This is a genomic window from Anaerobacillus alkalidiazotrophicus, from assembly GCF_001866055.1.
In genome coordinates, this window is record NZ_MLQS01000001.1 from 1,324,882 (window position 1) to 1,382,552 (window position 57,671).

Genomic DNA, 57,671 nt, shown 5'->3' on the forward strand with positions numbered 1-57,671 from the left:
TTGATAAATGTCAGGAGCTCCAACAAGCAGAATCACTTGATGAATTAATTATTATACTTAATAAAAATATTGCAGAATGTAATCAGCTGATATTAGAGCAAAGTCATAAACACAATAGTGATAATGAATTAATGGAAAGAGCCCTTAGTTATATTCACCAACACTATACTGAAGAGCTGACGCTTCAAAAAGTTGCTGATCATATTCATATAAGTAGAAATTATTTTAGTATATTGTTTAAGCAGTTTAGTGATCAAAAGTTTATCGATTATGTGATTGAACTTCGAATAAAAAAGGCAACTGAATTGTTAATTCATACTTCATTAAAGGTTTATGAAGTTGGAGCCAAATCTGGTTTTAGAGATGTCAAATATTTTAGTAAATTATTTAAAAGAATGACGGGGTATTCACCTGTTGATTACCGGACAGAGCATCAAAAGTAGGAGGTGGAATTGTGTGGGGGTTGCAACATAAAATTTTCTATAGTTTGGTCATTGGGATATTACTGCTTGTAGGCTGTGGTAATCAAACGATTATTGGAAACAGCAGCCCAGCAGTAGAAAGTAAACTAACGAAAGAGCAGATTATTTTTTGGCATACCTATAATGAGGCGGAGACTCATATCTTTGAAACTATTATCTTGCCTTTATTTGAGGCGGAATATCCAATGATTGAAGTGAAGCCAGTTCGACACCATTATAATATGCAGCTAAGGTCTGCGATTATTTCTAGAGCATCTACAGGCAAGCCCCCAGATGTTATTAGGTTGGATATCAATTGGACTCCAGCAATTGCACAACTTGATCTTTTGTATCCTGTAAGTGAATTTGAAGATTTTGAGAAATTGAAAGGTCAGTATTATGAGGCACCATTACAGTCAAATTATTATAACGGCAAATATTATGGAGTCCCTTTAAATATTTTTACAAAAGCTAGCATTTATAACAAGGAGTTACTTGAAGCTTCTAAAGAGGACCCACCAAAAACTATGGATGAGCTAATTGATATCGTTGAAAGAAATCAGTTTGTTATTAGTATGGATCATTTCTCGATATGGGGATCGCTACATTATTTTTATGGTCTTGGCGGGCAATTGCTGGACCCCAATTATACAAAAGCAACAGGTTATCTTGATAGTGAGAACAGCGTTAATGCTGTTTTAAAACTTTTAGATTTATTTAATAAAGGTAATTTGGTCACTCATGGTAACCGATGGATTAACGTATTAGATGGTCAAAATTTTGTCATTGATGAGGGGCCTTGGTTTTATAGTAGTTACTCTTTAGAACAGATTACTTCTATTAATAAGGTCACGGTGGCGGCTCCATTTCCAATTAGTAATGGAAAAAGAGCTATTCTAGGTGGAGAAAATATTGTTATTTCAAAAGCGGCGAAGCATAAGGATGCCGCTTGGACATTTATTAAATGGATGACAGATATAGATGCACAAACGCATATGGCTCAAACGGGTTTAATGCCAACCAATAAATATGTTAATCTATCAGGATTTTATGATGAAACACCATATTATCAACCATATTTAGACAGTATTGGTGATGCATTTTTACCTCCCTCTGTTCCAAAATTTGAGAATATTAATGATATTTATAGTCTTTACTTAGAACTAATCTTTTTAGAAAAGATTAGTGTAGAAGAAGGTTTATCGAAAGCAGCAAAAGAAATAGATGAAATTCTTGAGAATAATAGTTATAACTAAAAGAAACAAAGCAACGATCGTTGCTTTGTTTCTTTTAGTTGAGAGTGTATTTCGTTATATTTAGCTTTACTTTTGGTGTCTTTTCTCTCTAATTTAAATTGAATAATAACACTATAGGAAATCAAGGGTATATTTTTCTACTACTTCATAATAAAAGCCACTTTCTTTGTAATGAATGCGGTTACTTAAGAGCGATTTCTATTAGATAATGGATTGATAGAAAGAATTTTAGTGTGGAAGAACAATTTAAATTAATTTATGGATTGGAGAGAACGAATTTGTTTAAAGAAGCAATTTATCACAGACCGAAAGACAATTTTGCTTATGCTTTTGATCGAGAGACACTACACATCCGTCTAAAAGCAAAAAAAGGTGATTTAACAAAAGCATACTTGATTTATGGTGATCCATACCAGTGGACGAAAGAAGGATGGTCGAATCTAACAAAACCTATGACTTTAGAAGGAACAGATGATTTATTTGATTACTGGTTTGTTAAAGTGAAACCAGAGTTCCGGCGCTTACGTTATGGCTTTGAGCTTTACTCTCAAAATGAAAGAATTGTTTACGGTGAGAGAGGGTTTAAAGAAAAAGATCCTCGTGATACTAGTTTTTATTTTTGCTTTCCATTTCTAAATGAAGTAGATATATTTAAAGCACCAGAGTGGGTGAAGGAGACAGTTTGGTATCAAATCTTTCCTGAGCGGTTTGCAAATGGAGATCCTAAATTAAATCCTAAAGGAACGCTACCATGGGGTAGTAGAGATCCGAAGGCTGATAGTTTCTTTGGTGGTGACTTTGAAGGAATTATTAACAATATTGATTATTTAACGGACCTAGGGATAAATGGGATTTATTTTACACCAATTTTTATGGCGAAATCGAATCACAAATATGATACGATTGATTATTTTGAGATTGATTCACAGTTTGGGGATAAGGAGACGTTTAAAAGGTTAATAAATATTTGCCATCAGAATGGTATCCGTGTCATGCTCGATGCTGTATTTAATCATAGTGGGTTTTATTTCGAAGCGTTTCAAGATGTATTAAAAAATCAGGAACAGTCTGAATATAAAGATTGGTTTCACCTAAAGGAATTTCCGGTTCAACCTTTACCCGAACCGAATTATGATACGTTTGCGTTTACTCATGCAATGCCAAAGTTAAATACAGAACATCCACAAGTAAAAGAATATTTACTTCAAGTTGGGCGTTATTGGATTGAAGAATTTAATATTGATGGATGGCGGTTAGATGTAGCAAATGAAGTTGATCATCAATTTTGGAGAGAATTTCGTCAAGTCGTTAAAACGCTAAAACCGGATGCCTATATTTTAGGAGAAATCTGGCACGATTCTATGCCGTGGTTACTGGGTGATCAATTTGATGCGGTTATGAATTATCCGTTTACCGAAGCATCGCTGGATTTCTTTGCAAAATCTGAACTGAATGCTGAACAATTTGGGCAGCAATTATCGAAGGTTCTTTGTTCTTATCCGAAACATGTGAATGAGGTAGCTTTTAATTTATTAGGAAGTCATGATACTCCAAGGATATTAACCATTTGTTCAGATAATAAAGAAAAATTGAAACTACTATTTTTATTCCAACTCACATTTATTGGTACCCCGTGCATCTATTATGGAGATGAAATTGGTTTAGATGGTGAAAACGATCCTGGTTGCCGTAAATGTATGGTTTGGAATGAAGAAGAACAGGATACTGAATTATTTAGTTTTGTCAAAAAAATGATTGCTTTAAGAAAAGAGTATCCTGTTTTGGGTAATTACGGTGAATTTGCATTGATTGAAACAAATAGTGAAACTAATCACTTCATTTATGCTAAAAAATCAGCTACGGAAACAATCCTAATTGCTGTAAATAATTCAAATAAAGACATACAACTCAACCTTCCGTATGATTTTACAGAAAAAAAACCAATCGATTTATGGGATGCTAAGTTAATAAAAAGTTCTAAAGTAGAGTTAGAACCATTTGGATTTACTATAATTCAAATTGTAGAAAATAGCTGAGTTAATGATAAAATCCTGAAATTTTTGGAAGAAATGTTTGTAACATAATTTCAGAAAATATATTGTAAACTTGGAAACTGGACTACAAGCTCGATCGGCTTATCAACTTGTTAATATATCACTAAATATTCTTCAGTTGTCTATGTAGAAATAGATAATAGAAATTGATTGTAAAAGTATTATGGGGGTGATGTCGTTAGGGCTTGTTCCCAATCCAGCGATAACCTTAACTGTTGATGGAACGGATGAGGGTCAGCTATTAGAAGATTTAAGTAAGTTTTTTGCAGATGAAAGTGTGTAAAAAAAGCCGCTTTTGAACATCCTCCAAATAGTGCGTTTAACAATGAATAGAGGTGTGTAAAAGTGGAAAAAGCATGGTGGAAAGAAAGTGTTGTTTATCAAATTTATCCAAGAAGTTTCATGGACAGTAATGGTGATGGCATCGGAGATTTACAAGGAATTATAACAAAGCTCGATTATTTAAAAGAACTAGGTATTGATGTGATCTGGCTTTCACCAGTTTACAAATCGCCAAACGATGATAACGGCTATGATATTAGTGATTATCAAAATATTATGGATGAGTTTGGTACAATGGCGGATTTTGATGAGTTACTTCAAGGCGCACATGATCGCGGCATTAAAATTGTCATGGATCTTGTTGTTAATCATTCGTCTGATGAACATGCATGGTTTGTCGAGTCGCGAAAATCAAAGGATAATCCGTTCCGTGATTATTATATTTGGAAGCCAGGAAAAAATGGTGATCCCCCGACAAATTGGGGATCAGTCTTTGGTGGCTCATCATGGCAATATGATGAAACGACGAATGAGTATTACTTACACATATTTAGTAAAAAGCAACCAGATTTAAACTGGGAAAACGAAACATTGCGTAAAGCAGTATATAAGATGATGACATGGTGGCTTGAAAAAGGGATCGATGGATTTCGGATGGATGTCATTAACTTTATTTCAAAAGATAGTCGCTATCCTGATGGTGAGGTTCATGGTGAAAACAAGTATGGTGATGGATCGAAACACTTCATGAACGGGCCAGGGATTCATGAATTTTTACAAGAAATGAATAAAGAAGTACTTTCTAAATACGATGTGTTGACGGTTGGAGAAATGCCAGGTGTAGATGTAGAACAAGGAAAGCTTTATACCGGAGAAGACCGTAATGAATTAAACATGGTGTTTCAATTTGAACATGTCGATGTTGGAAACGGGCCAGGTGGAAAGTGGACTTCACAGCCTTGGAAACTAACAGAGCTTAAAGGGATTTTAACCAAATGGCAATATGGCTTAGCGGATGACGGCTGGAACAGCTTATATTGGAACAATCATGACCAGCCACGTGTTGTATCGCGGTTTGGTCATGACAAAGAGTATTATGAAAAGTCCGCCAAAATGCTTGCCACATGTCTTCATATGATGAAGGGAACACCGTACATTTATCAAGGTGAAGAAATTGGAATGACAAATGTTGCATTTGAGTCAATCGACGATTACCGCGACTTAGAAACGTTAAATATGTACAATGAAGCGGTGAATGAACTTGGAAAAGATCCCAACAAAGTTATGCGAGCGATTTACGAGCGTGGGCGCGATAATGCTAGAACCCCTGTACAGTGGGATGATACCGAAAATGCCGGATTTACTACAGGGACACCTTGGATTAGCGTAAACCCAAATTATAAAGAGGTTAATGCAAAAAGAGTCCTACAAGATCCTAATTCAATTTTCCATTATTATAAAAAATTGATTCAACTTCGAAAAGAGAACGAAATTGTTGTATATGGAAAGTTTGAACTGCTTCATGAAGATTCTGAAGAGATTTTTTGCTATACGAGAGAACTGAGGAACGAAAAATGGCTGATAGTATGCAGCTTTTCGACTGAATTAGTTAAATTTGAGCTCCCAAACCAGATCAAGTACCAATCAAAACAACTAGTGCTTGGTAACTATGAAGACGAACCGATAACAATTGAAACATTTGAACTAAAACCTTATCAAACACTAGTGTATAAACTTACCTAAAGTAAACTGAACTCGTTTTTAGTAAGAGGAAACGAGTTCAGTTTTCTTCCCAATTCCTACGAGATCATTGTAAGTGTTTTTCATTGATTAGTTATCTAACATTGACAAACTTTTCAGTCAAATTTAAAATGGAAATCATGAAAACGTTTGCTTAATAAGTGTGTATAGTGTTGGGAAGGATGTAAATAGATTTCTAGTATTAGGGGGGAAATTTATATTGGTACAGTGTTTAAGTATTAGTTCAAACGATTGCGCATAAAATCAAAATACATATTACAATCAGAGTAAAAAATAAGTAGAGGTGATTTTATTGAATAAGATTATTGCTTTACTCATAGAAAGTTTCCGTTTTAATAGTAAAACATCTGGTATTCGTTTACTTAGTAAGTTATCAACGAAAATTAATGTATTAATCTTCGGACTCACAATGTTAAGTGCAATATTAGGTATTTTAGTATTTAATTCTTATACTTCTGTTACGAACCATAGTAGACTACTAGAAGAAACATCAGATTTCCAATATGAATATTCAAAAATATATGAAGCTGTAAATAGTATCAATAAGACGCAGTTACGATTAGCCAATCAAGGTTATGAAAGCCAAGCCATTTTAAATATGAATTCACTTATTTTAAGAACAAGAGATACCTTAGCTGATATTATTCAAACAGTTGATGAAGAAAATCGTGTATTGAAAACGTTTTTAGGAGTCTATGATGAAGTTTTAATCAGTCAAGAAGACTTATCAGAGACCTATTTTTCGAATGTTTATGTTGGTGATAGAGCTGCTGATGTTAGATATGCAGTAAATTTACAAGTTCCTAGAAATGAAGAAAGAATTGAACAAGCAAACATGCGGATCCAAGATTATTTACTAGACGTAAAAGAACAGGTTTCATCTGAATTACAACAAGCAATGACGTCATCAACAATTTTTATAAGTGCTTCTTTAATTTTATTATGTTTCATTCCAATCATTGCGTTCCTATTCATTGGAAGAAGTGTAACAAGTGGGGTTAAGTATGTGTTAAATAGAGTACATGCCTATCAAGACCATGATTTAACCTTTAAACAACAAAAACTGAGAAAAGACGAGTTTCAAATCATTGATAGAGCATTAGCGGACATGGGCCAGTCTTTACATGATTCCCAAATACGTAGTCATGATGCTAGTAAGGACGTTATTTCGGTAGTGAAAGGGACGAGGCGAGTTTCAAGTGATCAAATTAATGGAATGAAAAACATACTAGGTACTATAGAAGACTTCACAAATGATCTTAACAAACAAACCGATATAACAAACTCTATTTCTGCTGTTACAGAACAAGTATTGGCTAGTACCCAAGAAATTCAATCAAAAATTGAATATTTATCACAAGAGGTAAAAGTAAATGAAAACCAGGCGAATAGAGGTTTATTACTAATGGATGATTTGGCTTCTATGATGCAATATCTTTCAAACGAAGCAGAAAATTCGGCTGACAAGGTTCATTCAATGAAAGAAAAATTAATCGCGATTTCATCATTTATTGAGGGCATTAATGATATACAAACCAAAACAAATCTACTAGCCTTAAATGCTTCAATCGAAGCCGCGAGAGCAGGGGTTCACGGAAAAAGTTTTGCGATTGTTGCTAATGAAATTCGTAATCTTTCTGCACAAACCAAAACGTTTTCTGAAGAAACGAACCAAAGCTTGACATCTATCTTCTCAGAAGTAAACAATGTCGTAGAAAGTTACGAAAAATTAAAGAAAGAAACAAGCGTAGCATCTCAAAAAACAAAAGAAGCATCCTCTAGTTTTCGATCGATTTCGGAAGGGGTTACAAAATCGACGAAAGAACATGAAGAGATTAATGAATCGATCGAGCAAATCAATCAATCTATGGAAGAAGCTGTTCATTCGATTGCTGAGCTTGTTGAAGGCGCGACAAGTATAAAACTAAAGAACGACTCAATCAGCGATGGTATTGAAGAGCAAGTAAGACGCCAAGAAGCTTTGAATGATAATATAGCATCGCTAAATGAAACAGCTCAAAAGTTAAATGTAGCAATTTAGTTTATGCCAAGAGATATGCTGAATTTTGTTACATAGAACTAGCTAACAAAAAAAGCCAGTTACCGAAAAATAAGGTTACTGGCTTTTGGTTATTAAAGCAATACTTATTCCTGCTTTCTATACTCTCCAGGGGAGACCCCGTACTTCTTTTTAAATACTCGATGAAAATAAGCGTAGGTACCGAACCCACAATTATCCGCAATGTGCTCAAGTGTCATTGATGTATATTTCATTTGATTAACAGCAGTCGATAAACGAATTTCTTGTGCGTATTCAACAATCGTTTTTCCTGTGCTGCTTTTAAATAAATGAACAGCTCGAGAAACACTTAGTCCAGCATATTGTGCAACATCCTCCACCTTGAATACGGTTGTCGCATGTTCCTCAATGTATCGCATCATCCGAGTTACTGGGTAGGGACGGCTGCCAGTAGAAGTTGTTTCGTTGATCGCGCGTTCTAGAGACAAACAAAGTGCTTTTAACAAATAGCTGGAGAGCTCTTTATTTTTTTCAGACATTGGTCGCCGTTCTTCAATCGTGAGGTGTCGCCACAATGTAAGTACCTTTTCATCAAGATTGATTTGAGAGGAAGTTGGTTTAACAGAACGATTCCACCATTCATCAATCCAAGATCCTTCACAAAATAAATTATAGTCACCACTGTTTTGATTGCCTTCGATATGAATTTCATACAAGTCTCCAGGTTTAGCTAATAGTAGTCCCCCTTTACTGAAAGTAAGCTTTTTTTTATTCAAAACGATATCACAAACACCTTCTGTTTGAAGTCTAAAAAGGTAGCCTGATAATCCTAATTTATCTTCTTGAGAAGAATATCCCTTTGTATGATGGGAATAACTACAAAATCCAATCTGTACAGTCATAAGCCTTCCTTCCCTCCTTGTTAAATTAAATAATAATTTCCTTTTATCATTACATAATACTGTCTAGTAACAACTGAATACTACATTTAGTTGATTTGGAGCATTCACTACTAGCTATAGCTTGATATGCCTGATTTATTGAGATTAAGAATTTCACGCACGCAAAATAAATTCAACTTTCTTAAACAAATAGCAAAATAGTATATGTTTTAATTATATTATGTATTTTTATTTTAAGCCATATCTAATATGATAGAGTCAAATAAGAAACAATAAGTGTATTTATTAATTTGTATATTACCACGTAATTGTCTCTTATTGAGATGATAAAAAAGTTATTTAAGAGCAATCGAATGATAGCGCTTTAATCAGTGTAGAAATGAGGCTGTAAAATGGCAAAAATTCCAGTAGCAGTACAAATGTACACATTGCGTGAAGAAGTTGAGCATGATTTTGAAGGAACATTGAAAAAAGTTGCTGAGTTAGGCTTCGATGGAGTTGAGTTTGCAGGTTTTGGTAGCTTAACTGCCCAAGAAGTAAAAGTCTTGCTAGAAAAATTTGGCTTACAGGCAGCAGCTAGTCACGTTCCGCTAGAAGATTTAGAAGCTGATTTAGATAAAGTCATTGAAGAACAAAAAATAATAGGTAGTAACTATGTTGTCGTCCCATTCTTAAAGCCAGAAAGAAGAAAAGAGGAAGATTATCAAGCTCTTATATCATTTTTAAACGAAGCCGGTGAAATGTGTAGACGTGAGGGTATTACCCTTTGTTATCATAATCACGATTTTGAACTAAATCTATTATCCGATGGGAGAACTGGGCTAGAAACTATTTTAGAAAATACAAACGCTTGCACACTGAAGGCTGAGTTCGATATATATTGGCTCACAAAATCAGGTGAAATTCCAGTAGAGTGGATGAACCGTTATCAAAATAGAACACCACTCATTCACTTGAAAGATATGACGACAGATGAAGAACAATTTTTTGCGGAACTTGGAAATGGTGGTGGAGTTGATCTTGAAGCAGTCCTAAATAATGGCGTAGAATCCGGTGTTCAATGGTGGATTGTTGAACAGGATACTTGTTCACGTAATCCATTTGAAAGTTTGGAAATTAGTTTGAACTATTTGAAATCTCTTAAATAAATAATAAAAATAAAAATAGTAAGTTAGGAGAGATCACTCATGATCAAAGTTACAGTTTGGAATGAAAATCGTCACGAACAAAAAAATCCACTTGTAGGAGAGGTATATCCAGAAGGAATTCATGGTGCAATTGCTAGCTTTTTAAAGGAAGATTTTGAGGTTAGAACAGCAACTTTAGACGATGAGTTTCATGGACTTACAGATGACGTATTAAAAGAAACTGATGTATTACTTTGGTGGGGCCATATTGCCCATGATGAAGTAGACGATGGGGTTGTTGAAAAAGTAAAACAACGTGTTCTTGATGGAATGGGTTTGATTGTTCTTCATTCAGGTCACTTTTCAAAAATTTTCAAGACGCTAATGGGTACTACATGTGACCTTAAATGGCGTGAAGCCGACGAAAAAGAAAGGTTATGGGTAATAGATCCAAGTCATCCGATTGCAGAAGGCATTGGTGAATGTATTGAGCTTGAAAAAGAAGAGATGTACGGGGAACACTTTGATATCCCAACCCCAGATCAAGTAATTTTCTTGAGTTGGTTTGAAGGTGGGGAAGTGTTTAGAAGTGGTTGTACGTTTAAACGAGGTAAAGGCAAAATCTTTTATTTCCGTCCTGGTCACGAGACGTATCCAACTTATTATCACAAAGACATTCAGCAGGTGATCAAAAATGGTGTTGAATGGGCGAAACCTACGAAACTACCAAAACCCGTATATGGGAATGCAAAACCATTAGAAGAAATTAAATGTAAAAACCAAAAAATTAAAAATTAGGAGTGGGTATAGATGAGTACATTAAAAATCGGAGTTATTGGTTGTGGAAGTATCGCAAAACATCGTCACCTTGTGGAGTATGCACAAAATGAACAAGTAGAAATTGTTGCTGTGTGTGACATTGTAAAAGAACGTGTAACTGAGTTTGCAGAGTTATACGAGGCAAAAGCTTATACAAATTATGAAGATTTACTAGCAAACGAAGATATTGATGCAGTAAGTGTTTGTACACCAAACTACTTGCACGCACCGATTTCAATCGCTGCATTAAATGCTGGAAAACATGTTTTATGTGAAAAGCCAATGGCAACGTCAAAAGAAGACGCAGAAGAAATGATTCAAGCTGCAGAAGCTTCAGGTAAAAAACTAATGATTGCTCATAATCAACGCTTTGTCCCTGCTCATCAAAAAGCAAGACAATTGATTGAAAAAGGTGAGTTAGGAAAAATTTATAGCTTCCGTACGGCTTTTGGTCATGGTGGGCCAGAAGGATGGAGTGCAGATGGAGCAGATAGCTGGTTCTTCAAAAAAGAAGAAGCTTTTATTGGAGCTATGGGTGACCTTGGGGTTCACAAAACAGATTTATTACGCTTCATCTTAGGTGAGGAATTTGTTGAAGTTGGTGCCTTTGTTGAAACAAGCGCGAAGGAAAATGCTGATGTTGATGATACAGCGGTTTGTGTACTGAAATCAGAAAGTGGCATTATCGGTACGTTAGCAGCTAGCTGGTCGTATGTTTCACAAGAAGATAACTCAACGGTTATTTATGGTGAAAAAGGAATTATGCGTCTACTTGACAACCCAGTAGATTCTCTAATTATTCAATACCAAAATGGCGAAGTTGCCAAGTATGAATTAGGAAAAATGCAAACGAATGAGGCTGGTGGCCAAACGTCTACAGAAGTTATTGATCGCTTTGTAAACTCGATCATTAATAATGAAGAATCACCAGTATCAGGTGTAGAAGGATTGAATTCTCTACAAGTCGTATTAGCGGCACTTGAGTCACAAGAAACGAAGAAAATCGTTAAGATCTAACAAATAAGTAGAAGGAGCCATCGATAGTGTGAGTTAAAATTCTCACTATCGAATGGCGATTGAAAAAATAACCCGAATAATTAGGAGGCTTATTTACTATGAAACTAGGTGTGTTTACAGTATTATTTTCTCAAAATAATTTTGAAGAAATGTTAGATATCGTTCAAAAAGCAGGCGTTCAAGCGGTAGAAATCGGTACAGGATGTTATCCAGGAAATGCTCATTGTAATCTTGATGAGCTATTAGAAAGTGAAGAGTTACGTAAAGATTATTTACAAAAAATAGAATCTCGTGGTATCCAAATTAGCGCATTTAGCTGTCATGGTAACCCGATTTCACCGGAAAAGTCATTTGCAGAAGAGTCACATGAAACATTATTGAAAACGATTAAACTTGCTAGTTTAATGAATGTTCCGGTTGTTAATTGTTTCTCTGGAACAGCTGGTGATCATGAAGAAGCAAAATATCCAAACTGGCCAGTAACACCATGGCCAAATGAATTTGGCGATGTGTTGAAGTGGCAGTGGGAAGAGAAATTGATTCCTTATTGGAAAGAAGTTGGACAGTTCGCACAAGACCATAACGTGAAGATAGGTTTAGAACTTCATGGCGGATTTTTAGTGCATACGCCATACACGCTTTTAAAATTAAGAGAAGCAACATGTGATGCCATTGGTGCTAACCTTGATCCAAGTCATCTTTGGTGGCAAGGAATTGATCCAGTAGCAGCTATTAAAATTCTTGGTAAAGAAAATGCCATTCACCATTTTCACGCAAAAGATACGTACATTGACCAAGAGAATGTCAATATGTACGGATTAACGGATATGCAGCCTTATGGGGAAGTACAAACAAGAGCATGGACGTTCCGTTCAGTAGGGTGTGGTCATAGTATCCAAGAGTGGTCAGATATGATCAGTGCATTACGCACTTATGGATATGACTATGTTGTCAGTATTGAACATGAAGATCCACTTATGTCGATTGAAGAAGGCTTCCAACGAGCAGTAACAAATTTAAAATCAGTCATCATTGCAGAAAAACCTACGGATGCTTGGTGGGTGTAAAACTTACGTAAGGGGAGTGGATAAAATGGGAATGAAACTTGGTATTATCGGTTATGGCGGCATGGGCTATTGGCACGGTGAATATGCACCACGAGCTGGAGTTGAAGTAGTTGCCGCTTATGATGTTGATCCAAAACGCTTAGAAATGGCGAAAGACAATGGTATTGAAGCTTATGATAATTTAGATGAGTTTTTAAAACATGATGGAATGAATTTTGTCGTCATTGCTACACCAAATGACGTTCATAAAGAATTAACGATCAAATCAATGCACGCAGGTATGCATGTCATGGTTGAAAAACCCGCAACGATGTCAGTGACTGACTGGGATGATATGGTGGCTGAAAGTGAGAAAACGGGTCAGATTTTAACGGTTCACCAAAACCGTCGTTGGGATAAAGATTACAATGTGATGCGTAAAGTTGTCGAAGAAGGAAAAATCGGTGAAGTTTTGTCCATCGAAAGTCGTGTATTTGGAACAGGTGGAGCGTTCTTCGGTTGGCGCAGTTTTCCTGAATATGGTGGCGGCATGATTTTGGATTGGGGCGTTCACCTCTTTGACCAATTATTAGGTATGTACCCTGATATTAAAGTAACAAATGTTTATGCGAAACTAATGACTGTACTTGATCAAAAAGTAGACGATTATTTTAAAGTAACACTTACATTGGAAAACGGTCCGTTACTACATGTAGAAGTAGGAACGTATGCTTTCTATAAGCTACCTCGCTGGTATGTTATCGGAAATGAAGGTACATTACAAATTGATGATTTTGATTGTGAAAAGGGTGGCTATATGAAACCACGTTATACGGATACGCCAGTCGCTGAAGTAGTTGTCATGACATCTGCAGGTCCAACACGTATGATGGCACCTCGACCACCAGAAACAAAGGAAGACTTCCCACTACCAGAAGTAGAAACTGATTGGACAGAACTTTACCAAAATTTAGTGGGTGTAATGGAAGGAAAAGAGGACTTGATTGTCAAGCCGCATCAGGTTCGTAGAGTACTAGAATTGATCGAAGTCATCTTCCAGTCAGCTGAGGAAGATCGTTCAATAGAGGTACGTATTTAATATTTTAGATTTATTAGTGAAAGAAATTTATTTATACTAGAAGAAAGGATCCTATAATCAAATTTAAAAAGATTATAGATTCTTTCTTTTCAGTGTTTTTACAATTTTAAATAATAGAAATTTAGGAAAAGGACTGATTTGGAAATGGCAGAGAAATGGTTGGTTGGTGTTGATATTGGTGGAACGACGATTAAACTAGCGTTTATTAGTGAAGCTGGTGAAATCATGACAAAATGGGAAATTGACACAGATAAAAGCAATAATGGACAACAAATTCCTACTGATATTGCGAAAGCTATTCAAACAAAATTAATCGAACTAGATCAACAGAAAGAGAAACTAATTGGCATTGGGATCGGTGCACCTGGTCCAGTTAACTTTCATGATGGATCAATCGAAGTAGCTGTAAATTTGGGGTGGAAAAACTTCCCTCTAAAAGCGCTTCTTGAGCAAGAACTTGGCTTACCTGTCGTTGTTGACAATGATGCGAATTTAGCAGCACTAGGTGAAATGTGGAAAGGTGCTGGAGAAGGAGCGAACGATTTAATTTTTGTTACATTAGGTACAGGTGTTGGTGGCGGTATTATCTCAAGCGGGAAGATCGTACACGGAATTAATGGGGCTGGTGGTGAAATTGGCCATGTAACATCAGTGATAGAAGGTGGAGCACCATGTAATTGTGGGAAAAAAGGCTGTCTTGAAACCATCGCATCTGCAACAGGTATTGCTCGATTAGCAGTAGAAGCGATTTCTTCTACGGATACACCTAGTCAATTAAGAGAGTTATACAATGAGCAAAAGAACTTAACAGCAAAACAAGTACTAGATGCAGCAAAAGAAAAGGACGAGCTTGCTAAAAACGTGATTGATCAAGTAACCCTTCATTTAGGGTTAGCGTTAGCAAATTTATCTAATGGTTTAAATCCAGAAAAGATTGTTATTGGTGGTGGTGTTTCTAAAGCGGGAGATACAATACTAGTACCCGTGAAAGAACAGTTTGCTCGCTTTGCATTCCCTAGAGTGTTAGATGGTGTAGAAATAACAATTGCAACAATCGGTAACGACGCAGGTGTCATTGGTGGCGCTTGGTTAGCCAAAACAAATTTTAGATAAAACGAGCTTAACAAGCATTTAATCTTAAATATACTACTGAAAGCATATCTACGTGAAGATATGCTTTCGTACTTTACCTAATAAAAGTAGGGGGCATTTCAGTGGTTAAGACAAGCATAAGAAATAAATTGATCGTCCTATTATTGTTAGTAACCATTGTCCCATTTGGTAGCGCCATCTTTGTAACCTATATTTATACAAAGGAATCGTTAAATGACCAAGCTATTCAAACAAACCTCAATCTTCTTTATCAAGGAAAAGTAAATATCGAAGGTTATCTAAGTGAGCTAAATAACCATACATTATCGATTTATAGAAACGTAGATTTCATGAAACATTTAAAAATTAGTCCTTTTCCTTATGATTATTTAGCTCAACGCGTAATAAGCAACATGTTACTTACAATATTATATGCAGATGACGATATACAACGAGTTTCATTATCAGGTATAGAAAGTACAAGCTTGGTTACAGCTTCTAGACGTTCTTCCGTTGCCTACTTCGAAAATGTGATTGACCCTAATCAGGAGAACAACTTAGTTGCTAAGGTAAGCCCATATAATCTTTATATAAAATCTAACCCTCAATCCAAAGAAAAAGGTTTAACCTCTTTTACTTTACATCGGTCAATTGTTAATGTTCCATCTAGTGAGGTGCTCGGTTTTATTTCATTAGAAGTTGTCCCTCGTAAGGTAGGACAGTTAAGCAAGCACTTGTATGATGAGGGAAAAGAGGAATTTTATATTTTCACTCCTGAGGGAAATGTTGTTTACAGCTCTCAATATGGTGTGAAAACAGAAAATGCTTTTGAGCCTTGGGGGCAAAAGTTACTTGAGGCTTCTGAGTTAAGTGGTTCTATAATATGGAATGATGAAAATTTTCATGGAGTCATCGTTTATGAGACGATTTCGCCACATTTAGGTGGTTGGATGTTAGTAAAACGACTTCCATATCATACTTTGCACGAAAGTGCCTATGGTGTGGCGATGATCAATATTGTATTTGGGGTAATTGGTATTTTCATTGCTGTTTTAGCGACATTATTTGTTTCATATAAAATTACTTCACCAATAAGAATCCTAGTGAAAAACATTCGCCAAGTCGAAAAGGGAAATATGCAGGCAAAATTCCAATCATTAGGAAGTGATGAAATAGGTGTGCTTGGTGAAAGATTTAAAATCATGATGGAGCGGATTAATAAGCTTATAGATCGTGAGTATAAGCTAGAATTAGAAAACAAAACTAATCAATTAAAAGTATTGCAGTCACAAATAAATCCGCATTTTTTATATAATACACTACAATCAATTGGAACAATGGCATTAAAAAGTAAGAATAAAGAAGTCTACTCGGCGTTAACTGACCTTTCTCAGATTATGAGATATGGCATGAATACAGATGAGGGAGTTGTTTCTCTAGTAAAAGAGGTTAATTATATTAAAGCCTATTTATTGTTACAAAGGCAAAGATTTAGTGATGATTTTGAATATATACTAGACGTTGAAGAAGATGTCTTAGATGTAAAGGTACCAAAAATGACTTTACAGCCGATCATTGAAAACTATTTTAAACATGGATTTCATGCGAACGATGGCGTAGGGAAGTTGACAATCGAGTGTAAACGTAAAGAATCTACTTTGCTAATAAAAATTCGTGATAATGGAACAGGAGTATCAGAGGAACGCCTTTGTGACATTGTTCATCATTTAAATGCAGAGCACAACCGTGGGCGCGAAGATACAAATATTGGACTTAAAAATGTGTACGTACGTTTGAAACTTTATTATTCAAACAAAGCTACGTTTGAACTTCAAAATTTAGACGAAGGCGGCTTCCTTGTAACAATGAAGCTCCCACTTGAAATAGGAGGTAGCAGAGATGAAGGCAATCATCGTTGATGATGAAAAACATGTTCGTGAAGGTTTGATGTTATTAGCTGATTGGGAAAATCAAGGAATTAAAACAATTTTTGAAGCCTCAGATGTAGAAGAAGCAATAGAGATCATTTCAAAGCATAAGCCTGAAATTATTTTTACTGATATGAACATGCCTAAACGAGATGGAATCGATCTATTAAAATGGCTTCATACTTCAAAGTTGAATTGTAAGACTATTGTAGTTAGCGGTTATGATGATTTTCATTATATGAGAAATGCTATCGCATGTGGGAGCTTTGATTATATTTTAAAACCTATTCAAGAGGATATTTTAAATGAAACGTTAGCTAAAGCTGTACATGAATGGAAGGAACAAAATCAAGACAGATTATCAAATATTGAGAATAATAAGGTGATTAATGAAGTAAAGCCATTATTTTGGGATTACCTTCTATCTGGAATACTGGATAAGCCTAACTTATCGACTCGAGCTATTGAACAAATTGAAAAAGTATATCAGGTTAATGTATCATCATCTCCACTCACAATCGCTTTAATTCCAATGAAAATGATCATTCAAAAGAAATATCGAGATGATGTCAATTTAGCTTTCTTTTCTTTATTAAATATTTGCAATGAAGTGTTGAGTGAGCGGAAAATGGGAATTGCCTTTCGCAACATGAATAAGGAAGAAGAACTTGTCCTAATTCTATGGAAAAATAACGGAATAAAAGTAGCATTAGAACAAATATCTACAATGATTTATCAATGTACAGCGGTCCAGTCTCCAATCGTTATAGGGCAATCATCTATTAAATGTAATGAGGCTTATGATTCGTCAGTTCACTCTCTTCTAAATTACAATTTATTGGAAAATGGTAGGGGCATTAAAGTTGTATTGGAAAAAAAACCAATAACAAAGTCGATTATTCATCTCTTTGATTACTCTGAGGAAATAAAATGGGCGATACAAAGCGGTAGTACCGAGCAAATAGATGGTATTTTAGAGAAAATTCATCAAATGTTTGTAAAAGATAACTATTTTTCATTAGAGCAAATACAAATTTGGGAAAATCAGTTTGAACTCTTAAAGGATCACTGGTTAAAAGAATATGAGATTCAACGACAGAAAAATTTATATCAGGGATTCGATTATTGGGATGATTTTGGATTTTTTTCGCTCTCTAAATTTAAAGAAGAGAAGAGAAAAGAATTTTATGATTTGATAGAAACTGTGTTTAATGTTCAATTTAAAAAAGAAAAATCCAGTGTTGAAATGATAGAAGAGTATATTAGAGCAAACTATGAAAAAGACATCAAACTTCAAGATATCGCTGATCGGTTTTATTTAAGTAGAGAATATATTTCAAGAAAGTTTAAACAAGAATATCACGAGACGATTACAGATTACCTCACAAAAATTCGCATTGAAAGAGCAAAAGGGTTATTAGAAAATCCTTATTTGAAAATATATGATATTGCAGAGGCTGTCGGCTATCAAAACGATAAATATTTTATTAAAGTATTTAAAAAATTAGAAGGTATGACACCGAACGAATATCGAAGCCAAATACGATGTCTGACACCGAAAATGGACAAATGATCGAAGTGGCCGTGTGGATTGGACATTTTTAAGAGGAGATTAGGAGAAAGGCTATTCTCCTCTTAAATTTTGAATGTTTTTGAGTGATAGATAAAGGTGTACATTATTGATCTGTAAGAGGTCAAAAAAGTGCACCTTTATAGTCAATCCTGTTACTATTCTCACATCCTAGTTATTTATATAATGAAAGCGTAATCAAAATATTGTAGGTGGTGAAAGTAACGTGGAAAAAATGTTGGAAGTAAATTTGAAAACGAATACAAAAACTGAGACGACATCTAAAAGTAGAGTTAAGTTGAAAAAAATAGTAAGCTATGCTGCTTTTGTTGGACCGGCTCTTTTATTCTTTATTGTTATTCAAATTATTCCATTTATTATGGGAGTTTACTATTCTTTTACATCTTGGAACGGAGTTAGTTCAGTCGTTGAATGGGTAGGTTTTGACAATTATAAGCGAATTTTTACAAGTGATGAGAGGTTCTTTAACTCCTTCATGTTTACAACCAAATTTATGTTCACAGCAGTTGCAATTAGTAATTTGATTGGGTTTACTTTAGCGTTAATATTAAATGCTGCTTTGAAAACGAAAAATATATTACGTACAGTATTTTTTCTTCCAAACGTCATTGGTGGACTACTACTAGGTTTTATTTGGCAGTTCATTTTTGTTAGAGGATTTGCGGCAGTAGGTGATTTAACGAACATTGCATTCTTTCAACAAGCTTGGTTAGGTGATGCTGATACAGCTTTTTGGGGTCTAGTCATTGTATTTGCGTGGCAAATCAGTGGGTATATGATGATTATCTATATTGCAGCACTACAAGGTGTTGATTACTCATTAATAGAAGCAGCTAAAATTGACGGAGCAAATGCTTTTACTACTCTTACAAAAGTGATTATTCCGTTAATTCTACCGGCGTTTACAATCTGTTTTTTCTTAACGATTTCAATGGCGTTTAAAATCTTTGACCTTAACTTGTCACTTACGGGTGGAGGACCATTTAACTCGACACAATCGGTTGCAATTAATATTTATCAAGAAGCATTTACAAACAATAATTACGGATTAGGGACAGCTAAATCAATTTTATTCTTCCTAATCGTAGCAATTGTTACAACGATACAAGTTATGTATACGAAGAAAAAGGAGGTTGAAGCATAATGAATCCCAAATATACAAAAAAGACTTTTACATTGGAAATTTTTGCGATTTTATTAGCGTTGATATTCATGGTTCCTTTTTATTTCGTTATCGTAAACTCAGTAAAAAGCTTCTCAGAAATTCTAGTAGATGCTGCAGCGTTACCAAGTAAAATTTTATTTTCAAACTATGCGAAAGTGTGGGACATTCTAAATTTTCCAACAGCGTTTATAAATTCTTTCGTTATCACTGTTTTTAGTATTATTGGAATTGTCGTTATTTCGTCAATGGCAGCATGGAAAATGGTAAGAACACCAGGAATTTTGAGTAAAGTTCTTTTTATCTGGTTTGTTTCAGCAATGGTTATACCATTCCAAACGGTTATGATCCCGTTAATTAAACTAGGCGGAATGTTAGGGATTATGAACAGCATCCCTGGAATCATCATGATGTATTTTGGCTTTGGTGTACCGCTTTCACTCTTTCTCTACCATGGCTTTATTAAAACGGTACCAGTTGAAATAGAAGAAGCTGCTACTATCGATGGGTGTACACAATTTGGAGTGTTTTGGAGAATAGTTTTCCCACTATTAAAACCGATTACGATAACAGTCATTATTTTAAATACATTATGGATTTGGAATGATTACTTATTACCGCTTCTTGTCTTACAAGATGCATCTTTACGAACCATACCACTGGCCACTAGCTCGTTTTTTGCTCAATACACAAAACAGTGGGATATGGGACTAGCTGCATTAGTATTAGGGATTACACCAATCATCATTTTCTTCTTATTTTTACAAAAGCAAATTATTAAAGGGATTGCTTCTGGATCGATTAAGTAGAGTATTTATGTACTAAATCTGTTATTAAATTTTGCAGCTTTGTTGCAAAACTATATAAAAAATATCAAAAAGTTTGAGGAGGTCAATGGTCTTATGAAACGTTTACTAGGTTTATGTTTATCAATGATTTTATCGGTAGGTATTCTTGCTGCTTGTGGTAGTAAATCAGAAGAAAGTTCTGGAGGGGAAGTTAAATCTGATGATAGTGATAAGGTAGTAACTCTTAATTTATTCAATCCTAAAGTTGAAATTGCTGATGAGTTACAAGAATTACTTAAGGAATTTGAAGCAGAACATCCCAATATTAAATTTTCACTTGAAACCATTGGTGGTGGTGCAGATAGTGATGCTGCATTAAAAGCAAAATTTGCTTCTGGCCAAGCACCTGATATTTTTAACAACGGTGGTTTCAAGCAGTTAGAGCTTTGGAAAGAACATTTAGCAGATTTATCAGATGAACCATGGGTAGAACATCTACTACCGATTGGAGCAGCACCAATGACTGATGAAGATGGGAAACTGTATGGTATGCCTTTTAACCTTGAAGGATATGGCTTTATTTATAATAAAGATTTATTTGAACAAGCGGGAGTTACAGAAGCACCAAAGACAATATCTGAATTAATCGATGCAGCTGAAAAATTAGAACAAAATGGTATTACTCCATTTGCAGCAGGTTATGGTGAATGGTGGGTTGTAGGACAGCACTTAATTAATGTTCCTTTTGCTCAACAAGATGATCCAAATGCTTTTATCGAGAACCTAACAAATGGTACAGAAACTTTTAAAGGTAATTCTCATTTTGAAAACTTCAAACAAATTATAGATGCAGAAATTAAATTTGGAAATACAAATCCATTAACAACAGATTACAATACACAAGTTACATTATTTGCTACAGGTCAAGCTGCAATGCTTCAGCAAGGAAACTGGACTGAAAACATGATTTATGAAATAAATCCTGATATGAATATGGCATTTCTACCGATCCCATTAAATGATGAAGAAGGTGCCGATCGCTTACCTGTAGGGGTTCCAAATAGCTGGGTTATTAACAAGAACTCTGAACATATTGAAGAGGCAAAGTTATTTTTAAATTGGATGGTTTCTTCAGAAGTAGGACAACGCTATATTACAGAAGAGTTTGCATTCATTCCTGCTTTCGATAATATTGAACCTACTGGATTAGGGGCATTAGGAGAGTCTATTTTAGAGTATTCTTTAGCAGATAAAACGATACCATGGACATGGTTTATGTGGCTTGATGGAGCTAACCAGGATTTCGGAGCAGCAATTCAAGAGTATGCAGCAGAACAAATTGATTATGAGACAATGTTAGAGCGTCTACAAACTGCTTGGGATAGTAGAAAGTAATTGTTTATACCCCCTTTATATAAAGAAGCACATCAATTTTGATGTGCTTCTTTTCATCCTTTATTAAAAAAGTAATGGTCTAACTATAGGGATTAAAGCTTTTTTTAAGAAAATGAAAACATTGATGATCATTATTTGATTCGTTATAAACTGAGAGGCGATAAGGGAAATGGTTATGATAAAGGATAACTTATACCAAATTACGAAAAAAAATTTCGTGAATTAGTATATTTTTTTAAAAAATATTCACTTTGCTGTAGATAAAAGAAAAAATTTTTCGTATAATATAAATAACAAAAAACATTTTTTCTTGAAAGGGGAATGGATAAATGATACACGGTGTAATTCCTGCAGTTCTAACACCTTTTACAGCTAGTGGGGAACTAAATGAAAAGGCTTTACGTAATTATGTTGATTTTTTAATAGAAAAAGGAGTACATGGTTTATTTCCATTAGGTACAAATGGCTCTGGTCCATTAATGTCCTTAGAAGATCGAAAAAAGGCTATTTCAATCATTGTTGAAGTAACAAATAAGCGTGTCCCAGTGATTGTTCATGCGGGTGGAATTTCTACAGAGGAAACAATTGAGTTAACAGAGTATGCAGCTAATGTGGGCGCGGATGCAGCTGCAGTAGTAGCCCCTTGGTATTTTCCACATGATGATATTTCGTTAGAATTGCATTTTACAGCAGTTGCAACAGCAGTACCAAGTTTTCCTATCTATTTATATAACATACCAGGTAACGCAAAAAATGATTTGAAACCAAAATTAGTGAAAAAATTAGCTGACAAACTATCAAATATCAAAGGGATTAAAGATAGTTCAAAAGATTTAGCGAGATTACAAGATTACATCGCAGTATTAGGAGAGGGCTATGATGTTGTTGTTGGAACAGACGCACTAGTTTATCCGGCATTAGCTATGGGAGCTACTGGGGTTGTATCTGCAGTAGGAAATTGCTTCCCAGAGGTAATGGTAGAGTTATATGATGCATATGTTGCTGGAGATTTAGAGAAAGCAAAAGAATTACAATATCGAGCTAATAAAGTTCGTGATGTACTTAAGCTTGGTTCATATATAACGCCTTATTATGAAGCGCTAAAGCTACAAGGAATTGATGCAGGTGAAGTAAAATTACCACTTCGACCATTAACTGATACAGAGAAAGAAACATTAAGAAAAGGATTAGTAAATCTTAACTTATTATAAAAGGAGACGATCAAATCATGGGTGATAAAATAAACGAAATTGCTCCATTTACACGAGCAATATTAAAAGCGCATTTATGTTCATGTGGTGTAGATTATAAAAGTATGGATAAACCAGTAATTGCAATAGCAAATTCATGGAATGAAATTGTTCCTGGACACGTACATTTACGTGAACTTTCTGAACGTGTAAAAAAAGGGATTCGTGAAGCTGGTGGTTTACCTCTTGAGTTTAATACCATTTCTGTGTGTGATGGAATTGCCCAAGGTCACGAGGGAATGAGATATTCTCTACCTAGTCGTGAAACGATTGCTGATAGTGTGGAAATTATGGTGAAAGGCCATGGTATGTTTGATGGAATGGTTGTTTTAAGTTCTTGTGACAAAATTGTTCCAGGAATGATGATGGCAGCTGGCCGTTTGAATTTACCTAGTTTAGTCGTATTAGGTGGAGTTATGCCAAATCACATTAAACCATATGAATCAAAAGCAGCTAGAAAAGACTTTTTAGCAGGAAAACTTGATGAAGAAGGTTTAGTGAAAATTACTAACCAGTATTATCCTAGTGCAGGAGCATGTCCGTTTCTTGGAACTGCTAATACGATGCAAGGTCTTTCAGAGGCTCTTGGTATGGCACTTCCGAAAACATCTTGGATGCAAGCTCTTTCTGATGAACAATTAGATGCTGCCGAAGAAGCAGGACGTCAAGTTGTTGAATTAGTGAAAAAGGGTATCACACCGAAAGACATTATGACACAGGAAGCGTTTGAAAATGCTATTTCAGTTTTACTAGCTATGGGTGGCTCATTAAATGCATGTTTACATTTACCAGCAATGGCTCATGAAGTTGGTCTTGAGCTTCCATTTGATCTTTTCGATAAGATTAGCAGAAAAGTTCCGTTCCTCGCTGGGGTTACACCTAATAATAATGAATATACAACAAATGATTTGCAGCGTGCAGGTGGAATGCCAGCATTAATGCAAGAATTACGTTCATTACTTTATTTAGATGCAATAACTGTAAACGGAAAAACTGTTGGAGAGAATATTGAAGGTCATGATGTTCTTGATCGTGAAATCATTTATCCACTTCAAAAACCAATAACACAAGAAGGTGGTATTGCCGTCCTTAAAGGAAACTTAGCGAAAGACGGTGCCCTCATTAAACAATCAGCAGTTTCAAAAGAACTATTAACGTTTTCAGGTCCTGCAAAAGTATTTAACTCTGAAGAAGATTTCGTTGCCGCTTATGAAGTTGATAACATCCAAGAAGGTGATACAGTAGTTATCCGTTACGAAGGTCCAAAAGGTGGTCCAGGAATGAGGGAATTACACCGTTGTACAGAGGTGCTAGGTAAGTTTGATAGAGTAGCATTAATTACTGACGGACGTTTTTCTGGTGCAAGTGCAGGACTTTCTATCGGGTATGCTAGTCCAGAGGCAGCTGAAGGTGGTACGATGGCACTAGTACAAGATGGGGATATGATCGACATCGATATCCCGAATCGTTCGATTACGTTACAGGTTTCTGAGCAAGAGTTAGCTCGTCGTGCAGAACACCTAGAAATTCTTAAGCGGGAAGCAAGTAAGTTTTTACGTATGTATGCTAATAATGCTTCGTCCGCGGCTACTGGTGGAATTCGTGTTGTTAAAGAAAAAGAAAACGAACCAATTTTAAAATAAACGAAAGGTGACTCAAACCCTCTTCATATCGTGGTGGCTGAGTCACCTTTTTTCTATTACAAAAATAAAAGCGTTTATGTTTGTTTTGGTATTAGTCTAAAATCTATTGTTATAAAATTAAACCAATAGGAAAGTTTGATAGAGTAGCTTTAATTACGACGGTCATTTTGCGGGGTATAATACAAAAATCTCCTATTGTAGAAGAAGTGGACCTTGTTTTGTTCCCTAAACAAATAAGTCTTTTACAAAGGAGTTTTTACTTTGAATAAAAAGTCTAGAGCGAGAGTGGCTTATTTGCTTACCTGTTACTACTGTGTATTAGTAGTAACAGGATGATCTTTCGCTAAGTCTTTTGGCGCAGCTATAGAAAACGTTTCCTAGGAAAAATCCCCCTATCGTACAACTCACCACTACTCCCTTTTGCCTGTTAAGTAATTTTAATGAAAGTACTATTTTCCCCTTTTTAGCAAAGTCTCTTCCCAAACGTGAGAAATTGTCTAATAATAAGTGAGGTTGTCAAACAAAGTAGATTTTTGGGGACTTTGTTACATAGGGAGGATATTCAATGTTAAAAGAAAACATAGAAATTACTAGAACACGGAAAGAGAGAATAGTAGAGGAAAGGTTCAAAGCTAATAAAAGAAAAAAAGTCAAACTTGCAGGATACGTTTTAGCTGGAACTGTCGCTACAAATGCTTTCATGAATGTTAATTATGTTGGATCGGCAAAGGTAGAAGCGTGTTCTCAAGTCTATACAGTCCAACAAGGCGATACACTATATTCTTTAGCAAAGATGTTCAACGTTACAGTAGATCAGATTAAGAGTGCAAATGATCTTGTAACATCTCACATTAAAGTTGGGCAAAAACTAGAACTGCCTGCCATCTATTACACGGTTTTACCTGGTGATACCCTTTTCTCTATAGCAAAAAAACATCAAGTTACCGTTAGAGATTTAAAAATGGTGAACAATTTGACTTCTGATCATATACAAGTCAATCAAACACTAATCATGCCCGAAACGTCTAGTTCTAAAATTGTCAACGAAGTCTCACCTCCTAGCGGGCAAAACGAACAAGAACTAGCTTCAACTTATACTGTCGTTCAAGGCGATACGCTATTTAGAATTGCACGCATACATAATACAAGTGTTCAAGAACTTAAGAGTTTAAATAATTTACCATCTGACTTGATTCGAGTTGGACAAAAATTAAATGTTACTGCAAAAGCCGAGCAGAAATATGATAATGCAGTTATAAATAATATAAGACATAAAGACGATACACAAACTGAACAAGTCAGAAGTTCTATATACACTGCTGTCCCGGGAGATACGTTATGGGGTATTTCGAGGCGGTTTAACCTTCCAGTTTATGAACTTAAGCACATGAATGGATTACAAGACGATATTATTTTGATTGGACAAAAATTAATCATTAGTCACAGTGATATTCTATCAACAAGAGCTGAAGTGATTGGTACAGTTGACAGTACACATGTAGCTTTTTTTGCTAACCATGTGGAACGCGTTCTCAAAATTCCTTATGGCCAAGCGAAACATTACGAAGCATTGGTAGGTCAAAAGGTTACGATCTTCTTCTTAGATGGACCATCTCCTACTCTAATTAACTATACTCCATTTTTTGGAGAATGACCTTCTGGGTGTTGCACAACTTGTAAAGGGTCATGAATAATGTTCGAAAACAAATCTAAATAAAAAGAAGCAAATAAACAAACATGTGTTTACTTGCTTCTATACATTACTTCACGTTACGCTGGTAATTAGCTATCGTTGAAAAATGAGGCTTTAAAACTTCATATAGTTGATTATAAGTTTTATATAATTCTTTGTAATGATTAGAAGCTAGATTATTAGGTTCGTATGTTTGCTTCATTGGTATTGAATCCTTAATAGCTTCTAAAGACGAAGCTTCACCCACAGCAAGAAGAGCGAACCATGCTGCCCCCCAAGCTGAGCTTTGGTGGCTTTTGGGTACATGAACTGGTTGCCCAAAAATATCAGCCACAATTTGTAACCAAAGTGGGGAACGTGCAAATCCGCCACTAGCAAATATATTAATAGATTCACCAGCTAGCCTTTCTAGTGCTTCAGCGACACTGTACAAGCTAAAAACGACACCTTCTAAACCTGCACGTATCATATGTTCTTTTTTATGTGCCATCGTTAGACCAATAAAGCTCCCTCGTGCATTCGCATCCCAATATGGAGCTCTTTCGCCATTTAAAAACGGTAAAAATAAAAGTCCGTCAGATCCAGGAGTAACCGTAGATGCTAATTTGGTAAGGAGTTCATAAGCATTTTCCCCTTTGGTTAATGCTAGTTCAACTTCTTTTTCACCTAAAACATCTCGTAGCCACTGAAAGACGATCCCACCGTTGTTTGTTGGTCCGCCCATAATCCAACGGTCTTCGGTTACAGCGTAACAGAAAACTTCTTGTCGGTTATCGGTCTGTGGTTTCGAAGCCATTTGCCGTATGGCACCACTTGTTCCAACAGTTATCGCAACATCCCCAGGGGCAATCGCACCAATTCCTAAGTTTGCTAATGGCCCGTCACTGCCAGCAAGCACAAAAGGTGTATCGGTTTCTAGGCCTAACAAATTTGCAATCTCGCTAGTTAACCCTTGGCAAATAGCAGTTGGGCCTACAGGCTTTGATAATTGGTTACGAGTAACCCCTGCAACTTCTAGTACATCATCATCCCAGTCGAATGTATGGATATTAAAAAGTCCGGTTGCTGAAGCAACGGAGTAATCGACAACCGCTTCTCCAAACCATCTTAACAAAAGGAACTCTTTAATTGAAACAAACATTGCAGCTTCTTTATAAGGTTGGTAATCATTTTCTTTCATCCAAACAAGCTTACAAAAAGGTGACATTGGATGAATAGGTGTACCAGTTTTTAAATAAATCTCAGTTTGCAGCCGAAGTTTATTAGCTTGTTCTACACTTCTACCGTCTGCCCAAATAATAGATGGAGAAAGAGGATTATATTTATCGTCTACACAAATGAGTGAGTGCATAGCTGTTGATATACCAACAGCTATGACTTGTTTTTTCATTACTTCAGCTTTTTTTGTAACTGAACGAATCGCAGTGATTGCAGCTTTTTCGATAATAATGGGATCTTGTTCACTCCACGATGGGTTAGGGTGGGAAACTGAATATCCCCATTCACTCTCAGCGATTACTGAGCCATTTTTTTTAAACAAAACTGCTTTCGCACTTGTGGTTCCAATATCTAAACCAATGACGTATTTCTCCATTATATTCACCCCCTTAAAATCTTTTTAGTGAAATTGCATTTCGTATTTTATTAAGTGATTCTTGCATGAGCTCTTTTCGAGCGATACTTACATTTACATAAAGAGCATCGATGATACTTAATTGTGCTAGACGAGAAGATAAAGCCTCTGAGCGGTACTCCGTTTCATCACTAACTGTATAAAGAGTGATGTCTGCGCCTTGACTAAGAGGTGATTTAGCTAAAGTAGTGATAGCTACTGTCGTTGCACCAGCTTCTTTAGCCACATTTAATACTTGAAGCATGTCTAAGTTTGACCCGGAGTGAGAAATTAGAATAGCAACATCATTTTTACTTAACAGTGAAGCAGACATGACTTGTAAATGGGAATCACTGTAAGTAGCTGTTTGAATTCCTGTACGAATAAATTTGTGGTGAGCATCATCGGCAACAGCCCCTGAACCACCATTTCCATAGAAGGCAATTTTATCGGCATTTAGTATGGCATCAACAGCTTTTTTAAACGATTCTTGTTCAATGACCCGTAGCGTTTCTTCTAACGTACGAATATTCGATTTGAAAACTTTTTCAGCTACAGCTTTTTCATCATCTCCTACTTGAATTTTTTCATGAATATTATTCATCGGGGATACAACCTCAGAAGCTAGAGCGATTTTCATGGCCTGGTAGCCTTTAAATCCAATCCGTTTACAAAAACGAAAAACAGTAGCTTCAGCAACGCCTAGATCCTCGGCAACTTGGTTGATGGTTGAATGGATAATGTTGTTAGGACTATTCATAATATAATCAGCTATCTTTTTCTCTTTATCACTAAAATCAGAGTACGATGATTTTATTCGAGCAATACAATGTGTTTGAATCATTTTAAACACTCCTCGCTAAAAATTAGGATCTACCTATATAATATATGAAAACGATTGATAAAAAAATATTTTTTCGTAAAAAGTCTTGAAAAAGAAAAAATTTATCATATAATAAAACTTGTAAGGAAATTTATTTCATAATACTAAAAGCGAAACAAAATTTCACCATTTATATTCATGTAGTTTAAAAAGACGGATTTTTTCAAGAAAAGCGCAAGCACCTTGGTCACGAGCAGCTGCTCCTGTGCCACTCCGTTTGCTCAAGAGCAAAGCAGCTTCGAAGTAATCCAAGCAGTAGCTTCACTGGGGCGGCCTTTGACAGAAGCCGCTCTTTGGCTTCCGCGTGCTTCTGCGTCTTCTAGCATAGCTTCGTAGCAAGCTTCCTCGAAGCAGTGTTTTGTGCGACGAGTAACCGCAGGAGCAAAGCTGCATGAAGCTAATCGACGAAGGATCTCAAGCAGTAATTGAAGTCAGTTGCTTGACTGAAGTGACCGAGCTCGTAGGTGCTGAAGCTAGACAGTTTTCAAGTTAGAAATTTATAAATTCTGATACTGAAAAAAAACGGCTTTTAAAAGGAGGAAGCAATGAAACTAGGAATGATTGGCCTCGGTAAGATGGGTTACAACTTGGCATTAAACATCATAGATAACGGTCATTCAATAGTTGGCACAGATGTAGATGCTGAATTAGTAAATAAAATTTCTAGAGTTGGTGGCGAAGGTGTTCATACAATTGAAGAACTCGTAAAACAACTTCCGACACCTAGAGTTATATGGGTTATGGTTCCACCTGGTGAAGTAACCCGACAGGTAATAAAGAAATTGTCTGATTTATTACTAGATGGTGATATTGTCATAGACGGTGGGAATTCTCATTACCAAGATTCAATCCAACGAAATGCTTTATTAACAGAGAAAGGAATTTTCTTCTTTGATGTTGGTACAAGTGGTGGGATGGTAGGTGCTAGGAATGGTGCTTGCACAATGATTGGTGGAGATGCTGAAGTATTTAAAACAATAGAACCGCTATTTAAAGATATTTCAGTTGAAAATGGTTATTTATATACTGGTCCAGTTGGTAGTGGACACTTTTTAAAAATGATCCATAATGGCATCGAATATGGGATGATGCAATCTATCGCAGAAGGATTTGACATTCTTAAAAAAAGTCAATTTGATTATGATTATGAATCTGTTGCGAAAGTATGGAACAATGGTTCAGTAATCAGATCTTGGTTAGTGGAATTGACACAAGCAGCTTTTTCAAAGGATGCTAACTTAGAAGAAATTCGAGGTGTGATGCATTCATCAGGAGAGGGGAAATGGACAGTTGAGACGGCGCTTGATTTACAAGTTGCCTCACCAGTGATCGCTTTAGCATTGATGATGCGTTATCGATCGCTAGAGGATGATACTTTTACAGGAAAAGTCGTAGCTGCACTTAGAAATGAATTTGGTGGTCACGAAATTGTGAAAAAATAGAGATAGCATGTAAAAATTTTTAATTTAAAATGGAAACGTTAACAAAGTTGTCATAGTAATAAAATTTGTTTTTATAAATGGAATTAATTAAAAAATTCCATTATTAATAAAAAAATAATTTCAAGGGGGAAACCTGAAATGAAGAAAAAGTTAGGATTAATGTTAAGTACTGCGGTATTAGCAATTGGTTTAGTTGCATGTGGTGGGGGAAGCCAAAGCTCGACAACAGAGACAGATCCATCATTAGACGCAAAAGTAGAGACAAAAACGATGCGTGCTGGTATTGGGCTAAATGATCAACATCCTCAGTACAAGGGCTTACTTAAGTTTAAAGAAATTGTAGAAGAAAAGACTGAAGGAGCAATTAAAGTCGAAACGTACCATAGTGGACAACTTGGTGACGATCGTACAATGATCGAAGGGTTACAATTAGGTTCACAGGAAATTACCATTCCATCAACTGCAGTTATTGCTAACTTTGTTCCTGAATTTGCTGTATTCGATATTCCATTCTTATTCCCAAATGAGGAAGTGGCTGATGCTGTTTTAGGTGGTGAAGTAGGAGAAGGATTATTAGATAAATTAGCAGCACAAAACTTAGTAGGCTTAGGTTACTGGGAAAATGGTTTCCGAGACTTAACAAACAGTGTTCGTCCTGTAGCAACAGCGGAAGATTTCAGAGGGTTAAAAATTCGTACAATGGAAAACCAATTACATTTAGAAGCATTCCGTGCTTTAGGTGCAAATCCAACACCAATGGCATTTACTGAGTTATTTGCTGCTATGCAACAAAAAACAGTAGATGGACAAGAAAACCCTTATTCAACTATTTACTTACAAAAGTATTTTGAAGTTCAAGAGTATGTGTCTAATACGCACCACATTTATAGCCCATGGACATTTTTAGTAAGTAAGCCGTTCTTTGATGGATTAACTCCAGAACAACAAGAAATTGTTACGGAAGCTGCTTATGCCGCAGGTGCTTACCAACGTGAAATGAATCGTGAGGCTGGTGCAGAATATTTAGCTAACTTACAAGAAGAAGGTATGATTTTTACTGAAATTACTCCAGAAGCACGTCAAGAAATGGTAGATCTTGTACAACCAGTAATCGAAAAATTCACAGATCAAATTGGTAGAGAAACAGTAGAAGCCGTATTTGACGCTGTAGCAGAAGCTCAAAAATAGTAGATTAGGAGAGAAGGTATTTTCGATACCTTCTCTCCTATCAAAAAAAGGAAAGCAAAAGTGTATATCTGTTTTCTATCCATACATAGGTGTACAGCTTTGCTTTCCTTAAATGAAATGGGAGTAGTTATTTTTAGTATACATGGAAAGAGGGGAACAAAATGAAAGTATTAAAGTGGTTAGATGATCATACGGAAGAAGTTATTTTAGGTGTTTTCTCGGTCATTATGGTTGCTGTAATCTTTTTACAAGTAATTATGCGATATGTTTTTGATAACTCACTTTCATGGTCTGAGGAGCTAGCACGCTACTGTTTTATCTGGCTCGTTTATATTGGTATTAGTTACGGAGTCAAAAAGCAGCGTCATATAAAAGTAGATGTATTACTTTTATTATTCAAAGATAAAGCTAGGTTAATCTTTACGATTATTTCTAACCTTTTATTCTTATTCTTTTGTTTATTTGTTATTAAATATGGATCAGACATAGCATTTAAACTACTAGAATGGGGACAGAAATCCCCTGCAAACCAAATCCCGATGGGCCTTGTATATTTAGCGGCACCAGTTGGAATGGGATTAACCGCCATCCGAATTATTCAACACTTAGTGAAGCAAATTAGAGGATTACTAGGTTTTGAAGAGATTGATATTAAAACCACTCAAGAAAAATTACAAGAGGAGTAGGAGGCGAGATTTATGGTTGCAGTAGTTTTGTTCGTTACATTTGCTGTTTTTCTTTTATTAAGTGTTCCAATTGGGGTAGCCCTTGGGTTATCAACATTAGTTACTATTGTTTATTCAGGCTCATTACCATTAGACTTTCTAGCAAAAGAATTAATAACATCAGTAGATTCGTTTCCATTAATGGCCGTACCGTTTTTCATTCTTGCTGGTGAAATTATGGGTAAAGGTGGGATTTCAGATCGCCTATTTCGCGTAGCTAATTCCCTTGTTGGAAATAAAACGGGTGGATTTGCGATTGCTACAATTATTACTTGTATGTTCTTTGCCGCTATTTCAGGTTCTGCTCCAGCAACAGTAGCAGCTATTGGGGGGATTATGATCCCGGCAATGGTTAAGCAAGGTTATGATAAGCGGTTTGCTACTGCGGTAGTTTGTGCTGCAGGGTCATTAGGAGTTATTATTCCACCAAGTATTCCTATGGTTATTTATGGTGTAGTTGGAAGTGTATCGATTGCTAATATGTTTATTGCTGGTATTTTGCCAGGTTTACTAGTTGGTTTTGCACTTATTGTTTACGCATACTTTTATTCAAAAAAGATGGGTTATACAGGTTTAAAAGAAAAAACATCACTTGCTAACATAGCTAGATCAACATGGGATGCTAAATGGGCACTGTTAATTCCAGTCATCATTTTAGGTGGTATTTACGGTGGGATCTTTACACCTACAGAGGCAGCAGTTATTGCAGTTGTTTATGGTCTTATCGCTGGATTATTCTTTTACCGTGAATTAAAGATTAAAGATTTACCAAGTGTGTTTGCTAATTCGGCACTAACAACAGCTACCATCTTAATTATTGTTGGAACAGCTACAGCATTTGGAAGACTACTAACAATTGAACAAGTTCCGAATCAAGTTGCTGAAGCAATGCTATCAATCTCGGAAAGTCCGATTGTTATTATCCTATTAATTACTTTACTATTATTGATTGTTGGCTGCTTCATGGATACATTAGCTGCAATCATCATTTTAACACCAATATTATTGCCAATTGCTACAAACATAGGGTATGACCCAATTCACTTTGGTATCATTATGGTCTTAAATTTAGCCATAGGCTTTATTACTCCGCCACTTGGAGTGAACTTGTTTGTTGGATCTGGAATTTCGGGATTATCGATTGAAGCATTATCAAAAGCAATTATTCCATTTTTCTTAGTTATGTTATTTACGTTATTTATCGTTATTTTCTTACCACAAATCTCACTGATTTTTCTATAGTAAATAATATGTAAATATTATCTTAAGGAGGTAACTGATGGTGGCTAAAGAATGTAGCAAGGAAATTGTCGTAAACATAACAGAAGAGCAAACCATTACAGGTTTAAGTAATTCTATTCAACCACTTGAGTCAGAAATATTTTTAAAAAAGATGGTACGTGGGATGATTATTGAAGTAAACTTAAAAAGTTTTCTCGGTTTAATTACATTGCAGTTGAAGAATGGCGACAAACTTCAAGTTCGTGCTGTTGGGGATGATTGTGAGGTTGCAATACAAGAAGTTGTTAATTACCTAACTTAAAAACACAACAAAGAAAAAGCGGTATTTACATTAGTGTACCGCTTTTCTTTGTACCAAGGTAAGAAGGTATAAAATTTCTTACTTAGAAACTGTCTAGCTCCAGGCGCCATCGGCTCGACCACTTCAGGCCTACTCTTTCGGCCAAAAAACGACCGCTAGAGTAGGCCTTCCAGTGTTTGTCGCCGATAGGCGGGCGCCTTGCGCTTTTCTTATGGTGGGAGGTATTTAGGGTGGATGTTGTAACAATAGGTGAAACAATGGTGTTATTTACACCGATAACAAACGGACCAATGAGATATGTAGGGCAATTTACACGTAGTTTTGGAGGTTCTGAATCTAATTTTGCCATTGGCTTGGCTCGTTTAGGTCATAAAGTTGGCTGGATAAGTCGAGTTGGAGATGATGAATTTGGTAGGGCGTTAATTTCTTTTGTTCGTGGAGAAGGAGTTGATGTAAGTTACGTATCGGTCGATGAAAGTGCTCAAACAGGTGTGTTTTTTAAGGAAATTAAGACAGAACAAAATATTTCGGTTTATTATTATCGGAGTGGTTCAGCAGCTTCAAGAATGTCACCTGATCTCATTGATGAAGATTATATAAAAAAAGCAAGGTATTTGCATATTTCAGGAATTACACCTGCTTTAAGTGATAGTTGTTATGAGACTGTACATAAAGCAATTGATATAGCTAAAAAGCATAAGGTTCAGGTGATTTTTGATCCAAACGTTCGGCGCAAGCTGTGGAGTGAAGAACGTGCCCGAGAAGTGCTTATTGAACTAGTTAGTCGCTCAGACATTGTTTTACCAGGAATTACAGAGGCTGAATTTATGTTTGGAGATAAAGGTCCTGAATTGTTAGGAAAGAAAATCTTAACCCTTGGAGCAAAGCTTGTAGTTTTGAAAGTTGGTGCTAAAGGTGCCTACTATTTTACTGATGATCATCATGAATTAGTTCCAAGTATAAAGGTGCAACATGTTGTAGATCCAGTGGGCGCAGGGGATGGTTTTGCAGCGGGATTTATATCAGGACTACTTGACGGTCTTACAACTAGAGAGTCCGTTGCTAGAGGTTGTGCGACTGGAGCAATAGTTACGATGTATCGAGGAGATTTTGAAGGTCTTCCGACAAAGCAAGAATTATTGGATTTTACTAGTGATAAGGCGGTAGATGATGTTACAAGATAATAAGTTTTAAAGAGGGTTAATTTTATGGAAATATTCTTTCAGGTCGTACTTCCGGTTATCTTAGTATTCTTGATCGGATACGTGGTTCAGAAATGGAAAAAGGTTGAAATTACATCTATTTCTACGATTGCTATATATGTTATGACACCTTGTTTAGTTTTTCGAACGTTTTATTCAGCAGAACTTGATTTGCAATATTTATACATGGTGATATTTTCAGTTATTTTACTGGTGGCTATTATTTTAATAAATAGAATCTATGCCAAAGTAAAAGGACACTCTCAGTCAATTGAAAGTGGTTTAATCCTTTCAACAGCTTTTATGAACTCTGGGAATTACGGTGCCCCAATTATTTTATTTGCTTATGGCGAAATTGGTTTTGCTTACTCCGTGTCTTTTCTGGTATTACAAGCAATTATTATGAATTTTTTCGGAGTTTATTATGCTGCTCGTGGTAAAGCAAATATTAGAGGATCTGTCCGTTCCGTTTTTGAAATGCCAGCTACATATGCAGTCATCGTTGCCTTAATTTTAAAAGGATTACATTTAGAATTACCTAGTAACTTGTATCAAACAGTTGATATTATTGCAGATGCTGCAATTCCAACGGTAATGGTGATTTTAGGGATGCAGTTAGCAAATATCCAGTGGACGAAGTTTGAATGGGGTCATATTTCTTTTGGAGTGATTATCCGATTAATCATCTCACCGCTGATCGCATATGGCATTACATTATTATTCCCGTTTGATCCATTACTTGCCAAAGTGCTAATAGTCTCGGCAGCCATGCCTTCTGCAGCAACTATAGTCATGTATGCAGTTCAGTTTAATGCAAAGCCGAGATTAGTTTCTGCTATTACGTTGGTGACGACCATTATAAGTATTTTTACGATTACTATTTTACTAGCTATTTTAGGTTAAGGAGTGAGTGGTTATGTATAAAGTAGTTATTACAGATTATGAATATAGTAGCTTAGCACCTGAAAAAGAAGTATTGAGAAAGATAGGAGTAGAGTTAACAGCTGTCCAATGTCAAACAGAGGATGAGGTTATCGAGGCATGTAAAGACGCAGATGCCTTATTAAACCAGTATGCACCAATTACGAGAAAGGTAATTGAGAAGCTTGAGAACTGTAAAATCATTGCCCGTTTCGGAGTTGGTGTTAATACGATTGACATAGATGCGGCTACAGAAAAAGGTATCATCGTTAGTAATGTTACGGATTATTGTATTGATGAAGTATCAGACCACGCCTTTGCATTATTGATAAGTGCAGCAAGAAAGGTAGTACTATTGAATAAGGAAGTAAAAAAGGGAGTTTGGAATTTTAATGTTGGTGTTCCAATTTTTCGGTTAAAAGGACACGTGTTAGGTTTAGTTGGCTTTGGTCAAATTCCTCAAGCTCTTGCAAAAAAAGCACAAGCATTTGGAATACAAGTTAAGGCGTTTGATCCGTTTGTCCCTATAGATGTAGCCGAAAAATTGAATGTCCAGCTACTTAGTTTAAGTGAACTATGTAAAGTATCTGATTTTATATCCGTTCATGCTCCTCTTAATGAGCATACTTGTGGAATGATCGGTGATGCGCAATTTGATTTAATGAAAAAAGAGGCTTTTATTATTAAAATGGACCCTGTAAAATAGACAGTTTAAAAAAAGAGGCTTGTCCTTGAATTTTTTTACTGACTCTGTTTTGCAGGGTCTTTTTTTTGTTATAGTTTAATTATTCAAACAGGTGAGGTTGTAAAATGGGGAAAAACAAATTTTCANAAGAACAACAAAATCAACTACGGTCCAATCCTTTGATCGAGAAAGTAAGTGAAACAAATATTTCTTACACAAAAGAATTTAAAGAACGTTTTTATCAGGAGTACCAATCTGGAAAAGGACCATCTGCTATTCTGCGTGATATGGGAATTGATCCGACTCTTTTAGGTAAAAGGAGAAAGGACAGTCTGGTTCAAAGAGTTAAGGATTATGCAGCACGAATAGATGGCTATCAAGACCTGAGAGGTAAAAATTCTGGTCGTCCTTCCACTAAGGAATTATCAGATGCCGACCAAATAAAACGGTTGGAGCATCAAATAAGGTATCTAAAACAAGAGAATGAATTTCTAAAAAAACAGAGTTTCTAGACAGACAGGCAGAGTGGAAGGAAAACCAGAAGCAACGCCAGAAGAAAAATTCAGACACATCGAAGAAATGACATTGCGAGATAAGTACCAGTTGTTCCGCCAGGAGCATAGCTGGGTAGCTACGTATGGAAGGGATAAGTGCTGAAAGCATCTAAGCATGAAGCCCCCCTCAAGATGAGATTTCAGCATCTAAGCATGAAGCCCCCCTCAAGATGAGATTTCCCTTGGAGTTAATCCAGTAAGACCCCTTAGAGATGATGAGGTTGATAGGTCTCGGGTGGAAGCACGGTGACGTGTGGAGCTGAGAGATACTAATCGGTCGAGGACTTATCCTAAAATAAGAATTGAATTCACACTCAAGAAACTTATATGTATGTTATCTAGTTTTGAAAGAATGATTTCTTTCAATTAAATAATATCTAGTGGCGATAGCGAAGAGGTCACACTCGTTCCCATGCCGAACACGATCGTTAAGCTCTTTTGCGCCGATGGTAGTTAGGGGCTTCCCCTTGTGAGAGTAGGACGTTGCTAGGTAAGTTAAAGAACACATTCCAATGGAGTGTGTTCTTTTGTGTTTTCTAAAGATAAAATTTTATCTTTAGTTAGAATAGCTGCATCTGTGTTTACTACTAGTAACGCTTCGAAGTGTGTTTCCTCGATGCATAACTGCACGTAGCCATTTCAAAGAAGTAACTCATGAAGTAATTGAAGTCAGTAGCTTTTCTGCGTCTACTAGTATCGCTTCGAAGCGTGCTTCCTCGTCGCAAAGCTGCATGTAGTAAATTCAAAGAGGCTATTCATGAAGTGAATGAGGTCAGTTGCTTCGCCGATGGTAGTTGGAACCTTGTACTTCCAATTTTTTAACTAAAGCCAGAAGTTACTTCTTCTGGCTTTAGTAGTTTATTGTTTTCTTATGGCAGTAAGTATATGGTCATGATACTTTTTTAAGATTGGATATTGATCATTTCTTTTAAAATTGTTTAATATTGAGGGATTCTTAGTTATATCGGTTCCTTTGTAAATAAGGACATTATTATTATTTTCATCGATGATTTTTTGTGATAGTAGTAGATTTAATCTTACTAATTGTGCTAGTTCCTCTTGATATAGAAAGGAATTTTGTAGATGAGAGGTGTCTGTTTTACTTTTTAGTACTTCTCTGATTAAGATGTTTAGCTTGCTCCTAGCATTTACTGCTTCGTTAAAGATGTCCAACCAGTTTGTATCCATATTTGTTTCAGAAAATAAACTATGGAAAAAACATGATCTAGCATCGTTATATTTGATGAAACCAAGCCACATGGTGTCTTCTTTACAATGAGAAAGTGCTAATTTAAATGCTTCGCGTGAGTCATTTAAAAACATCATTGCTAGTACTCTGTCATTACCTGTTATTTGGTGTATATGTTTTTGAATGTAGATTAAATTTTCAATTTCTAGTAGATCTTTATTTTCTAGATTTAATATATTTCGAATAATCGCCATGGCTTTTTTATTATAAAGTAAGCCGAGATAATTAAAATAAACGGTTCTTGTAACTCCATTTCTTAACAAAGGACCACGAACTTCTAGAAGGACAGTATCGCCATCTAATTTGTTATTACTAATGAAGTTTTGGTAGGCGATAACACCTTCAATTAGTTTAACAGTTTCGCTAATTTGTATACGGTTGCCTGTGTTAATAGCAATGAGGTCATTCTTTTTCTTATTAATAAGCTTGAGAATTGCTTTCATTTGATTTTCATATTCAGCTTTATTTATATCCTTGGCATTAAATAATGCTGGGAAAAAAATGATGATGTCGATAAAGTGTATGAGGTTTTCGGTAAATTCAATCGATGTTTTTGATTCTTTTTTAAACTTGATTTCAAGACTTTCGAAAATTTTATCTTCGGTTTCTTTTAATGATCGTGCATGGTATTGCTTCATTAGGCTTCCGAGTGAAATGACATAATGTTCGTTTTCGAGAATGTTTCCCTCCATTTTAGTAATTTTATTAACACTGTCTATAGAAGTGAAGGTGTTAAGTGCGATAAAAAAAGCCATAAGTGAAATGGTTAATGAAACGAGTGAAATTGTAAATGAAATGAGGTCGATTTCTGAATCGCTTTTATAAAGCCAATATGAGAATGCTGCAGCTGCGGTGATAAATAAGATTGTGAATAAGAGGTAAATATAACGAATTTTATATATTAACATGAGCTTCTATGTCCTTTCGTTTTTGGTGTGCGTGGTAGATTGTAAGAGTCTGTTAACAGGAAAATTATTGTCATTAGGGTTTGTTTTTTCATTTTAACCTCCGATATGGACAAAATTGATTCTTCAGTTAACCTGCTGCTTGTTACTTCAATAACAATAGGAGCGGTCGCATCAACAGCTCCTATACTAAAGCCCTCTTAAGTTGAAGAAGAACTCATTCGTTGAACTTTAGATTTTTACATAACTATTTGATTAAGTATTAACCCTAAAATTACAAACCCAACAATAAAAGCACCTATGTGAATTAAAATCCTATATCTCAACTTAATTTTTAATAAGGAATATAACTTAAAGGCGAAATAAATTATTACCAAATCAATAGGTGTTTTAATCAGTGAAACAATCAATTTATTATTGATATGGAACTGTTCATAAATAAAATCCTTAAAAAAATAATTATTTGCTATAGCAATCATAGAAAAAACGACTTGATAAACAAAAAACTTCAAGAGGTTCACACAATTCCATCTCCCCTATAGTCAAATCTTGATTATATTCTTGTTTCCATTCTTCTAAAGTATTGTTTTACTAATTATTTGATATTCAACTATATGGCTAACTTTAGCCCAATAAGAAGGTGCGCGACCTTTGTTAAATCAACGTACCCTTCGTTTAATAAGAAACTACAAAATACCAATTTTTATCTAACTTTTTGATTTCTTTAATATCCCCATTAAAATCATCCTGATTTGGCTTTCTATCCTCTGGTGAATAAATAAAACCAGAAAATCCATCCAATACTCCACGGTGAGTAAAGAATAAAACGGAATATTGTTTATTCTTTTTTTCAATAAATATTTGTCCACCACCCTTGGACAATTTTTCATACTTTTCAGGTAAAAGGATGGCAGAAGGGTTATTCGGAACATTTGGTTTTAATGTACCGTTTATCACTAATTCCACCACTTCTTCGCGTTCTAATTTATTCATTTTGAAATCCAAATCTAACATAACTTCAGTAAAGGGAAAGAACAGCCATATTATGATAGTTATTAACTGAATGGCAAGTGGTTTCCAATCCTTATTTTTAAATAAATTCATAACGGTCATAATTGTAATGACAATAAAAAATCCAAATACCACTAACCAAATAGGTATCATTAAAAATTCAGTGATTATATCAATCAAATTCCATTGAAAAAATGCAATTAAAATAACCAATACACTACTAGCTAATGCAAGAAATAAAAGTCGATTTCGTTTCAAGTTTTTCACTCTCTCAAAATAGTTTGTTTTTTTAAAAAATCATAACAATACCAGTGGTGTTATGTGGCAATTCTTCATCATCATCCTTGTTAGTGGAATAACACTATTTTTATTATATTTTAACATAAAATCCCAATAACCCTACTAAGAAGTTTTAACAATGGAATTGGTAACTCTATTAGCAACACTTCTAGCAATTATTTTGTAAGGACGACAATAATTATTGTAACTCTGTTAATTGATATGATAATTAAGAAGTTATTTGACTTGTTAAATCATTCAAAGTTCTTTTATACCAACGAAAAATGGAGTATAAATCAATATGTTAATTCATATTTCGAATGAATACTCCTGCAGTTTAATTGAAGCAAAAGCGATTTTTAGTTCTATGTATTTCAATAACTTTTTATAGTATCCCTCTCGAGTCGTCCAAAAATATAGATGACTCAAGAGGGCGTATTGTAATTATTTTAGGGCTTAGTGCATTGCCAACACTCGAATTTTGTCAAATTACCTGAAAAAAGCACTATTTTTTTTGGTTCAATTCCCATATGATTAAAGGTGGGTCTTTTTAGGGATAAGTGTATAAAATTCTGAAGTTAAAAGCTGTCAAGCGTAAGCGCGTGGCGCTTGTCTTGTCTAGCTCCAGGCACCATCGGCTCGACCACTTCAGACCTTCTCTTTCGGTCAAAAACCGATCGCTACGAGTGGGTTTCCCAGTGTTTGTCGCCGGTAGGTGGGCGCCTTACGCTTTTCTAATGAAAGGAGGAGTATTGAATGTTATGTTCTCAATGTGGAAACAAAATATTAGTAGATTCCAAGTTTTGTAGTGAGTGCGGACATCCTACCCTACAAAAGGAAGATAAAGATGATACTCAAGAAATGGTTATAGAAGAGCAGACGACGATTACCGAAGCTCGGGATCAAGAGGAAAACATAGTAGAAAAGAAGCGTTGGTGGCTTCTAGCTTTGCCTCTTACAGCCTTATGTTTAGGGGTTGCCGCTGTAGCTCTCATTTATTATATTGAAACGAACCAAAATGACAAAGCAACTGCCTATATTTCTAATGCCCAAGGCTTTGCGCTTGAAGGAAAGTGGCAGGAAGCTATTGAGAATTACGACAAAGCCCTTAGTCTTCATCCAATGAATAAAACGATCATTAGTGAGAAGGACATGATAAGTTTCGCATTGTCCGTTGAAGAGGATATTGATAGAATTCGAGAGTATCTTGAGGAAAAAAACTATGAGGACGCAACGAAGCTAGTAGAAGAGGTTCAACAATCGTTAGATCATCAAAATGGTAAAGTGATTGAGCTTTTACGTGCCAAAGTAGCAGATGAATCGATGTTGTTAACAATTGCTAAAATAGAAAAAGAGATTCCTTCAATGAATGATTACAATGATGTCGTCTATAATCTTCAAGTACTTTCTGGACTGCCCAAAAAAGAAACAGAGCCGACTCGTCATAAATTAAATGAAAAAATGATTGAGATCATCAAAGCTGAAGTAACTAGTCTTTTAAATAATCATCAATTCAGTGATGCATTTGCTGCTGTAAAAAAGGGATTGGTTCACCTAGCTGAAAATGATCAACTTCAGTTATTAAAAAATGAGATTGAAGATAAAAAAATTGAATTTGAACAACAAGAACAAAAACGTATACAACTTGCCAAGCAAAAAGCAGCTGAAGAAGATCTTCTGAACAGGACAGCCGCCATTGAAATGACTGACATTGAGGTTGAATTAGATGAATGGGGTTATACCATTTACGGTACAGTTATATCAAAAGGTACACGTCCTCTTTCCAATATCGCCGTTCATTATACGGTTACAGACGAAGATGGGTCTTACGTAACAGAATCTTCGGTTTATACAAATCCAAATATTTTGTATCCAGGTGAAAGTGCTTCTTTTAGTATGCAGCATTTCGGAACGTACGATTACTTAGACGTTCAAGCAGATCAAATTACATGGGTTATTGAGTGAAGGGAGGAATGAATGGTGAATAAACGACGTGCGATGCATTTTATAAGTATAATCTCTACTATAGTTATTATTATTATTTCTATTTTTAGTGGAATAGCTGTCAAAAGTTATGTCGAACGTTCTTTTACCGTCTCTTCTGTTTTAATTGAGGAACCTGATGCCGAAGCGGTACCAGCTTCTACCGTACCTCGAGATTTAAAGGATATTATTCACGAAACACAGAAGAAAGTCGTCAATATAGAAACAGATAATGGATTTGGTTCTGGCTTTTTATATACGGAAAATGGAGATGTTGTCACAAACGCACACGTTGTTGCTAATGTGAAGGAGGTTCATGTGAAAACATCTGACGGTCGCTCGTATCCAGGAACGGTGATTGGGATTAGTTCGACATTGGATCTAGCGGTTGTCCGTGTCTCTGGCTTAAAAGGAAACGAACCACTGACTATACACGAAAAGCGAGCAGAGATTGGGGATGAGATTCTAGCATTAGGAAGTCCACTTGGCTATCAAAATACGGTTACGACTGGAATTATTAGTGGTGTTGATCGTAATTTTGAGATTGAACCATTTCATTTTGAAAATGTCTACCAAATATCGGCGCCAATTGCTCCTGGTAACAGTGGTGGCCCTCTTGTAGAAGCCACAACTGGAGAGGTATTTGGGATCAATTCAGCTGGAGCAAATCAAGGGAATATTGGATTTAGCATTCCAATCATTGACGTCGTTTCAGTGATTGATGATTGGATAACGAATCCACTTTCAGAGTTACCGACGATTAATCTTTCTTCTGATGGTTATGAAGACATTCAATTTTCAGAGGAAGAGCTTGCGGGCTACATCGTTTCCTATTTTTACGAGAGCCTTTCTCAAGGAGACTATGTGACGGCCTATTCGTTATTAGGTTCAGAATGGCAAAAAGACATGAGCTACGAATCATTTCGTAACGGCTATCAAAACACACTGGCAGTATCATTAGACGATTTAACCGTCGTAAAAAAAGACGATGGTTATGAAGTCATTGGTTTTATCTCAGCACTCGAACGACAAGAATCCTTATCCTATCAATCCTATAAAGTAACCTACTTTATCCGCTACGAAAACGACCAACTAAAGATCATCTCAGGAAAAGGAGAGAAAGTGTAGGGGTCAGACCCCCGTCACTTTAAAGCGTTAACGCAGTGGGGGTCAGACCCCAGAGAGGGGGGAGTACTTTGAAACGATCAATCATCTATCTGACCATCTTATGTTTACTATTGTTAGTAGGAACGATAATACTACTGATTCGCCCTGTTGAAAAAATAGATCCAACGCCAAGAGCCAACAAAGAAGTGGCCAGTCATTTTTGGTCTTCGTTTAATGAAATTAATTTTGAACTGACAAATGAAGGGATTTACATTGAGCAGTTTATAGATAGTGACAGATTGAACCAACTTGTTCAAATTTCAGATGATAACGGACCAAGTCAGATGGCCATTCAAGGTTCTATTGAAGCTGGAAAAGTTATAATCATAGCGAATTCGAAGCTACTAGCGTTTCCAACTCAATATCGTCTTAGCTATACTCCTTCGATCAAAGATGGAAGAATGGCTTTAACATTAGAAGAAGCGAAAATTGGTAGACTTCCGTTACCTATAAACATTGTAAAATCTAGGTTAGCAGGATTAAAAGGGCACTTAATTGAAAAAGACGTCGATGAAGACCTTGTGTTCACTGGCACACCTCGTGCCTTTGTTTTTCAAGAAGCAAAAATACAAGATGAATCTTTATTTATTGGCTTTCATATAAAAATAACTTCACTTAACGATTTAATTGAATTAGGTAGCTTTATGATCCCAGAGCAAATTATACAAGTGATCAGAAAGCATGTTTTAGGATTTTAGGGGTCAGACCCCCACTGCTTAGACCCCCACTGCTTTAAAGTGATAAAGTGAACCTGCAAATAGTGGAGAAAAGAAACCAGCCCACAATGTCCGGATTAGTACATTGTGGGCTGGTTTTACTTGCAGTATCAGAATTTCTAACTTTCTAGCTTGGAAACTGTCTAGCGCAAGCAGCCTACGAGTTCGGTCACTTCAGTCAAGCAATGGAATTCAATTACTGCTTGAGATCCTTCGTAGATTAGCTTCATGTAGCTTTGCTTCGAGGAAGCTTGCTACGAAGCTCTACTAGAAGACGTGATCCTCACTGCATTACCGCTATAAAGTTATAGAATGTTGTAACTGGTATTACGATGCTTTTAAGATATGGACAGAGTATCTGTCCCGAGCACCCTAATTTAACGTCCATTGCTGTAATCGTACAAGTCTGGTAGATTATATAAATATTTACTCAAGGCAATGCTATTTTGTTCGTCTAGCATTCCACGAGGCATTGTTCCCTTTCCATTCATAATGATATCTAAAATTTCATCTTCGCTATACTTTTGATTTAAATTATATAAACTTGGCCCTGCCAAGCCTTGCCACGTACTTCCGTGACAAGCAATACATGTTTTATCAACATATTCAAATAATCTTTTTTCTTCTTCAGTAAAATAGAAATCAGTTCCTAAGTAACTTAAATCCATACCATCTTCTAAGTCAAAATATGAATCTTTTAAATTATTTTGTGCGTCATAGTTGTGAGGTTCATTATATATTTCATCATTAGTTATTAAATGACTATGTGCCTTTTCTTCTTCAGGATTATAATAGCTTGGGTCATACCATATCCATACTGTTGAATCGGGTAACTTACCGTAATTCACTCCGTTGTAGCTAACAATTGCAGTTTTAGGAAGTGCATATCCATTTAGATAGTTTCCTCTCATAGTTACTTCAACACTAAACCTTCTATCATTCGAGGGTTGCCTATACGTAATCGAAATATCTTCAAAATCTTTTATATAACCTGACTGTTTACGTGATATTACATAGTTATGTAACCAATCTTCATTAACGTAAAGTTCATTTGCTTGAAGATATGAAGTTATGTCATATGCTATTTCATCAACTTTAGGCTGTGCAATAGTATAATAGGTTATCCAACCTAAAATTTTAGATGCGGCAAATATTAGTAAAGAAATACTAAACAAGATTTTTAATGTAAACCAGATACTTTTTGTTATGAATTTCGTTCTCTTTTTTTGCTTTATCGCTTTAACGCGGCGGGGGTCAGACCCCCTAAATATACTCTAAACATTCAGTAGCTTGCAAATGTTCATTACGCTCCAAATGATAGGAGGAAAGGTTTTCAGCGAGTTTAATTAGCTGTTTTTGTAAGTTGTTTTTGAGAGTGAGTGCCCACTCGTCGTAAATTCCAGGTAAAATGTCTTTTGGCGCATTTATCAAAACTCGTTTAAACTGCAGATAATCACTGCAAATATCTTTTTCTTCCAAGTCTTTTATTTGATTCAAATAATTTACAAGATCGCACGTTATTTGTCCTCGTAAGTAAATATGCTCCTTGTCTGATTGCAAAAACTCCATGTTTTCTCTATTAACTAGTTTTTTTAAATGGTTTAAATATACACGTAAATCTCTTTTTGCAGTAACTAGGTCTTTTTCAGGCATTAAGTCATCACAAATTTGCTCTCTAACAACGGTTTGATGAAGAAGTAGATAACAAAATAATTTTTTGGCCATTCGTTGATTCCAACCTTTAGTGATGGGAATATCATTAATTTCGACAGAGAAATTATCAATAAGTTTCACTTCTATAACATTACTTTTTATTTCAGTAACACCGACTTGAACAAGCTGAGTTAAGTGTGTGCTAAGTTCATTTATGTATTGACTCGTATATCTATCTGTATTAGTCGTTTTATCCAAGTCTTTGAATATAAATTTTGTCATGCATTCTGTGGTTTTCATAGGTTGATCGAGAAAGGTCCCGTTAGAAGCATTTGGGATAATGATGTAATGATTATTTGGAATGGTATATGTCGCAATTCCAGTCGCTTTTGGTGGGAAAATAGGATCATATTCACCTGATAATAGTAATGTAGGGACCATCAGTTGAGAGACCTGTTCTAAAGTAAGGGTAGAGGGGATTAACTTTTCCCAATACTGAAAGTAAGTGTCAACAGTAACGTTAGAATAACATGATTTTAACAATTCAAGATCATTAGTATTTGTGTCCATCATGATTTTTGGTATTAAATACTCAGCTAGTGGTTGTAATGAGCCTAACTGTGACAGCTTCTTTCGATAAGAAAGGATCTGGTTGGTCACTTCTACTGGAAAATAAATTAATGTTGAGATAATGGTTAAGCTCTTGATTAATTTTGGGAATCGGTAAGAAAAGTACATCGCTAAATTCGCTCCAAGACCATGTCCTACAATGTGAAAATTATTAATTTTAAGTTCATCAACGAGATTTTTTAAATCATCAGTCAAGAGCTCCCATGATATTTCTTTATCTCCTAACTCGCTTTTGCCGTGTCCTCTTAAATCATATGTAATAACGCTAAAGCTCTCTCTTAATAGAGGAATAATTTTATACCAGTACCGTCTATCCATTCCTAATCCATGAACTAGTATTATATGTGGAACCTCCATACTAGTGCTATTTATACATGTATAGTGGCTATAGTCAAAGTTTTTATTGCCTACTTTATTTTTTTTCCTCATCAAAACTCCCCTTATGTAAGTGTGTGTAACATAAGTGTAACGCTTCAATTGATAAAATAAAATCAGTTTTTGGAATTTTTAATAAATCATACCAACTTTTTTACGGATTGGTGAGGGTTCTATGTGGAGAATGTCTTTGTTAGGACAATTTAACTATTTTTATGTTCGTTTCTATATCTAAAATTTCGTGAAAAATTTCAGTTCGAGGAGGAAATAGATTGAAAAGATTTAGTCGTGTTTTTTTAGCAATGTTAATAATGTTTAGTTTTTTGTTTCCGTTTCCTATAACCTTAGCACAAGAAACTAGTTGGCAAACGGCTTATAGGGAGTATCTTAAGGAGTACCTTGATCAAAATAGGCTAGATCAAATGATATTGGTTGATTTAAACAGAGATGGTATACCTGAACTTTTTGGTGGAAATTCAAGTATGATATCTTCGCCTGTGGAAGTAGCCATTACTTTTCAAGATGATAAGGTAGTAGAGTTGAACCATGACGGTAATGGAATTTCAGGTTGGGAAAGTACGATCGATTTTATGATTGGCTTACCGACTTTTGTAGGATTAGAGTTGTATCAAGATATAAACAGAAATGAGTATATATTCTTTGGGTCAGATTCTGTAAGTGGTGGTGATTCGCAGGATGGATGTACATATGAAATAAGTTTGGTGGATCATACGGTTTTTACAAAGGAAATCTACTGTGCGTCTGTTCCAAAGTGGGAATATGAAGAGGGAATAACAGAAACGTTTACGTTCCTTGGTTTAGAGGTAACAGAAGTGGAATTTGAAAGAAAAAGGTCTGATTATTATTCTACATTACAAGAAGTTGATCTTAAGCTTATTTCCACTGGATACGGTTGGATGTCAAACCTCCTAGATGGAGCAGAAATAGACTCGGCGATCAATCACTTTTTAAATAGTTATTCGAATAGCTTTAGTGAGGATCTATATTTATCTATGGCTTCAGAAGATAAGCTACGTTTGAATGAATTTATAAATCACTTCATACAAAATTTTTCGGAATTTGATATTACTAGATATGGTGATACTGATTTCCTTGATTTGGCGCTTTGGAATACTTTCACTAATATTTCACCAGTTGAATTTAACGAAGATCAACTAAAGTACCGACCGCTTTATCTTAAAGAGGAAGCTGAATATTACGGTTTTACAGAAGAAGTTGTTAATTGGCCATTTTATTTAATGTCTGCTAATGCGGTGGATGAGTATCTTACTGAGTTATTTGGAGTTGTTCCAGAAAAAAAACAAAAGTATAAAAGTGAAGGGTTCAATACTTTTTATTTTGAGGATGGTTACTATTTTTTTCCTGAACTGATGTTTGGTGGTGAGTGGACTGCTGTTTCTCCTCAGGTTGAGCATCTGTATTCGATCGAGGATGGATTATATTATCTAGAATATTCAATCTATGACTTTGCTTACTCTGACGATATAGATTTTTCGATTGAATTAAAGGAGAATTGGAGTCAAGAAAAAAAGCATAGTGCGTATAAGGTAAATAGTGGTTATGCGATTATTAGAGATGTGGTCATCGATGGAGTAGAAACTTGGAACTTAGTCAAATATGAATCCAATGATGCTGCACTGCTTTATGATGATTTAAAGCTATATCAACAACAACCATTACAAGAGTCAAATATAACATTTGATGATCCAACTGGCTCTACAGAGTATGTTACATATTTAGAAGAAGTTTTAGAGCAATTAAATGGGTCCGAGCCTAATCACCAAGGTAATAGTGCTATTACAAGGTTTATCGAATATTCGTTACAAAGGATTGCGATGGAAAATGTTACTGCCGAAGATAACCAAGTTTTCATAACAAAAGAGAGTGTTAGTGACGTTTTGGATCACGTACTTGAGGCCAAAAGTGATGTTGATAAAGTGTTAGAAGCATTTGCTATTACTTTAAATAAAAATGCTGATGTAGTACTAACATTTCATAGCGATAATCTAGATTTGAGTATGCCTGTAATTGTGAATTTTGACCAATCGATCGTCGAAAAAGCTGATTTGGTTGACCGTATTTTGGTTTCTTTAGACGGGAAAGGGGATTTTCTTTCAATATCAGTTGAAGACCTGAAAGATTTCGGTTCAATCTCTATTCAGTTTGAAAAAAGTTCGGACCAATATTTACTAACTTTTTTAGATGATTTTGGTCAAGCTGTCGACCGAATCGGTCATTCCCTGAGTTTATCTTTTCCGGCAGAAAATGAATTTTCTACTGTTTTTATGGAAGCTGGTGGATACAATTTGGGTGGTCGATATGATGAGGTATCTCAAACCATACAGATTTTGACAAATCTTTCTGGAGAGTATAGGGTATTACAAAATGAAGTGTCAATAAATGATATTGACCATCTCTCATTAGATATTCAAAAAGCAATCTATTTTATGGTATCAAGAGGTTATTTGACGCTAGAAAATGATCGTTTTAACCCTGCGGATAATTTGAATAGAAACGATTTAACGATGGCCTTGGTTAAGATGTTATATGCCTATGATAAAAACTTACAAACAACATACTCTGATGTTGAAGCCAATGATGAATATTATCATTATATAGCATCTGCACAAAATCAGGATATTGTTAGACGATTAGATGAGGAAACATTTAATGGATTAAGTTATATAGATAAAGAGGAATTTCTCGCTTTGAGTAGTCAAACATTGAGGAATAAAAAAGGATATGATTACCCAGAAGATCTAACCAATTATCTAGTTTTTATCGATAGCAATAAAATTTCTAATGACGTAGAACAAGAATTAGCATTAGCGGTGCAGAAGGGGTTAAATTCTAGCGGTGGTTTTCTAATGCCTAACAAAGAAATAAGTCGTAGTGAGGCAGCCTATGTCTTACATAAACTGTTTATGTTAATGTATGACACTCCATCAGCAGCAATCAATGCCGAGTTAGCAGCCACCCCTGCAAATGAAGCGACCGAAATAACCCAAGACCAAGAAAAAAGTAGTAAAGCTATATACTACATACTACTGATAATCATAGTTTTTATTATTTTTAGGGGTCAGACCCCCACCCCTTTAAAGCGTTAACGCGGTGGGGGTCTGACCCCAATGGCGTTATAAGTCAATGTTTATCGTTACTTCCTACAAAAGTATTTTCGTGTCCACTTCTAAATTATGGTAACGACAAGCTTGACGCAGATGCATTAATGAAAATATTTGTAGCTGCTCATCTAGACAACTGGAAATCTTATAGCGATATCGAAGAAAAACTTTATGCGAACCCGGATTTCTGTAAATCAATAAATCTATCAAGTATAAGTGGCTCTCAAATTAGTCGACGAATTAACGAATTGCCAACTGAATGGGCGCAAGATCTCTTCTTAAGAGTGGTTCACATTCTTCAAGATCTAACTAAAGGTTTTAAAGGCGTAAGCCCAGAAGTTGGACTACTAAAAATTATTGATTCTACTCATTTGAAGTTACCGCCAGAGTTATGTGACTGGGCTTACGTCACAAAAGGTTGGAATGTAGTTAAAATGCACACTCGGTTGGTTGTTGTTTCTGATGATACGTATTATCCAGATAAGATCGTACCTTTAACGGGAATTGTTAGTGATTTTGAGAGCGCTAATTTTCTTGTTGAGAAATCCGAAGCCACCTTTTTGGTGGATCGAGGATTTCCATCAAAGGAGAATCTTCAAAAGTGGTTAGAAGAAGGCGTTTTTTTCGTTGCTCGGATCACCAAAAGTCTAAAAGTGACCTCTCTAGAAGAATATGAAATTAGTCATCCGGCCATCATTAGAGATGCAAGAGTTTTGTTTGGCAAATCACAAAAACCTATTCGCTTAGTTGAGTTTAGAGATGAAGAACAATGACTTTATCGTTTAATGACAACTAGATGGGACCTAACCGGTGAGCAGATTATGGATCTTTATCGCTATCGTTGGATGATAGAAACGTTTTTCAGGTGGGTGAAACAGCATTTAAGCCTAGTAAGAATTTGGAGTACAAAGCCACAAGGAATGTAGAATCAAATGTTTCTCGCTTTAGCTGCCTATGGTTTGGCGTTGATTCTTCAGCTTCAAACCAAAACTTCGAAAACATTATGGTCATTTTTACGATTAATGAGAACATACATTACAAAACATGGAAAAAGTTTACTAGTGCACTATTTCGGAAGAAAAGTAAGACGTCGAGGGGGAGACAAAAAGTCCCTATCCCAAAGAAAAAGGAAACCGTCTTTCAAGGAACTGTTGCACTGATTAAATTAAAAAAGAATTAATGATCGTAAAACACAAGTGAAAAGGAAAAAAAGGAATTTACTTTTTGATTTAGAAAGAAAAACTAAATGGAAAAATATAACTTATTTTTATTTGTATTACATTGGTGCAACGCCAATGGGTCTGACCCCCGACGCTTTAAAGCGTTAAAAAGAACGAACCGCATCATTCGTGATTGCGTGTTCGTTCTTTCCGTTATGTAGAGAAGTTGAATTCACTCTAACGTGTTGGTCACTTAAGAAAGTGTCTAGCTTTTTTTCGATTATTTGCAGTAGAATGGGATAGGGGGAGTGAATTCAACTTGACTTAATTATGAGGGAGTTGGTGCGGTAAGGGTCTGAACCCGGTACTTCCAAAGGCCGCCTGTCAACTAATATGAATACATACAAAATGTTATCTAAGAAAACATAAAAACTATGAAAGCATTCTAGATAGTTTTTATAAAAATTAAATTGTAAGTAGGTTATTTCATGAAAAAAAATAAGTTATTTATAGAAAGTAAAAGTACTGTAGTAGAAGATTTTCAAACATTTTTATCCTATGTAGAATCTACCAATATAAAATTAACGAAGACAAAAGAGTTTTTATCGAAGAAAGATTTGAGAGCAATAAATGAACAGCTCATTGAACCAATTTTACCTATTACTGCAAAAGAACAGCAGATGGATTACCCTATATTCCATTTATTCTTTCATCTTAGTTTAATATTAGATGTATTACGTAAAGTGAAAGCACCAGGAGGAACGTATTTACATGTTCACAAAATCGTTTAGCTGAGTTTAAGCTGTTAACATATACAGAAAAATATGTTGCTTTACTCGAAGCTTTTTGGACAAAAGCAGATTGGAACGATTTGCAATGGTCAGAATATGGTGGGGCTCCCACAAATATTGATATTCTCTTCGAACATTTAGAAAAGTACCCAATTAACAAAAAAATCAATATTAAAAAGAAGCAAACATTATATTACTTACTAGATAATTTTAGACACTTCCTTAATTTTTTTCACTATTTTGGAATTTGGGAGGTCAAGTTACAAGAAAAAAAAGCTGATGCTTCATCTATTACAGCAAATTACAGAGCAAGTTCCATTGTCATCACTCCATTGTTTGCTCTTTTAAAGGATGCATTATACGATACATGGAATATGGATTCAGAAGTTGATCATTGGATAGAAGGTTTGGAGTTATTTAGTGTATTACTTGGCGAATCGAACGAACTTGGAAATTTAAAGCAAATTTTGTCTGAACAAAGATCAGATAATGAAATAAATGACGAGGAGGTATCGTTTTTTTCACGGTTGCAATCTTTATTTCCACCTGAAGATCTCTCGAAATCTTACGTATCCAGAGAGGACAACTATGTAGCTGGAAGATATCTCTTCAAAGTAACGCTCAATAAAAGGTGCTCGAAAACGGTAGAACTTTCAAGCACGAACACACTTCTTGACTTTCATAATTGCATTCAACAAGCCTTTGAGTTGAATGATGATCATTTGTATGCCTTTTATATGGATAATAATAAATTTAGTAGGCGATGTTACAACTCCCCAATGGATAACTACGGTCCCTTCGTACATGAAGTCGTAATAGGTATGCTTAATTTATATAAAGGCCAATCATTCCTATATTTATTTAACTTTGGAGATGAAATAGAATTCAATATTGATGTATTGAAAATAGAGAATGTGGAATTTGGGGTCTGACCCCCGGCGCTTTAAAGCGGTAATGCGGTGAGGGTCTGACCCCTTCCAAATTGAGTTAAGGGGGTAAATGTATGAATGGAAAAGAAATGACAAAAGAAGATGTACTTTTTTATTTGGATATGATCGGTTCAAGATATGGCCCAACTTACCAACATAAATTTGGTAACCAGAAGCCTTACTACCAATTGGTCAAAGAGAAAGATTCTGAAAATTATAAGACTTTTATTCGAGTGTATCAACATTATAGAGATCTGTTAGAGGAAAAACCAAAAATGATATTAGACTTACTTTATGGAGTTGAAAGTAAAGTTCATAGATTGAACGAAATAGGGAAACTATTAGGCATCTCTGGTAGGCGTGTAGCTCAAATAAGACACAAAGCTGAATATACGATTACAAAAGGGATTTTGAGATATTTAGCCAGTATAGAACCTAAAAAACCTAAAAAACCAAAAGAGTCGTTTAAAACTGTGATTGCGATACAACCTGATGAAATGTTAGTGAAGATGGGAAGAGCTATACGTTCTTACGAAGCTGTTGTTGAACATTACTTTAATGAGAAATACATTGATTATTATAAAAATCGTAAAAAGTTAGAAAGGTTACTTATCCATTTGTGGCAAGAAAACGAATTAGATCATCGTCAAAGAGCATTGGAAATTTTAAATAGGGATGATATAGATATTTATTAGCCTCCGGGGTCAGACCCCTGACGCTTTAAAGCGTTAGGGTAGTGGGGGTCTGACCCCACTACCCTAACCATTCAAAGATTGTATCTGTCGTTTGCTTACTATTCGGTCGATCTTCAGGTCGTGCGGAGTCAATGTAATTCGAAATGGGAATATAACCACTGGGTGTGGGGGAACCTTCAACGATTGTTACGTTTGCTCCTTTTGGAACAAAATCAAAGATCTCTAGCATATCATCATTAGATACGCGTATACATCCTAGCGATTTGAAGTCTGAAATAGAACTTTCATCATAGGTTCCGTGAATCGCAATATCGCCTAAGCCTAATCCTGCTGTGCCATATATGTCAGGAATTTCTCCTTTCGGTTCAATCACTCGATCAAAGACGGTAAATTCACCTACTGGAGTGGAGTTTTCCTTCCCTAACCCAATTTTTTTCTGAGTCATGATATAGGGAGAACTTTGAAGTATAAGAGTAAATGACTCTTTATCAACAATGACTTCAACTGGTTCGAAAGGAATTTGATAAAAATCCTGGTTGAAGTCAGAGGTGTTGGGGTAAAACATTGCTTCTAATTTGTTAGCCTTTTGGTCGTAAACCCAACCACCATCACCCGAAAACTCTGAGACAATTTGATTTGACTTAGTCATCGTTTCGTTTGGTATAAATGATAGATAGTTATTAGGAAAATCATTTGTAAGGTTGGTCACGTCGATTGGAGGCTTTCCTTTATCTTCAATATAGATTTGAAGTGCAGTTCTAACCAAATTTGTACTAAAAAAATTAGCTGAATAAAGATCATTTATCGCTTCGTTAAAATTTTTATTTAAAAAACGTATTTTTACCGATTGATCTAAGGCGGAGTTGTATTCGGCTATAACAAATGCACTTTCTCTTATTTTTTCATTTTTCAATGGTAAGGCTTGAAGGTGAAGTTTAGGATCAGTTGTGAGCACCCCGTACAACACTATATTTTGGTTAGATAGATTACCACTAAGGTTTACGGCTTGATCAAATAATGTCTTTTCAACCTCTTCAAATGGCGTGTCTATAGGAATATAGAAAACATAAGGAACGTCTTCACTTTCATAAACGACATCCATTCCGGTATCCCACTTTTTTGTAGTAGATGCAATGGCACTTAGTGAAGCTTTTCCAAATAAGATTACTAGTAAAAGTAAGTTGACGATAATGAGAAAAATGATTGTGGATCTTGCAAATAGAGGAGTCATTTTCGTTGGTTCGTCTTCTAAATAATGTAATGAAGTTACATTCATTTGATTTTCTAGAAGTTGAGAGGCTTTTTTGGCTTTAATGTAGAAGGGGGAATTAACATCAGCTGCTTCTTTATAATGATTGTAAGCTTTAACAAGAAACCCTTCTTTTTCATAGTGTTCCGCTAAGCGAAAGTGGGCCTCGGCGGTATTAGGACCGTTATAACGGATGATTTTTTCATAATAGTGAGAGTCATTCTTAGAAACATAAAGATTTTTATCTATTTTATCCAAATTTCGTTTTAGGTGGCTATCGAAGCGGCTCATGATGTCTACCTCCTTAAAAGATAAAAAAGTTCATTCATTACCTATTTTTATGGCGGATTAGGCCGAAATAGAACAGGGGGTCTGACCCCCGATGCGTTAAAGTGGTAAAGTGGATGTGTGTACAAACTACTTAGTAAGGATGAAGTTTAGATGAAATGTATAATATTAGCTGCGGGGTATGCTACTCGATTATATCCACTTACAAAAAATAAACCAAAGTCATTACTGAAGGTTGGAGAGAAACCAATTCTTGAACATATCCTTGAAAATATTACGAAAATTAGGATCATCGATGAAATATTCATTGTCACAAATGGAAAATTTTATCCTAGCTTTGTAAAGTGGGCTGAAGGTTTACGATGTATTAAAGCGATAAAGATCATCAATGATCAAACAACAACGAATGATAATCGACTTGGCGCAATTGCCGATCTTCAATTCGTGATTGAAAAAGAAGAATTGGATGAGGAAATCATCGTTCTCGCTGGGGATAATTTGTTTGAATTTGAATTAGTTAATTTTGTTGAGTATTATCACAACATGAAAGCTGATTGCATTACTACTCATGAATTAGATCATATAGAAGAACTAAAGAGCTCAGGTGTTATAGAAGTAGACGCCAGTGGGAAAGTCATTTCATTTGAAGAGAAGCCGAAACATCCAAGATCAAATTTGGCTGTACCGCCATTTTATATTTACCAAAAAGAAACTGTGCCATTGATCAAGCAGTACATCGAAGAAGGGAACAATCCAGATGCACCAGGTTATTTTATCCCGTGGCTTATTGCGCAAAAAGATGTTTATGCTTATAAATTTAAAGGATTTAGATATGATATAGGAACGTTGGAAAGTTACAAGTTGGTTCAGGAATTGTTTTAATTTGTTTGAAAGAAAATGAATCGAAAAGTTGTATGTAGAAGTTGAGCTTGATTTTGAATGCTCACTTTTCGATACTCATGCTCACATTGTTTATTCTAATCGTCAAAGAAACAAAGAAAAAGTAGCTGCCCAAACTTCGCCCAAAAGATAGTGGGTAGTTACTTTTTCTATTTATGTCAGCCGCTCTTCATACCGTATGTGGTGCATCAACTAGGCATTCGGATTGTCTAGTCTTTTTTACAGTATCAGAATTTATAAGTTTCTAACTTAGAAACTGTCTAGCTTCAGCGCCTACGAGCTCGGTCACTTCAGTCCTTTTCGGAAGCCAAAGAGCGGCTTCTGTCAAAGGCCGCCCCAGTGAAGCTACTACTTGGATTACTACGAAGCGGCTTTGCGACGAGCAAACGGAGTGGCACAGGAGCAGCTGCTCGTGACCAAGGCGCTTACGCTTTTCTTATGATTAATTATACATGAATGACATTAGAGTTAGCCCTCCGTAGCATAGGATGCATCAAGTCCTACCATGCTGATGCATATAGGTTGAGAGTTACAAGAGGATACAGGAATTGTTTTGATTCGCATTGTTATCGCATGTGCAATGGGTGGGTAGGGAGTTCTTATGACGAAAGTTTGAGTTTATGGAGCTTGAAAACAAACTCACTCCGAAAATAGTGATCTTAACTCTTCCAAATAGGCATTCATGTCTTCAATTTCTTCCGTTTCGTCTTTCGCATCTTCAAGCATAGAATTAATCTTTTCAATATATTCATATAAACTCATGTGTTCCATCTCCTTTTAAATGAAAATATGTAATCCTAATCTGTATATCTGAAATTTTCCATTTTGTTACTGTCATTTAGCAAAAAATTTCTTAGACGTTTTGTCTTCCTAGTTACCAGTGTTGCCAAAATAACAAGCTATTAAACTAGTACCTTGAAAAAAAAGTGAGGGGTCTGACCCCCATCACATTAACGCGTTAACGTAGCGAGGGTCAGACCCCTCATATTTATGCTATTATTAGAAAATGATAGAAAAATAGAAACTGATCTAGAGGAGTGAGTGTGGGTGATGAAGGGTTTTGTGTGGATACGCTATGAGCTTAAGAATATGCTAGCGGATGTGAAAGTAGTTGGTCTACTCTTCAGTGTTCCTCTTCTTTTGCTTTTTTTATTTGGGTATGTACTAGCTCCTTATTTTGTCGAGGATCGTCAGTTTGAAAAAATAGATTTGGCTCTGATCAATCAGGACAATTCTCAAGAAACCAAAATGATGATTCAACATTTTTTAAATAACGAATACGTAAAACGAAGTGTCGGACTTACACAGCTGCATGAAGAAGGGGCAAGGCAAATGCTAGCTGATGATAAAGTCTCGGCTGTTATCATTATTCCTGAAGGTTTTAGTCGAGATATAGAAAGGGGAATT

The 57,671-nt window shown here is 35.6% G+C and carries 48 protein-coding genes, 1 rRNA gene, 1 pseudogene and 1 other annotated feature (2 of these 51 only partly in view); of the genes and pseudogenes, 40 read left to right on the forward strand and 10 right to left on the reverse strand.

The annotated features are described in order from the left end of the window. The 6 genes from BKP45_RS06435 to BKP45_RS06455 form a co-directional block, all read left to right on the forward strand. Positions 1 to 443, forward strand: the 3' end of a protein-coding gene (locus BKP45_RS06435; RefSeq protein WP_071308217.1) for a response regulator transcription factor. It extends 1,093 nt beyond the left edge of the window; only the last 443 of its 1,536 coding nucleotides appear in the window; the start codon falls outside the window, past its left edge; its stop codon occupies positions 441 to 443. An 11-nt stretch (positions 444 to 454) separates the two neighbouring features. Then, entirely contained in the window at positions 455 to 1,717 is a 1,263-nt protein-coding gene (locus BKP45_RS06440) for an extracellular solute-binding protein (RefSeq protein WP_071388834.1), read from the forward strand. Positions 1,718 to 1,995: 278 nt separating this feature from the next. After that, a complete protein-coding gene (locus tag BKP45_RS06445; RefSeq protein ID WP_071388835.1) occupies positions 1,996 to 3,753 on the forward strand; it encodes an alpha-glycosidase in 1,758 nt (585 codons plus the stop codon). A gap of 163 nt (positions 3,754 to 3,916) precedes the next feature. Next, positions 3,917 to 4,054: an HPr family phosphocarrier protein gene (locus BKP45_RS21470; protein WP_281243132.1), complete on the forward strand. Its 138-nt coding sequence runs from the start codon at positions 3,917 to 3,919 to the stop codon at positions 4,052 to 4,054. 62 nt (positions 4,055 to 4,116) lie between these two features. Further along, a complete protein-coding gene (locus BKP45_RS06450) occupies positions 4,117 to 5,796 on the forward strand; it encodes a glycoside hydrolase family 13 protein (protein WP_071388836.1) in 1,680 nt (559 codons plus the stop codon). Between the two features lie 310 nt (positions 5,797 to 6,106). Next, entirely contained in the window at positions 6,107 to 7,855 is a 1,749-nt protein-coding gene (locus tag BKP45_RS06455) for a methyl-accepting chemotaxis protein (protein WP_071388837.1), read from the forward strand. Positions 7,856 to 7,959: 104 nt separating this feature from the next. Here BKP45_RS06455 and BKP45_RS06460 read toward each other — a convergent pair whose 3' ends face one another. Continuing rightward, on the reverse strand, positions 7,960 to 8,736 hold the full coding sequence (locus BKP45_RS06460) for an AraC family transcriptional regulator (RefSeq protein ID WP_071388838.1): 777 nt from the start codon (positions 8,734 to 8,736) through the stop codon (positions 7,960 to 7,962). 392 nt (positions 8,737 to 9,128) lie between these two features. Between BKP45_RS06460 and BKP45_RS06465 the strand changes: the two genes are divergently transcribed. The 14 genes from BKP45_RS06465 (at position 9,129) to BKP45_RS06530 (ending at position 26,347) form a co-directional block, all read left to right on the forward strand. Then, positions 9,129 to 9,884, forward strand: a complete 756-nt coding sequence (locus tag BKP45_RS06465; protein WP_071388839.1) for a sugar phosphate isomerase/epimerase family protein — start codon at positions 9,129 to 9,131, stop codon at positions 9,882 to 9,884. Between the two features lie 39 nt (positions 9,885 to 9,923). Further along, entirely contained in the window at positions 9,924 to 10,661 is a 738-nt protein-coding gene (locus BKP45_RS06470; protein ID WP_071388840.1) for a ThuA domain-containing protein, read from the forward strand. A gap of 12 nt (positions 10,662 to 10,673) precedes the next feature. Further along, positions 10,674 to 11,699, forward strand: coding sequence for a Gfo/Idh/MocA family protein (locus tag BKP45_RS06475; protein WP_071388841.1), 1,026 nt, complete (start codon positions 10,674 to 10,676; stop codon positions 11,697 to 11,699). Positions 11,700 to 11,797: 98 nt separating this feature from the next. After that, the gene (locus BKP45_RS06480; RefSeq protein ID WP_071388842.1) at positions 11,798 to 12,766 is read left to right on the forward strand and encodes a sugar phosphate isomerase/epimerase family protein; all 969 of its coding nucleotides are present in this window, start codon (positions 11,798 to 11,800) and stop codon (positions 12,764 to 12,766) included. A 25-nt stretch (positions 12,767 to 12,791) separates the two neighbouring features. Next, positions 12,792 to 13,844 (forward strand): Gfo/Idh/MocA family protein, encoded by a 1,053-nt coding sequence (locus tag BKP45_RS06485; RefSeq protein ID WP_071388843.1) that lies wholly within the window; start codon positions 12,792 to 12,794, stop codon positions 13,842 to 13,844. A gap of 144 nt (positions 13,845 to 13,988) precedes the next feature. Beyond that, positions 13,989 to 14,957 (forward strand): ROK family glucokinase, encoded by a 969-nt coding sequence (locus BKP45_RS06490; protein WP_071389065.1) that lies wholly within the window; start codon positions 13,989 to 13,991, stop codon positions 14,955 to 14,957. 101 nt (positions 14,958 to 15,058) lie between these two features. Beyond that, positions 15,059 to 16,855 (forward strand): cache domain-containing sensor histidine kinase, encoded by a 1,797-nt coding sequence (locus BKP45_RS06495; protein WP_071388844.1) that lies wholly within the window; start codon positions 15,059 to 15,061, stop codon positions 16,853 to 16,855. Then, on the forward strand, positions 16,836 to 18,437 hold the full coding sequence (locus BKP45_RS06500; RefSeq protein WP_071388845.1) for a response regulator transcription factor: 1,602 nt from the start codon (positions 16,836 to 16,838) through the stop codon (positions 18,435 to 18,437). Before BKP45_RS06495 ends, BKP45_RS06500 begins: the two co-directional genes overlap by 20 nt. A gap of 232 nt (positions 18,438 to 18,669) precedes the next feature. Continuing rightward, positions 18,670 to 19,599: a carbohydrate ABC transporter permease gene (locus tag BKP45_RS06505; RefSeq protein WP_139193768.1), complete on the forward strand. Its 930-nt coding sequence runs from the start codon at positions 18,670 to 18,672 to the stop codon at positions 19,597 to 19,599. Continuing rightward, positions 19,599 to 20,426, forward strand: a complete 828-nt coding sequence (locus BKP45_RS06510) for a carbohydrate ABC transporter permease (RefSeq protein WP_071388847.1) — start codon at positions 19,599 to 19,601, stop codon at positions 20,424 to 20,426. Before BKP45_RS06505 ends, BKP45_RS06510 begins: the two co-directional genes overlap by 1 nt. Before the next feature lie 93 nt (positions 20,427 to 20,519). Continuing rightward, positions 20,520 to 21,800 (forward strand): ABC transporter substrate-binding protein, encoded by a 1,281-nt coding sequence (locus BKP45_RS06515; RefSeq protein ID WP_071388848.1) that lies wholly within the window; start codon positions 20,520 to 20,522, stop codon positions 21,798 to 21,800. A gap of 329 nt (positions 21,801 to 22,129) precedes the next feature. After that, entirely contained in the window at positions 22,130 to 23,011 is an 882-nt protein-coding gene (locus BKP45_RS06520) for a dihydrodipicolinate synthase family protein (protein ID WP_071388849.1), read from the forward strand. Between the two features lie 17 nt (positions 23,012 to 23,028). Beyond that, on the forward strand, positions 23,029 to 24,693 hold the full coding sequence (gene ilvD / locus BKP45_RS06525; protein WP_071388850.1) for a dihydroxy-acid dehydratase: 1,665 nt from the start codon (positions 23,029 to 23,031) through the stop codon (positions 24,691 to 24,693). Between the two features lie 565 nt (positions 24,694 to 25,258). Continuing rightward, a complete protein-coding gene (locus tag BKP45_RS06530) occupies positions 25,259 to 26,347 on the forward strand; it encodes a LysM peptidoglycan-binding domain-containing protein (RefSeq protein WP_071388851.1) in 1,089 nt (362 codons plus the stop codon). 106 nt (positions 26,348 to 26,453) lie between these two features. Here BKP45_RS06530 and BKP45_RS06535 read toward each other — a convergent pair whose 3' ends face one another. The 3 genes from BKP45_RS06535 to BKP45_RS23245 all read right to left on the reverse strand — a co-directional run bounded on the left by BKP45_RS06535 (position 26,454) and on the right by BKP45_RS23245 (position 29,133). Further along, positions 26,454 to 27,980: a gluconokinase gene (locus BKP45_RS06535; RefSeq protein ID WP_407639574.1), complete on the reverse strand. Its 1,527-nt coding sequence runs from the start codon at positions 27,978 to 27,980 to the stop codon at positions 26,454 to 26,456. Between the two features lie 13 nt (positions 27,981 to 27,993). Beyond that, entirely contained in the window at positions 27,994 to 28,842 is an 849-nt protein-coding gene (locus BKP45_RS06540; protein WP_071388852.1) for a MurR/RpiR family transcriptional regulator, read from the reverse strand. A 162-nt stretch (positions 28,843 to 29,004) separates the two neighbouring features. Then, on the reverse strand, positions 29,005 to 29,133 hold the full coding sequence (locus BKP45_RS23245; protein WP_281243125.1) for a hypothetical protein: 129 nt from the start codon (positions 29,131 to 29,133) through the stop codon (positions 29,005 to 29,007). Between the two features lie 293 nt (positions 29,134 to 29,426). Here BKP45_RS23245 and gnd point away from each other — a divergent pair, with 293 nt between their 5' ends. From gnd to rrf, 10 genes are all read left to right on the forward strand, one after another. After that, positions 29,427 to 30,323, forward strand: coding sequence for a phosphogluconate dehydrogenase (NAD(+)-dependent, decarboxylating) (gene gnd / locus BKP45_RS06545; RefSeq protein WP_071388853.1), 897 nt, complete (start codon positions 29,427 to 29,429; stop codon positions 30,321 to 30,323). Between the two features lie 138 nt (positions 30,324 to 30,461). Continuing rightward, positions 30,462 to 31,511, forward strand: coding sequence for a TRAP transporter substrate-binding protein (locus BKP45_RS06550; RefSeq protein WP_071388854.1), 1,050 nt, complete (start codon positions 30,462 to 30,464; stop codon positions 31,509 to 31,511). A gap of 161 nt (positions 31,512 to 31,672) precedes the next feature. Continuing rightward, on the forward strand, positions 31,673 to 32,197 hold the full coding sequence (locus BKP45_RS06555) for a TRAP transporter small permease (RefSeq protein ID WP_071388855.1): 525 nt from the start codon (positions 31,673 to 31,675) through the stop codon (positions 32,195 to 32,197). Positions 32,198 to 32,209: 12 nt separating this feature from the next. Beyond that, positions 32,210 to 33,478: a TRAP transporter large permease gene (locus BKP45_RS06560; RefSeq protein ID WP_071308239.1), complete on the forward strand. Its 1,269-nt coding sequence runs from the start codon at positions 32,210 to 32,212 to the stop codon at positions 33,476 to 33,478. A 37-nt stretch (positions 33,479 to 33,515) separates the two neighbouring features. Then, positions 33,516 to 33,779 (forward strand): HPr family phosphocarrier protein, encoded by a 264-nt coding sequence (locus BKP45_RS06565; protein WP_139193747.1) that lies wholly within the window; start codon positions 33,516 to 33,518, stop codon positions 33,777 to 33,779. 230 nt (positions 33,780 to 34,009) lie between these two features. Continuing rightward, the gene (locus BKP45_RS06570; RefSeq protein WP_071388856.1) at positions 34,010 to 34,963 is read left to right on the forward strand and encodes a sugar kinase; all 954 of its coding nucleotides are present in this window, start codon (positions 34,010 to 34,012) and stop codon (positions 34,961 to 34,963) included. Positions 34,964 to 34,987: 24 nt separating this feature from the next. Further along, positions 34,988 to 35,884 (forward strand): AEC family transporter, encoded by an 897-nt coding sequence (locus tag BKP45_RS06575; RefSeq protein WP_071388857.1) that lies wholly within the window; start codon positions 34,988 to 34,990, stop codon positions 35,882 to 35,884. A gap of 13 nt (positions 35,885 to 35,897) precedes the next feature. After that, on the forward strand, positions 35,898 to 36,608 hold the full coding sequence (locus tag BKP45_RS06580) for a C-terminal binding protein (RefSeq protein ID WP_071388858.1): 711 nt from the start codon (positions 35,898 to 35,900) through the stop codon (positions 36,606 to 36,608). 104 nt (positions 36,609 to 36,712) lie between these two features. Beyond that, positions 36,713 to 37,099: an HTH domain-containing protein gene (locus BKP45_RS23455; RefSeq protein WP_071388859.1), complete on the forward strand. Its 387-nt coding sequence runs from the start codon at positions 36,713 to 36,715 to the stop codon at positions 37,097 to 37,099. A 40-nt stretch (positions 37,100 to 37,139) separates the two neighbouring features. Further along, positions 37,140 to 37,422 (forward strand) — a sequence feature (23S ribosomal RNA rRNA prediction is too short). A 95-nt stretch (positions 37,423 to 37,517) separates the two neighbouring features. Continuing rightward, a 5S ribosomal RNA gene (gene rrf, locus BKP45_RS06590) occupies positions 37,518 to 37,633 on the forward strand. Positions 37,634 to 37,999: 366 nt separating this feature from the next. Here the strand turns inward: rrf and BKP45_RS06595 are convergent. Beyond that, on the reverse strand, positions 38,000 to 39,298 hold the full coding sequence (locus BKP45_RS06595; protein WP_071388860.1) for a hypothetical protein: 1,299 nt from the start codon (positions 39,296 to 39,298) through the stop codon (positions 38,000 to 38,002). A 672-nt stretch (positions 39,299 to 39,970) separates the two neighbouring features. Continuing rightward, complete coding sequence (locus BKP45_RS06605) at positions 39,971 to 40,564, reverse strand: hypothetical protein (protein ID WP_071388862.1); 594 nt, start codon at positions 40,562 to 40,564, stop codon at positions 39,971 to 39,973. Positions 40,565 to 41,341: 777 nt separating this feature from the next. Here BKP45_RS06605 and BKP45_RS06610 point away from each other — a divergent pair. The 3 genes from BKP45_RS06610 to BKP45_RS06620 all read left to right on the forward strand — a co-directional run bounded on the left by BKP45_RS06610 (position 41,342) and on the right by BKP45_RS06620 (position 44,433). Beyond that, complete coding sequence (locus BKP45_RS06610; RefSeq protein WP_071388863.1) at positions 41,342 to 42,550, forward strand: zinc-ribbon domain-containing protein; 1,209 nt, start codon at positions 41,342 to 41,344, stop codon at positions 42,548 to 42,550. A 12-nt stretch (positions 42,551 to 42,562) separates the two neighbouring features. Beyond that, the gene (locus BKP45_RS06615; RefSeq protein WP_071388864.1) at positions 42,563 to 43,696 is read left to right on the forward strand and encodes a S1C family serine protease; all 1,134 of its coding nucleotides are present in this window, start codon (positions 42,563 to 42,565) and stop codon (positions 43,694 to 43,696) included. A gap of 68 nt (positions 43,697 to 43,764) precedes the next feature. Then, positions 43,765 to 44,433 carry a hypothetical protein gene (locus BKP45_RS06620; protein WP_071388865.1) on the forward strand — a complete coding sequence of 223 codons (669 nt, stop codon included), beginning with the start codon at positions 43,765 to 43,767 and terminating at the stop codon, positions 44,431 to 44,433. 395 nt (positions 44,434 to 44,828) lie between these two features. Here the strand turns inward: BKP45_RS06620 and BKP45_RS06625 are convergent, their stop codons facing one another. Together BKP45_RS06625 and BKP45_RS06630 are read right to left on the reverse strand one after the other, a co-directional pair. Continuing rightward, the gene (locus BKP45_RS06625) at positions 44,829 to 45,626 is read right to left on the reverse strand and encodes a c-type cytochrome (RefSeq protein ID WP_071388866.1); all 798 of its coding nucleotides are present in this window, start codon (positions 45,624 to 45,626) and stop codon (positions 44,829 to 44,831) included. Positions 45,627 to 45,714: 88 nt separating this feature from the next. Then, positions 45,715 to 47,163, reverse strand: a complete 1,449-nt coding sequence (locus tag BKP45_RS06630) for an alpha/beta fold hydrolase (protein ID WP_071388867.1) — start codon at positions 47,161 to 47,163, stop codon at positions 45,715 to 45,717. Positions 47,164 to 47,381: 218 nt separating this feature from the next. Between BKP45_RS06630 and BKP45_RS06635 the strand changes: the two genes are divergently transcribed. The 5 genes and pseudogenes from BKP45_RS06635 to BKP45_RS06660 all read left to right on the forward strand — a co-directional run bounded on the left by BKP45_RS06635 (position 47,382) and on the right by BKP45_RS06660 (position 53,827). After that, on the forward strand, positions 47,382 to 50,237 hold the full coding sequence (locus BKP45_RS06635) for a hypothetical protein (RefSeq protein ID WP_071388868.1): 2,856 nt from the start codon (positions 47,382 to 47,384) through the stop codon (positions 50,235 to 50,237). A gap of 119 nt (positions 50,238 to 50,356) precedes the next feature. Continuing rightward, a pseudogene (locus BKP45_RS06640) lies at positions 50,357 to 51,178 on the forward strand (IS4 family transposase). A gap of 722 nt (positions 51,179 to 51,900) precedes the next feature. Then, positions 51,901 to 52,203, forward strand: coding sequence for a hypothetical protein (locus BKP45_RS06650; protein WP_071388871.1), 303 nt, complete (start codon positions 51,901 to 51,903; stop codon positions 52,201 to 52,203). 80 nt (positions 52,204 to 52,283) lie between these two features. Next, positions 52,284 to 53,135: an IS1096 element passenger TnpR family protein gene (locus tag BKP45_RS06655; protein WP_071388872.1), complete on the forward strand. Its 852-nt coding sequence runs from the start codon at positions 52,284 to 52,286 to the stop codon at positions 53,133 to 53,135. A gap of 71 nt (positions 53,136 to 53,206) precedes the next feature. Then, a complete protein-coding gene (locus tag BKP45_RS06660; RefSeq protein ID WP_071388873.1) occupies positions 53,207 to 53,827 on the forward strand; it encodes a hypothetical protein in 621 nt (206 codons plus the stop codon). 58 nt (positions 53,828 to 53,885) lie between these two features. Here the strand turns inward: BKP45_RS06660 and BKP45_RS06665 are convergent, their stop codons facing one another. Next, the gene (locus tag BKP45_RS06665; protein ID WP_071388874.1) at positions 53,886 to 55,367 is read right to left on the reverse strand and encodes a L,D-transpeptidase; all 1,482 of its coding nucleotides are present in this window, start codon (positions 55,365 to 55,367) and stop codon (positions 53,886 to 53,888) included. Positions 55,368 to 55,517: 150 nt separating this feature from the next. On the opposite strand from BKP45_RS06665, the gene BKP45_RS06670 reads away from it, so the two are divergent. Next, positions 55,518 to 56,246, forward strand: a complete 729-nt coding sequence (locus tag BKP45_RS06670; RefSeq protein ID WP_071388875.1) for a nucleotidyltransferase family protein — start codon at positions 55,518 to 55,520, stop codon at positions 56,244 to 56,246. Positions 56,247 to 56,903: 657 nt separating this feature from the next. On the opposite strand, the gene BKP45_RS23250 is transcribed toward BKP45_RS06670, so the two are convergent. Further along, entirely contained in the window at positions 56,904 to 57,026 is a 123-nt protein-coding gene (locus tag BKP45_RS23250; RefSeq protein ID WP_281243126.1) for a hypothetical protein, read from the reverse strand. 288 nt (positions 57,027 to 57,314) lie between these two features. Here BKP45_RS23250 and BKP45_RS06675 point away from each other — a divergent pair, with 288 nt between their 5' ends. Beyond that, positions 57,315 to 57,671: the beginning of an ABC transporter permease gene (locus BKP45_RS06675; RefSeq protein ID WP_245747406.1), read on the forward strand. 846 nt of this gene lie beyond the right edge of the window; only the first 357 of its 1,203 coding nucleotides appear in the window; its start codon is at positions 57,315 to 57,317; its stop codon lies beyond the right edge, outside the window.

What these genes read in the sequence shown, in the direction of transcription:
- BKP45_RS06460 (WP_071388838.1), bottom strand. Translation starts at nt 8,736, where the DNA reads ATGACTGTACAGATTGGATTTTGTAGTTATTCCCATCATACAAAGGGA.
- BKP45_RS06465 (WP_071388839.1), top strand. Translation starts at nt 9,129, where the DNA reads ATGGCAAAAATTCCAGTAGCAGTACAAATGTACACATTGCGTGAAGAA.
- BKP45_RS06470 (WP_071388840.1), top strand. Translation starts at nt 9,924, where the DNA reads ATGATCAAAGTTACAGTTTGGAATGAAAATCGTCACGAACAAAAAAAT.
- BKP45_RS06475 (WP_071388841.1), top strand. Translation starts at nt 10,674, where the DNA reads ATGAGTACATTAAAAATCGGAGTTATTGGTTGTGGAAGTATCGCAAAA.
- BKP45_RS06480 (WP_071388842.1), top strand. Translation starts at nt 11,798, where the DNA reads ATGAAACTAGGTGTGTTTACAGTATTATTTTCTCAAAATAATTTTGAA.
- BKP45_RS06485 (WP_071388843.1), top strand. Translation starts at nt 12,792, where the DNA reads ATGGGAATGAAACTTGGTATTATCGGTTATGGCGGCATGGGCTATTGG.
- BKP45_RS06490 (WP_071389065.1), top strand. Translation starts at nt 13,989, where the DNA reads ATGGCAGAGAAATGGTTGGTTGGTGTTGATATTGGTGGAACGACGATT.
- BKP45_RS06500 (WP_071388845.1), top strand. Translation starts at nt 16,836, where the DNA reads ATGAAGGCAATCATCGTTGATGATGAAAAACATGTTCGTGAAGGTTTG.
- BKP45_RS06505 (WP_139193768.1), top strand. Translation starts at nt 18,670, where the DNA reads ATGTTGGAAGTAAATTTGAAAACGAATACAAAAACTGAGACGACATCT.
- BKP45_RS06510 (WP_071388847.1), top strand. Translation starts at nt 19,599, where the DNA reads ATGAATCCCAAATATACAAAAAAGACTTTTACATTGGAAATTTTTGCG.
- BKP45_RS06515 (WP_071388848.1), top strand. Translation starts at nt 20,520, where the DNA reads ATGAAACGTTTACTAGGTTTATGTTTATCAATGATTTTATCGGTAGGT.
- BKP45_RS06520 (WP_071388849.1), top strand. Translation starts at nt 22,130, where the DNA reads ATGATACACGGTGTAATTCCTGCAGTTCTAACACCTTTTACAGCTAGT.
- ilvD (WP_071388850.1), top strand. Translation starts at nt 23,029, where the DNA reads ATGGGTGATAAAATAAACGAAATTGCTCCATTTACACGAGCAATATTA.
- BKP45_RS06530 (WP_071388851.1), top strand. Translation starts at nt 25,259, where the DNA reads ATGTTAAAAGAAAACATAGAAATTACTAGAACACGGAAAGAGAGAATA.
- BKP45_RS06535 (WP_407639574.1), bottom strand. Translation starts at nt 27,980, where the DNA reads ATGGAGAAATACGTCATTGGTTTAGATATTGGAACCACAAGTGCGAAA.
- BKP45_RS06540 (WP_071388852.1), bottom strand. Translation starts at nt 28,842, where the DNA reads ATGATTCAAACACATTGTATTGCTCGAATAAAATCATCGTACTCTGAT.
- gnd (WP_071388853.1), top strand. Translation starts at nt 29,427, where the DNA reads ATGAAACTAGGAATGATTGGCCTCGGTAAGATGGGTTACAACTTGGCA.
- BKP45_RS06550 (WP_071388854.1), top strand. Translation starts at nt 30,462, where the DNA reads ATGAAGAAAAAGTTAGGATTAATGTTAAGTACTGCGGTATTAGCAATT.
- BKP45_RS06555 (WP_071388855.1), top strand. Translation starts at nt 31,673, where the DNA reads ATGAAAGTATTAAAGTGGTTAGATGATCATACGGAAGAAGTTATTTTA.
- BKP45_RS06560 (WP_071308239.1), top strand. Translation starts at nt 32,210, where the DNA reads ATGGTTGCAGTAGTTTTGTTCGTTACATTTGCTGTTTTTCTTTTATTA.
- BKP45_RS06565 (WP_139193747.1), top strand. Translation starts at nt 33,516, where the DNA reads ATGGTGGCTAAAGAATGTAGCAAGGAAATTGTCGTAAACATAACAGAA.
- BKP45_RS06575 (WP_071388857.1), top strand. Translation starts at nt 34,988, where the DNA reads ATGGAAATATTCTTTCAGGTCGTACTTCCGGTTATCTTAGTATTCTTG.
- BKP45_RS06580 (WP_071388858.1), top strand. Translation starts at nt 35,898, where the DNA reads ATGTATAAAGTAGTTATTACAGATTATGAATATAGTAGCTTAGCACCT.
- BKP45_RS06595 (WP_071388860.1), bottom strand. Translation starts at nt 39,298, where the DNA reads ATGTTAATATATAAAATTCGTTATATTTACCTCTTATTCACAATCTTA.
- BKP45_RS06610 (WP_071388863.1), top strand. Translation starts at nt 41,342, where the DNA reads ATGTTATGTTCTCAATGTGGAAACAAAATATTAGTAGATTCCAAGTTT.
- BKP45_RS06615 (WP_071388864.1), top strand. Translation starts at nt 42,563, where the DNA reads ATGGTGAATAAACGACGTGCGATGCATTTTATAAGTATAATCTCTACT.
- BKP45_RS06630 (WP_071388867.1), bottom strand. Translation starts at nt 47,163, where the DNA reads ATGAGGAAAAAAAATAAAGTAGGCAATAAAAACTTTGACTATAGCCAC.
- BKP45_RS06650 (WP_071388871.1), top strand. Translation starts at nt 51,901, where the DNA reads ATGAAAAAAAATAAGTTATTTATAGAAAGTAAAAGTACTGTAGTAGAA.
- BKP45_RS06660 (WP_071388873.1), top strand. Translation starts at nt 53,207, where the DNA reads ATGAATGGAAAAGAAATGACAAAAGAAGATGTACTTTTTTATTTGGAT.
- BKP45_RS06665 (WP_071388874.1), bottom strand. Translation starts at nt 55,367, where the DNA reads ATGAGCCGCTTCGATAGCCACCTAAAACGAAATTTGGATAAAATAGAT.
- BKP45_RS06670 (WP_071388875.1), top strand. Translation starts at nt 55,518, where the DNA reads ATGAAATGTATAATATTAGCTGCGGGGTATGCTACTCGATTATATCCA.
- BKP45_RS23250 (WP_281243126.1), bottom strand. Translation starts at nt 57,026, where the DNA reads ATGAGTTTATATGAATATATTGAAAAGATTAATTCTATGCTTGAAGAT.